Annotated in this window: 59 protein-coding genes, 1 pseudogene and 1 riboswitch (1 of these 61 cut by a window edge); of the genes and pseudogenes, 44 read left to right on the forward strand and 16 right to left on the reverse strand. The window is 59.0% G+C overall.

Translation table 11 applies throughout. The annotated features are described in order from the left end of the window. Positions 1 to 383: 383 nt before the first annotated feature. From flhA to KJB29_RS08300, 20 genes are all read left to right on the forward strand, one after another. Positions 384 to 2,468, forward strand: coding sequence for a flagellar biosynthesis protein FlhA (gene flhA / locus KJB29_RS08205; RefSeq protein ID WP_215734188.1), 2,085 nt, complete (start codon positions 384 to 386; stop codon positions 2,466 to 2,468). Continuing rightward, entirely contained in the window at positions 2,458 to 3,816 is a 1,359-nt protein-coding gene (flhF, locus tag KJB29_RS08210; protein ID WP_215734189.1) for a flagellar biosynthesis GTPase FlhF, read from the forward strand. Before flhA ends, flhF begins: the two co-directional genes overlap by 11 nt. Then, positions 3,813 to 4,748, forward strand: coding sequence for a MinD/ParA family protein (locus KJB29_RS08215; protein WP_004512400.1), 936 nt, complete (start codon positions 3,813 to 3,815; stop codon positions 4,746 to 4,748). Before flhF ends, KJB29_RS08215 begins: the two co-directional genes overlap by 4 nt. Next, complete coding sequence (locus KJB29_RS08220; protein ID WP_215734190.1) at positions 4,745 to 5,497, forward strand: FliA/WhiG family RNA polymerase sigma factor; 753 nt, start codon at positions 4,745 to 4,747, stop codon at positions 5,495 to 5,497. The genes KJB29_RS08215 and KJB29_RS08220 overlap by 4 nt, the downstream gene beginning before the upstream one ends. Before the next feature lie 44 nt (positions 5,498 to 5,541). Further along, entirely contained in the window at positions 5,542 to 6,270 is a 729-nt protein-coding gene (gene flgF / locus KJB29_RS08225) for a flagellar basal-body rod protein FlgF (RefSeq protein WP_215734191.1), read from the forward strand. An 82-nt stretch (positions 6,271 to 6,352) separates the two neighbouring features. Further along, a complete protein-coding gene (gene flgG, locus KJB29_RS08230; RefSeq protein ID WP_215734192.1) occupies positions 6,353 to 7,141 on the forward strand; it encodes a flagellar basal-body rod protein FlgG in 789 nt (262 codons plus the stop codon). A gap of 85 nt (positions 7,142 to 7,226) precedes the next feature. Beyond that, positions 7,227 to 7,937 carry a flagellar basal body P-ring formation chaperone FlgA gene (flgA, locus tag KJB29_RS08235; RefSeq protein WP_215734193.1) on the forward strand — a complete coding sequence of 237 codons (711 nt, stop codon included), beginning with the start codon at positions 7,227 to 7,229 and terminating at the stop codon, positions 7,935 to 7,937. Positions 7,938 to 7,992: 55 nt separating this feature from the next. Then, positions 7,993 to 8,673: a flagellar basal body L-ring protein FlgH gene (locus KJB29_RS08240; RefSeq protein ID WP_215734194.1), complete on the forward strand. Its 681-nt coding sequence runs from the start codon at positions 7,993 to 7,995 to the stop codon at positions 8,671 to 8,673. Between the two features lie 157 nt (positions 8,674 to 8,830). Then, entirely contained in the window at positions 8,831 to 9,925 is a 1,095-nt protein-coding gene (locus tag KJB29_RS08245) for a flagellar basal body P-ring protein FlgI (protein WP_215734195.1), read from the forward strand. A gap of 147 nt (positions 9,926 to 10,072) precedes the next feature. Then, positions 10,073 to 10,438 carry a rod-binding protein gene (locus KJB29_RS08250; RefSeq protein WP_215734196.1) on the forward strand — a complete coding sequence of 122 codons (366 nt, stop codon included), beginning with the start codon at positions 10,073 to 10,075 and terminating at the stop codon, positions 10,436 to 10,438. Next, positions 10,435 to 10,728 carry a flagellar biosynthesis anti-sigma factor FlgM gene (flgM, locus tag KJB29_RS08255; protein WP_215734197.1) on the forward strand — a complete coding sequence of 98 codons (294 nt, stop codon included), beginning with the start codon at positions 10,435 to 10,437 and terminating at the stop codon, positions 10,726 to 10,728. Before KJB29_RS08250 ends, flgM begins: the two co-directional genes overlap by 4 nt. 17 nt (positions 10,729 to 10,745) lie before the next feature. Then, positions 10,746 to 11,243 carry a flagellar protein FlgN gene (locus KJB29_RS08260; protein ID WP_215734198.1) on the forward strand — a complete coding sequence of 166 codons (498 nt, stop codon included), beginning with the start codon at positions 10,746 to 10,748 and terminating at the stop codon, positions 11,241 to 11,243. 3 nt (positions 11,244 to 11,246) lie between these two features. After that, positions 11,247 to 12,680 carry a flagellar hook-associated protein FlgK gene (flgK, locus tag KJB29_RS08265; protein ID WP_215734199.1) on the forward strand — a complete coding sequence of 478 codons (1,434 nt, stop codon included), beginning with the start codon at positions 11,247 to 11,249 and terminating at the stop codon, positions 12,678 to 12,680. 41 nt (positions 12,681 to 12,721) lie between these two features. Next, entirely contained in the window at positions 12,722 to 13,606 is an 885-nt protein-coding gene (flgL, locus tag KJB29_RS08270; RefSeq protein ID WP_215734200.1) for a flagellar hook-associated protein FlgL, read from the forward strand. A 28-nt stretch (positions 13,607 to 13,634) separates the two neighbouring features. Beyond that, on the forward strand, positions 13,635 to 13,871 hold the full coding sequence (gene csrA, locus KJB29_RS08275) for a carbon storage regulator CsrA (RefSeq protein WP_004512412.1): 237 nt from the start codon (positions 13,635 to 13,637) through the stop codon (positions 13,869 to 13,871). A 6-nt stretch (positions 13,872 to 13,877) separates the two neighbouring features. Further along, positions 13,878 to 14,339, forward strand: a complete 462-nt coding sequence (locus KJB29_RS08280; RefSeq protein WP_215734201.1) for a flagellar assembly protein FliW — start codon at positions 13,878 to 13,880, stop codon at positions 14,337 to 14,339. Positions 14,340 to 14,595: 256 nt separating this feature from the next. Further along, positions 14,596 to 15,423: a flagellin N-terminal helical domain-containing protein gene (locus tag KJB29_RS08285; RefSeq protein WP_011365667.1), complete on the forward strand. Its 828-nt coding sequence runs from the start codon at positions 14,596 to 14,598 to the stop codon at positions 15,421 to 15,423. Between the two features lie 185 nt (positions 15,424 to 15,608). Beyond that, entirely contained in the window at positions 15,609 to 17,027 is a 1,419-nt protein-coding gene (fliD, locus tag KJB29_RS08290; RefSeq protein ID WP_215734202.1) for a flagellar filament capping protein FliD, read from the forward strand. Positions 17,028 to 17,040: 13 nt separating this feature from the next. After that, positions 17,041 to 17,463 carry a flagellar export chaperone FliS gene (fliS, locus tag KJB29_RS08295; protein WP_215734203.1) on the forward strand — a complete coding sequence of 141 codons (423 nt, stop codon included), beginning with the start codon at positions 17,041 to 17,043 and terminating at the stop codon, positions 17,461 to 17,463. A 14-nt stretch (positions 17,464 to 17,477) separates the two neighbouring features. Further along, positions 17,478 to 17,888, forward strand: coding sequence for a hypothetical protein (locus tag KJB29_RS08300; RefSeq protein ID WP_215734204.1), 411 nt, complete (start codon positions 17,478 to 17,480; stop codon positions 17,886 to 17,888). Between the two features lie 87 nt (positions 17,889 to 17,975). Here KJB29_RS08300 and KJB29_RS08305 read toward each other — a convergent pair whose 3' ends face one another. The 12 genes from KJB29_RS08305 to pseB all read right to left on the reverse strand — a co-directional run bounded on the left by KJB29_RS08305 (position 17,976) and on the right by pseB (position 34,995). Continuing rightward, the gene (locus KJB29_RS08305; RefSeq protein ID WP_215734205.1) at positions 17,976 to 20,495 is read right to left on the reverse strand and encodes a 6-hydroxymethylpterin diphosphokinase MptE-like protein; all 2,520 of its coding nucleotides are present in this window, start codon (positions 20,493 to 20,495) and stop codon (positions 17,976 to 17,978) included. A gap of 18 nt (positions 20,496 to 20,513) precedes the next feature. Beyond that, complete coding sequence (locus KJB29_RS08310) at positions 20,514 to 22,493, reverse strand: glycoside hydrolase family 57 (RefSeq protein WP_215734206.1); 1,980 nt, start codon at positions 22,491 to 22,493, stop codon at positions 20,514 to 20,516. Continuing rightward, on the reverse strand, positions 22,493 to 23,707 hold the full coding sequence (locus tag KJB29_RS08315) for an ATP-grasp domain-containing protein (RefSeq protein ID WP_215734207.1): 1,215 nt from the start codon (positions 23,705 to 23,707) through the stop codon (positions 22,493 to 22,495). The genes KJB29_RS08310 and KJB29_RS08315 overlap by 1 nt, the downstream gene beginning before the upstream one ends. 46 nt (positions 23,708 to 23,753) lie before the next feature. Beyond that, entirely contained in the window at positions 23,754 to 24,578 is an 825-nt protein-coding gene (locus KJB29_RS08320; protein ID WP_246560952.1) for an SDR family NAD(P)-dependent oxidoreductase, read from the reverse strand. A gap of 4 nt (positions 24,579 to 24,582) precedes the next feature. Further along, positions 24,583 to 26,004 carry a glucuronate isomerase gene (gene uxaC, locus KJB29_RS08325; protein WP_215734209.1) on the reverse strand — a complete coding sequence of 474 codons (1,422 nt, stop codon included), beginning with the start codon at positions 26,002 to 26,004 and terminating at the stop codon, positions 24,583 to 24,585. Between the two features lie 49 nt (positions 26,005 to 26,053). Beyond that, positions 26,054 to 26,968 carry a class I SAM-dependent methyltransferase gene (locus KJB29_RS08330; RefSeq protein ID WP_246560960.1) on the reverse strand — a complete coding sequence of 305 codons (915 nt, stop codon included), beginning with the start codon at positions 26,966 to 26,968 and terminating at the stop codon, positions 26,054 to 26,056. Then, positions 26,949 to 27,866: a class I SAM-dependent methyltransferase gene (locus KJB29_RS08335; protein ID WP_215734210.1), complete on the reverse strand. Its 918-nt coding sequence runs from the start codon at positions 27,864 to 27,866 to the stop codon at positions 26,949 to 26,951. Before KJB29_RS08335 ends, KJB29_RS08330 begins: the two co-directional genes overlap by 20 nt. Beyond that, entirely contained in the window at positions 27,859 to 29,640 is a 1,782-nt protein-coding gene (locus KJB29_RS08340) for a cytidylyltransferase domain-containing protein (RefSeq protein ID WP_215734211.1), read from the reverse strand. Before KJB29_RS08340 ends, KJB29_RS08335 begins: the two co-directional genes overlap by 8 nt. Then, on the reverse strand, positions 29,633 to 30,493 hold the full coding sequence (locus KJB29_RS08345) for an N-acetylneuraminate synthase family protein (protein WP_215734212.1): 861 nt from the start codon (positions 30,491 to 30,493) through the stop codon (positions 29,633 to 29,635). Before KJB29_RS08345 ends, KJB29_RS08340 begins: the two co-directional genes overlap by 8 nt. A 221-nt stretch (positions 30,494 to 30,714) precedes the next feature. Further along, the gene (locus KJB29_RS08350; RefSeq protein ID WP_215734213.1) at positions 30,715 to 32,733 is read right to left on the reverse strand and encodes a glycosyltransferase family protein; all 2,019 of its coding nucleotides are present in this window, start codon (positions 32,731 to 32,733) and stop codon (positions 30,715 to 30,717) included. Between the two features lie 40 nt (positions 32,734 to 32,773). After that, a complete protein-coding gene (pseC, locus tag KJB29_RS08355; RefSeq protein ID WP_215734214.1) occupies positions 32,774 to 33,970 on the reverse strand; it encodes a UDP-4-amino-4,6-dideoxy-N-acetyl-beta-L-altrosamine transaminase in 1,197 nt (398 codons plus the stop codon). Then, positions 33,967 to 34,995, reverse strand: coding sequence for a UDP-N-acetylglucosamine 4,6-dehydratase (inverting) (gene pseB, locus KJB29_RS08360; protein ID WP_215734215.1), 1,029 nt, complete (start codon positions 34,993 to 34,995; stop codon positions 33,967 to 33,969). Before pseB ends, pseC begins: the two co-directional genes overlap by 4 nt. Before the next feature lie 370 nt (positions 34,996 to 35,365). Between pseB and KJB29_RS08365 the strand changes: the two genes are divergently transcribed. Next, positions 35,366 to 36,145: a PilZ-like domain-containing protein gene (locus tag KJB29_RS08365; RefSeq protein ID WP_215734216.1), complete on the forward strand. Its 780-nt coding sequence runs from the start codon at positions 35,366 to 35,368 to the stop codon at positions 36,143 to 36,145. Positions 36,146 to 36,229: 84 nt separating this feature from the next. Here the strand turns inward: KJB29_RS08365 and KJB29_RS08370 are convergent, their stop codons facing one another. The 3 genes from KJB29_RS08370 to KJB29_RS08380 are packed head-to-tail and all read right to left on the reverse strand — an operon-like array spanning position 36,230 to position 38,119. Beyond that, positions 36,230 to 37,033 carry an OmpA/MotB family protein gene (locus tag KJB29_RS08370; RefSeq protein ID WP_004513829.1) on the reverse strand — a complete coding sequence of 268 codons (804 nt, stop codon included), beginning with the start codon at positions 37,031 to 37,033 and terminating at the stop codon, positions 36,230 to 36,232. A gap of 6 nt (positions 37,034 to 37,039) precedes the next feature. Then, entirely contained in the window at positions 37,040 to 37,804 is a 765-nt protein-coding gene (locus KJB29_RS08375) for a flagellar motor protein (protein WP_215734217.1), read from the reverse strand. Between the two features lie 51 nt (positions 37,805 to 37,855). Then, a complete protein-coding gene (locus tag KJB29_RS08380) occupies positions 37,856 to 38,119 on the reverse strand; it encodes a flagellar FlbD family protein (protein WP_004513831.1) in 264 nt (87 codons plus the stop codon). 266 nt (positions 38,120 to 38,385) lie between these two features. Between KJB29_RS08380 and KJB29_RS08385 the strand changes: the two genes are divergently transcribed. After that, on the forward strand, positions 38,386 to 38,760 hold the full coding sequence (locus KJB29_RS08385; protein WP_215734218.1) for a flagellar protein FlaG: 375 nt from the start codon (positions 38,386 to 38,388) through the stop codon (positions 38,758 to 38,760). Positions 38,761 to 38,949: 189 nt separating this feature from the next. On the opposite strand, the gene KJB29_RS08390 is transcribed toward KJB29_RS08385, so the two are convergent. Next, the gene (locus tag KJB29_RS08390) at positions 38,950 to 39,804 is read right to left on the reverse strand and encodes an HDOD domain-containing protein (protein ID WP_215734219.1); all 855 of its coding nucleotides are present in this window, start codon (positions 39,802 to 39,804) and stop codon (positions 38,950 to 38,952) included. Positions 39,805 to 39,960: 156 nt separating this feature from the next. Here KJB29_RS08390 and yihA point away from each other — a divergent pair, with 156 nt between their 5' ends. The 22 genes and pseudogenes from yihA to KJB29_RS08495 form a co-directional block, all read left to right on the forward strand. Then, entirely contained in the window at positions 39,961 to 40,575 is a 615-nt protein-coding gene (yihA, locus tag KJB29_RS08395; RefSeq protein ID WP_215734220.1) for a ribosome biogenesis GTP-binding protein YihA/YsxC, read from the forward strand. A gap of 63 nt (positions 40,576 to 40,638) precedes the next feature. Then, positions 40,639 to 40,843, forward strand: a riboswitch (cobalamin riboswitch). A 92-nt stretch (positions 40,844 to 40,935) separates the two neighbouring features. Further along, on the forward strand, positions 40,936 to 41,454 hold the full coding sequence (gene cobU / locus KJB29_RS08400; RefSeq protein WP_215734221.1) for a bifunctional adenosylcobinamide kinase/adenosylcobinamide-phosphate guanylyltransferase: 519 nt from the start codon (positions 40,936 to 40,938) through the stop codon (positions 41,452 to 41,454). An 82-nt stretch (positions 41,455 to 41,536) separates the two neighbouring features. After that, positions 41,537 to 42,598, forward strand: coding sequence for a nicotinate-nucleotide--dimethylbenzimidazole phosphoribosyltransferase (gene cobT / locus KJB29_RS08405; RefSeq protein ID WP_215734222.1), 1,062 nt, complete (start codon positions 41,537 to 41,539; stop codon positions 42,596 to 42,598). Between the two features lie 61 nt (positions 42,599 to 42,659). Then, a complete protein-coding gene (gene cobS / locus KJB29_RS08410) occupies positions 42,660 to 43,460 on the forward strand; it encodes an adenosylcobinamide-GDP ribazoletransferase (RefSeq protein WP_246560969.1) in 801 nt (266 codons plus the stop codon). A gap of 10 nt (positions 43,461 to 43,470) precedes the next feature. After that, positions 43,471 to 44,076: an alpha-ribazole phosphatase gene (gene cobC, locus KJB29_RS08415; RefSeq protein ID WP_004513838.1), complete on the forward strand. Its 606-nt coding sequence runs from the start codon at positions 43,471 to 43,473 to the stop codon at positions 44,074 to 44,076. A 4-nt stretch (positions 44,077 to 44,080) separates the two neighbouring features. Continuing rightward, complete coding sequence (locus tag KJB29_RS08420) at positions 44,081 to 45,469, forward strand: cobyrinic acid a,c-diamide synthase CobB (protein WP_215734223.1); 1,389 nt, start codon at positions 44,081 to 44,083, stop codon at positions 45,467 to 45,469. Further along, positions 45,466 to 46,773, forward strand: coding sequence for a phosphomethylpyrimidine synthase ThiC (gene thiC / locus KJB29_RS08425; protein ID WP_215734224.1), 1,308 nt, complete (start codon positions 45,466 to 45,468; stop codon positions 46,771 to 46,773). Before KJB29_RS08420 ends, thiC begins: the two co-directional genes overlap by 4 nt. A gap of 48 nt (positions 46,774 to 46,821) precedes the next feature. Then, positions 46,822 to 47,082, forward strand: a complete 261-nt coding sequence (locus KJB29_RS08430; RefSeq protein WP_215734225.1) for a BrnT family toxin — start codon at positions 46,822 to 46,824, stop codon at positions 47,080 to 47,082. Beyond that, the gene (brnA, locus tag KJB29_RS08435) at positions 47,072 to 47,296 is read left to right on the forward strand and encodes a type II toxin-antitoxin system BrnA family antitoxin (protein ID WP_215734226.1); all 225 of its coding nucleotides are present in this window, start codon (positions 47,072 to 47,074) and stop codon (positions 47,294 to 47,296) included. Before KJB29_RS08430 ends, brnA begins: the two co-directional genes overlap by 11 nt. Then, positions 47,293 to 48,024, forward strand: coding sequence for an energy-coupling factor ABC transporter permease (locus tag KJB29_RS08440; RefSeq protein ID WP_343213551.1), 732 nt, complete (start codon positions 47,293 to 47,295; stop codon positions 48,022 to 48,024). The genes brnA and KJB29_RS08440 overlap by 4 nt, the downstream gene beginning before the upstream one ends. Before the next feature lie 59 nt (positions 48,025 to 48,083). Beyond that, a pseudogene (locus KJB29_RS19690) lies at positions 48,084 to 48,302 on the forward strand (cobalt transporter); the annotation flags it as partial. 2 nt (positions 48,303 to 48,304) lie between these two features. Next, the gene (gene cbiQ, locus KJB29_RS08445; protein WP_215734227.1) at positions 48,305 to 49,057 is read left to right on the forward strand and encodes a cobalt ECF transporter T component CbiQ; all 753 of its coding nucleotides are present in this window, start codon (positions 48,305 to 48,307) and stop codon (positions 49,055 to 49,057) included. Further along, positions 49,048 to 49,902: an energy-coupling factor ABC transporter ATP-binding protein gene (locus KJB29_RS08450; RefSeq protein ID WP_215734228.1), complete on the forward strand. Its 855-nt coding sequence runs from the start codon at positions 49,048 to 49,050 to the stop codon at positions 49,900 to 49,902. The genes cbiQ and KJB29_RS08450 overlap by 10 nt, the downstream gene beginning before the upstream one ends. Next, on the forward strand, positions 49,899 to 50,282 hold the full coding sequence (locus KJB29_RS08455) for a sirohydrochlorin chelatase (RefSeq protein ID WP_215734229.1): 384 nt from the start codon (positions 49,899 to 49,901) through the stop codon (positions 50,280 to 50,282). The genes KJB29_RS08450 and KJB29_RS08455 overlap by 4 nt, the downstream gene beginning before the upstream one ends. Then, the gene (locus KJB29_RS08460) at positions 50,282 to 50,926 is read left to right on the forward strand and encodes a precorrin-8X methylmutase (protein WP_215734230.1); all 645 of its coding nucleotides are present in this window, start codon (positions 50,282 to 50,284) and stop codon (positions 50,924 to 50,926) included. The genes KJB29_RS08455 and KJB29_RS08460 overlap by 1 nt, the downstream gene beginning before the upstream one ends. Positions 50,927 to 50,950: 24 nt before the next feature. Next, on the forward strand, positions 50,951 to 52,060 hold the full coding sequence (locus tag KJB29_RS08465; protein WP_215734231.1) for a cobalt-precorrin-5B (C(1))-methyltransferase: 1,110 nt from the start codon (positions 50,951 to 50,953) through the stop codon (positions 52,058 to 52,060). 36 nt (positions 52,061 to 52,096) lie between these two features. Continuing rightward, entirely contained in the window at positions 52,097 to 52,414 is a 318-nt protein-coding gene (locus KJB29_RS08470) for a nucleotidyltransferase family protein (RefSeq protein ID WP_215734232.1), read from the forward strand. Next, positions 52,401 to 52,751, forward strand: a complete 351-nt coding sequence (locus KJB29_RS08475; RefSeq protein ID WP_004513849.1) for a HepT-like ribonuclease domain-containing protein — start codon at positions 52,401 to 52,403, stop codon at positions 52,749 to 52,751. Before KJB29_RS08470 ends, KJB29_RS08475 begins: the two co-directional genes overlap by 14 nt. A 16-nt stretch (positions 52,752 to 52,767) precedes the next feature. Then, positions 52,768 to 53,985, forward strand: coding sequence for a precorrin-6y C5,15-methyltransferase (decarboxylating) subunit CbiE (cbiE, locus tag KJB29_RS08480; protein ID WP_215734233.1), 1,218 nt, complete (start codon positions 52,768 to 52,770; stop codon positions 53,983 to 53,985). Next, positions 53,982 to 54,686, forward strand: a complete 705-nt coding sequence (gene cobI, locus KJB29_RS08485) for a precorrin-2 C(20)-methyltransferase (RefSeq protein WP_215734234.1) — start codon at positions 53,982 to 53,984, stop codon at positions 54,684 to 54,686. The genes cbiE and cobI overlap by 4 nt, the downstream gene beginning before the upstream one ends. A 9-nt stretch (positions 54,687 to 54,695) precedes the next feature. Continuing rightward, positions 54,696 to 55,472 (forward strand): precorrin-4 C(11)-methyltransferase, encoded by a 777-nt coding sequence (gene cobM, locus KJB29_RS08490; protein ID WP_215734235.1) that lies wholly within the window; start codon positions 54,696 to 54,698, stop codon positions 55,470 to 55,472. Positions 55,473 to 55,517: 45 nt separating this feature from the next. After that, positions 55,518 to 55,840: the start of a cobalt-precorrin 5A hydrolase gene (locus KJB29_RS08495; RefSeq protein ID WP_215734236.1), read on the forward strand. Its footprint extends 733 nt past the window's final position; the window shows 323 of its 1,056 coding nt (coding positions 1–323); its start codon is at positions 55,518 to 55,520; its stop codon lies beyond the right edge, outside the window.

Below are 55,840 nucleotides of genomic sequence, written 5' to 3' on the forward strand. Positions count from 1 at the left end.
CGCTGCTGCTGTTTCATGTTTACCTCCCTCTCGGTAGTTTACCAAGCGGGAGTGTCCATCGTCATCAGGATACCTCACTTGAGGGGATTCCGGGATACCTGGACGAGGTGCCGGAGTATGGGGAGGAGTATTACTGACACAAGGAATCGGCCAGACAGCACACTTCCCGTCAAAACCTTGACCGATACATTTCAAAATGCCGTACTTATGACCTGCTATGGGTCTTATCGGCACGACCGCGCAATTCTTTAGGCATTTCCCTCCGCTACCGGCAGTCCTTTCTCCACGGTTCAACCACATTTCTCCCTCTCCATCTGGCACAACGGTTGCAGAATTATGGGTGCGCCCAAAAAGGGCTTGAATTTTCAAGGAGATTTTACCCTATGGCACACCCGGCGGCCGGAGCTGTGGATCTTCAGCCAGCAAAAAGCAACTCGGACATCTACATGGCCGTGGCGCTCATCGGCGTCCTGGCCCTGATGATCGTGCCGCTGCCGGCGATCCTGCTCGATATCTTTCTCGCCGCCAACATCACCATCGCCCTGGCGATCCTCCTGGTGGCCCTCTACACCCAGCAGCCCCTGGATTTCTCCGTCTTCCCGTCGGTACTCCTCGTTACGACCCTCTACCGCCTCGCCCTGAACGTTGCCGGTACGCGGCTCATCCTCCTCCACGGCAACGAGGGGACCGACGCGGCCGGGCACGTGATCAAGGCCTTCGGCCAGTTCGTGGTGGGCGGAAACTTCGTGGTGGGGGCGGTCATCTTCCTGATCCTCGTCATCATCAACTTCACGGTCATCACCAAGGGCGCCGGCCGGGTGGCCGAGGTGGCGGCCCGCTTCACCCTGGACGCCATGCCCGGTAAGCAGATGGCCATCGACGCCGACCTCTCCTCGGGGCTCATCAACGAGAAGGAGGCCCGCCGCCGCCGCTCACGGGTGTCGCGGGAGGCCGACTTCTACGGCTCCATGGACGGTGCCAGCAAGTTCGTGCGGGGGGACGCCATCGCCGGCATCCTCATCATGCTGGTGAACATCATCGGCGGGTTTGTCATCGGCGTCTGGCAGAACGGGATGTCCCTCGAAGCGGCCCTGTCAAATTATACACTCCTGACCATCGGCGAGGGGCTCGTGGCCCAGATTCCGGCCCTTGTCATCTCCACCGCCGCCGGCATCATCGTGACCCGTTCGGCCGACGAGAAGAACTTCGGCCACGAGATCACGGGGCAGTTCCTCAACTATCCCAAGGCCTTCTACGTCTCCTCCGGGGTGCTCTTCGCCTTCGGCCTCATCCCGGGGCTACCCCACTTCGCCTTCTTCCTCCTCTCGGGGCTGGCATACATGGGGGGGCGCATGGCCAAGGAAGTTCCTCAGGTGATGGAGGAGGAGCTGACGGCCCTCCCTTCTCCGTCCGAGGCCGGGGAGGCGGAGCAGGCGGCGATCCGTCCCCTCGACATGCTGGAGTTGGAGGTGGGATACGGGCTGGTCCCCATGGTGGATGCGGCCCAGGAGGGGGAACTCCTGGAGCGGATCCGCTCCATCCGCCGCCAGTACGCCCAGAAGATGGGATTCGTGGTGCCGCCGATCCATATCCACGACAACCTGCAGCTGAAGCCCCACGAGTACAACGTCCTCATCAAGGGGGCCAAGGTGGGTGGTGGCGAGCTGGCCGGCCAGTACCTGGCCATGGATTCCGGCGCCGTTGCCGTCCAGGTGGAAGGGGTGCGGACCACGGAGCCGGTCTTCGGCCTTCCGGCCATCTGGATCAGGCCCGAGGTGAAAGAGCAGGCCCAGCTCTACGGCTACACCGTGGTGGACAGCACCACGATCATCGCCACCCACATCAGCGAGATCATCAAGAAGCACGCCCACGAGATGGTGGGGCGCCAGGAGCTCCAGCAGCTTCTGGACAACCTGTCGTCCAGCTTCCCCAAGGTGGTGGACGAGCTGGTGCCGAACCTCCTCAACCTGGGGACGGTGCTCCGGGTCATCAAGAACCTTCTTCGCGAGGGAGTCTCCATCCGGGACCTGCGGACGATCCTGGAGACCCTGGCCGACTACGGCGGGCTCACCAAGGACCCGGAGATGCTCACCGAGTTCACCCGCCAGGCCCTGGGGCGCTACATCGTCGACCAGTACAAGCGGGACGACGAGACCCTCTGCATCATCAGTCTCGACCGCCGGGTGGAGGAGATCGTGGCCGAGGGTATCCAGCCGTCGGATCAGGGGAGCTATCTGGCCATCGAGCCAAACACGGCTCAGGTGATCCTCTCCGGCATCCGGCAGGAGATCGAGAAGTTCAACCAGGCGGGGACCAATCCCACGCTCCTGGCATCGCCGTCCATCCGGCGGCACGTGAAGAAGCTCACCGAGCGGTTTGTTCCGAACCTGGCGGTGCTGTCGCACAACGAGATTCCGTCAAACGTCAAAATCCAATCGTTAGGGGTGGTGACGCTCAATGCTGGTTAAAACATTCGAAGCAGTGGACATGTCGGAGGCCCTCCGGAAGGTCAAGGCAGAGCTTGGCCCGGACGCCATGATCATCTCCTCGAAAAAGGAGAAACGGGGGGGGATCCTCGGGTTTTTCTCCAAAGAGGTGGTGCAGGTGACCGCCGGCATCGAAATGAAGCCCCGGCAGCCGGCGCCGAGCCAGAATCCCTACCGGGAGGCCCAGGAGGAGACCCTCTCCGCCAAGGAGATGATGGAGAACTCCATGCTGGGCCCCCTAGCCCGGGAGCTGAAGGATCTGCGGGAGCGGGTCGAGGTCCTCACCCGCAAGGAAGCGGCCGCCAAGGCCCAGGCAGCGTCCCAGGCCGTGCCCGCCGCTCCGGCGGCGGAAAAGGTCGTTCCGTCGGCTCCCGCCGACTCCGTGCCGAAGACGATCCAGAAGCAGGACCTGGAGGAGATGAAGAAGCTCCTCTTCAAGACCCTGGCTGCCAAGGAGGCCGGCGAGGAGGTAACCCCCGCCGAGAAGGCCGAAGTTCTTGCGAAGCCTGCGGCGGCTCCTGCCGACGGCGGCAAGGGGGGCTTCAAGGGGACACTTCGGGTGATCATGAGCGAGCTGCACCGCAAAGGGCTGGAGCGGGGCGCGGTGCGGGCGGTCATGGAGCAGGTGGAGCCCGAGGCCAAGAAGGGGGGGACCGTGGAGGCGCTCCGCTCATTCCTTCCCAATGCCTTCACCTCCGTCATCAAATGTGCCGGTCCCGTGGCCTTCAAGAAGAACAGCCCGCGGATTGTGGCCCTGGTGGGTCCTACCGGGGTCGGCAAGACCACCACCATTGCCAAGCTGGCGGCTCACTATGCCCTGCGGGAGAATCACCGGGCCGCCCTCATCACCATCGACAATTTCCGGGTCGGCGCGGTAGAGCAGCTCAAGACCTACTCCCGCATCATGGGGGTTCCCGTGGAGGTGGCATCGACGCCTGCCGAACTGGAGGCGGCCATCGAGCTCCACTCCGACAAGGAGCTGATCCTCATCGATACGGCCGGCCGGAGCCACAAGGATAACGAGAAGATCGAGGAGTTGAAGGGATTCCTGGAGTCGCGGTTCGCCATCGAGATTCACCTCTGTCTCGCGGCCACCACCCGTGACCGGGAGATCCTGGAGGTGGTGGAGCGGTTCGGCGTCCTCCCCATCTCCCGCGTCATCTTCACCAAACTGGACGAGAGCGAGAGCTACGGCACCATCGTCAACGCCCACCTGCGGACCAGATTCCCGCTCTCTTACTTCACCACCGGGCAACGGGTGCCCGAGGATCTTGAAATAGCAACGCCCGGCAGGGTAGCCGGGCTTGTCCTGGGGGAGATCAAGGAATGAACGTCACGGCGACCACGGGAGATCAGGCAGACAGCCTCCGGCAGTTGGCCACCTCCGTAAACAAGAAGCGCAAGGCCTCGGCGGCCCGTGCCCTTGAAGGGCAGAGCCTGAAGGGAATCAGGGTCATCTCCGTGACCAGCGGCAAGGGGGGAGTCGGCAAGAGCAATGTCGTCGTCAACCTGGCCCTGGCCCTGGCCGGCAAGGGGAAGAAGGTCCTGGTCATCGACGCGGATCTGGGGCTCGGCAATATCGATGTCCTCCTGGGGCTGACTCCCGACTACACCCTGAACGACGTCTTTGCCGGCAGAAAGCGGCTTGAGGAGATTATTATCGAGGGGCCGGGGGGCATCCGGATCATCCCGGCCGGGTCGGGTCTCCCCGACTTCACCTCCCTGGGGCTCCAGGAGCGCGTCAAAATCATGGACGAACTCGACGCCCTGGAAGAAGATTTCGACATCCTCATCGTCGACACCGGGGCGGGGATTTCCGAGAACGTGGCCTACTTCAACACTGCCTCCCAGGAGATCGTGGTGGTGGTGACGCCGGAGCCCACCTCCATCACCGACGTCTACGCCCTCATCAAGCTTCTGGCCACGCGGCATTCCGAGCGCTACTTCAAGGTGCTCGTCAACATGGCCCGGGACACCGACGACGCTCTCCAGGTCTTCGCCAAGCTCTCCAACGTGACGAGCAGGTTTCTTGACATCTCCCTGGACTATCTGGGGTGCGTCCTGCGGGACGACGCCATCCTCGAGGCGGTCAAGAGCCAGAAACCGGTCATCGAACTCTTGCCCGACTCCCCCGCCGCCGGCTGCTTCGCCACCCTGGCCCGGCGGATCCTGGAAAACGGCGGCGAGCACCGGCTCAAGGGCAACGTGCAGTTCTTCTTCAGGAGATTCCTCAGCGCCGACGCCGAAATGGAGAACGTATGAACTGTCTGGTAAAGGCATACGAGCAGGAGGCTCAGCGTTCGTCGGCCCAGTCCCGCGACGAGCTGATCGTTACCCATCTCCCCCTGGTGAAATTTCTGGTGGGACGGATCGCCTCCCAGTTACCCCCGCACCTGGATCAGGATGACCTCATGAGCGCCGCCGTTATCGGCCTCATCACCGCCGCCGAGCGGTTCGACCCATCCCGGGGGGTGCAGTTCAAGACCTTTGCCGAGCAGCGGATAAGGGGGACCATCATTGACGAGCTCCGTTCCCAGGATTGGCTCACCCGGTCCCTACGGGACAAGTTCAAGAAGCTGGAGCGGGAGTTCGTGATGCTGGAGCACCGGCTCGGCCGCAACCCCACCAGCGAAGAGGTGGCCAAGTCCCTGGAAATCAGCGTGGAGGACTACCACCACATGCTGGAGGAGATTCACCTCCTCTCCTTCGTGAGTCTCGACGAGTCGTGGGAGGACGAGGACGGCAGCCCCTTCGGGCTTCTGGATATCCTGGAGGATAAGGGGGTCGAGAATCCCCAGAGCCAGCTCATGGCCCGGCAGATGCTCGATACGCTCACCGAGGCCATCGAGGGGCTCCCCGAGAAAGAGCGGCTCGTGATCACCTTCTACTACTACGAGGAACTGAACCTGAAGGAGATCGGCGCGGTGCTTGATCTGTCCGAGTCGCGCATCTCTCAACTCCACAGCCAGGCCATCGTCCGCCTGCGGGCGAAGATGAAGAATATGCGGTGAAGGCTGAGGGCTGAAGGCTCAGTCCCGCAACGACAGGAGCGACTATGAACAGCGGTATCTATTCGGCACTCACGGGGAACGTCGCGGCCATGAAACGGCTCGATGTGTTATCCAACAACCTGGCCAACGTCAACACCCCTGGTTTCAAGAAGGACCGGATGACCTTCGAGAGCATGCTCCAGACGGTGGGAGCCCAGCCCCGTCCCGGCGGCGGCACCGATGCACCGGTATTCGCGGAGACCACCTTCTTCACCGACTACTCCCCCGGCTCCGTGAAGCAGACCGGCAACCCCTTCGATCTGGCCATAGACGGTGACGGCTTCTTCGCCGTCACTACAGCCGACGGGCAGCGGGCCTACACCCGGCAGGGGAATTTCCGCCTCGATTCGACCGGCCGGCTCGTGACCGCCGACGGCGCCCAGGTGGCCGGCGGCATCGTTATTGCTGGGGGAAAGGTGGACATCAACGGCAAGGGGGAGGTCTTCGTGGACGGGAGCCAGGTGGGGCGGCTGGAGGTGGTCGATTTCCCCAAGCCCTATGCCCTCCAGAAGCTCGGCGGCGGGCTTTTCGCGCCGGCCGACCCCCAGGCCACGCCCAATCCGGTGACCGGTGAGAAGGTGATGCAGGGGGCCATCGAGGAGTCCAACGTGAACACCGTCCAGGAGATGGTGCAGCTCATCGAGACGAACCGCTACTTCGAGATGTGCTCCAAGGTGGTCAAGGCCTACGACGACCTGACCGGCAAGGCGGCCAACGAAATCGGGAAGATCTAGGGACCCGGGACCGGGGACCGGTAATTCGTAGGGGCGGACTGCGTCCGCCCAGGGCGCACGGAAACAATACAAGGAGAAAAACATGATCAGAGCACTGTGGACGGCGGCCTCAGGGATGCAGGCCCAGCAGACGAACATCGACGTCGTCGCTAACAACCTGGCCAACGTCAACACCGCGGGGTTCAAGAAGAGCCGGGCCGACTTCCAGGATCTCATGTACCAGAACATGAAGACCACCGGTTCCCCCTCCACCAACACCACGCAGGTGCCGTCCGGCATCCAGATCGGTCTCGGGGCCAAGCTTGCGGCAGTCACCAAAATTTTCAGCATCGGCAACATCAACCAGACCGGCAACGAGCTGGATATGGCCATCGAGGGGGACGGCTTCTTCCAGATCCAGATGCCCGACGGCACCACCACCTATAGCCGGTCCGGCGCTTTCAAGCGGGACAGCCAGGGGCGGGTGGTCACCTCCGACGGCTATCCCCTGATTCCCGAGATTGTCGTCCCCAACAACGCCACGGCCATCAACATCGGTAACGACGGGACCGTCTCTGTCTCCCAGGCGGGGCAGAAGAGCCCCACCAACGTAGGAAACATCCAACTGGCCATGTTCTCCAACCCGTCGGGGCTCCTGGCCATCGGCAAGAACCTCTTCCAGGAGTCCGACTCCTCGGGTAACGCCACCACCGGCACGCCGGGCCAGAACGGCCTTGGCACCACCGCCCAGGGGTTCCTGGAGATGAGTAACGTGAGCGTCATGGAAGAGATGGTGAACATGATCACGGGGCAGCGGGCCTACGAGGTGAACTCCAAGGCGGTCCAGACCGCTGACGAGATGCTCCAGACGGCCAACAGCCTCAAGCGGTAAGAGGCGCAGCCAACGCAATGCCCCTCACCCCCAGCCCCTCTCCCCTGGGGAGAGGGGCTGGGGGTGAGGGGATACAGGAAGCGCAATGAAGCACGTAATAGTGGTACTTGTTCTCTCGTTGGTTGTGGTTTCGACCGCCCTGGCCGCCCCTGCCTTCCAGACCATCTCCAATGCCCGGGTGAAGGAGGCCATCACCGAATTCGTCCGCCAGAAGACCGACGGTCTTGGCATGGAGACGACCCTGAAGCGGATCGGCTTTCAGGGGGATCTGAAGGTCCCCGTCGGCGAGGTCAGCTTCGAGGTGGCCGCCCCGAATCGGTGGGAAGGGTGGGGGAAGGCGAATCTGGCCGTCATCGTCCGGGTAAACGATCGGGTGGAGCGGAACATCTCCGTCCCCGTGGAGGTGGAGGCCCTTGGCGACACGGTGGTGGTGCTCCGGGCTCTGGAGCGGGGCGACGTCATCGGCGCCGCCGATGTGACGGTACAGCGGCGCGACATCTCGACTCTTACGGGGCGGGTCTACCGGAGCGCGGACGAGGTGATTGGCAAGCGGGCCCGGATGCCGGTGCGCGCCAACATGCCGCTGCGCGGGGATCAGCTCGAAAAGGTTCCCCTGGTCAAGAGCGGCCAGTTGGTCACCATCCTCGTCGAAAACCAGGCCATGCGCCTTACCGCCACCGGCAAGGCCCGGGGCAACGGCGCCGAGGGGGACATCGTCATGGTCCAGAACCTCGGTTCCCTCAAGGAAGTGCCGGCGCGGGTCATTGATGCCGGCACAGTTCAAGTGGATTTCTAGGTGTTACTGGTCCCCGGTCCCGGATCCCGGGTCCCGGCTTTTCAGGAGTACGTCAGTGAACCGATTGGCAGTGTCAATACTTTGTCTCGCCTTGGCTGGCTGTGCCATCGAGAAGGCGGAAGTGAGAACCCCTTCCTTTGATGAACAGCTCCCGGCGCCCCAGCCCTCCTACGCCAACGGCTCCATCTGGCAGGCGTCGTCGGCGGGGCTCATGGAGGACAACAAGGCCCGCAGGAAGGGCGATGTCATCACCGTGGTGATTGTGGAGAACGCCAGTGCCAGCAAGCAGGCCACCACTGACACGAACCGCGACGCCAGCATTTCGGCCAGCATTCCCTACCTCATGGGGCTTGAGAGGCAAAAACTGCTCCTGGGCAAGCTGACAAACGCCGACCTCGGGAACCTCCTGGGGGCCAGCACCACATCAAAGTTCGGGGGAAGCGGCGCCACCACCCGGAAAGAGAATCTTGTGGCCACCATGAGTGCCAAAATCACCGACGTCCTCCCCAACGGCAACTTCCTTATCGAAGGGCGACGCAACGTGAAGGTGAACAACGAGGACCAGATCATCATCCTCCAGGGAACCGTGCGCCCCCGGGACGTCTCCCCCGACAATACGGTCAGCTCCTCCCTCATTGCCGATGCCCGCATCACCTACACCGGTGAGGGGGTTGTCAGCGATCGGCAGCGGCCGGGGTGGTTGATGAACATTTTGGACTACATCTGGCCCTTCTAGTGGAAGGAAGTGCGCCTTTTCCGCAATCTCGGCGTTGGCCTGCGAAATTTCCTTGTGCGGCGTACCAACGGGTACGCCTCCGCGGAATTCCTTGACCGACTTGACCTTGCGAAAAAATCACACTTCCGGAACCGGCAGTGGTGTTAACGGAAAAAACATGAAAAAAATCTTTGCACTGCTCATCTGTCTTCTTGCCCTCCCCCAACTGGCCCTGGCGGTCCGGATCAAGGACATCGCCAGCTTCGACGGGGTGCGGGAGAACCAGCTCATCGGCTACGGCCTCGTGGTGGGGCTCAACGGCACCGGCGACAGCGACCAGACCAACTTCCCGGTCCAGTCCCTGGCGAACGTGCTGGAACGGATGGGGGTCACGGTGAACCGCAAAGACATCACCGTGAAGAACGTGGCCGCTGTCATGGTGACCGCCAACCTTCCCCCCTTTGCCAAGCAGGGGACCCGGATCGACACCCTCGTGTCATCCATGGGTGACGCCAAGAGCATCGCCGGCGGCACTCTTCTCATGACCCCCCTCAAGGGGGCCGACGGCCGGGTCTACGCCGTGGCCCAAGGGGGGGTGCTGACCAACTCCTTCTCCTACGGTGGGCAGGCGGCATCGGCCCAGAAGAACCACCCTACTGCGGGACGCGTCCCCAATGGCGGCTTGGTGGAACTGGAGCTTCCCAACGTGCTGTCCGACCGGGGGCAGCTCCGCCTCAACCTCCATCAGCCCGACTTCACCACTGCCACCCGCATCGCCCAGGCAGTGAACGAGCGGTTCAAGGGGGGCGTTGCCGCGGCCACCGACCCCGGCGCGGTCATGATGAACCTGCCTGAATCCTACAAGGGAAGAGTCGTGGAGTTCGTGGCCGACATGGAGCGCCTGGAAGTGCGTCCCGATGCCATGGCAAAGGTGGTCCTCAATGAGCGGACCGGCACCATCGTCATTGGCGACAATGTCAGGATTTCGACAGTGGCCGTTTCCCACGGAAATCTCACCCTCTACATCAAGGAGACCCCCAAGGTCTCCCAGCCCGCACCCTTCAGCAGGACCGGCGAAACGGTCGTGGTCCCCCGCACCGAGGTCAAGGTGAACGAGGGGGGCGGCGGGCTCGCCGTGGTGAAGGAGGGAGCCAGCATTGGCGAGGTGGTCCGGGCCCTCAATGCCCTTGGCGTGACGCCCCGGGATCTGATCGGCATCCTCCAGGCCATCAAGGCCGCCGGGGCCATGCAGGCCGAGGTGGAAGTAATTTAAAGGCCGGGACCTGGGACCAGGGACCAGGAAAGGCATTTTACCGGTCCCCGATTCCCGGTCCCGGCCTATTTGGCATGCAACATGCTGCATGCCAAATAGGCTTTATTTTTTGCTCAAGTTTTCACGGCTTTTGTCGAAAGGAAGAGTATGCAGACCTCCATGCCTCCCGATACCCTCGTTCAGGAGAGCGATGCCTCCCGCGCCCGGCAACTGGCGGCCCGGGGGAACAACGCCAAGGCCGCCCGCAAGGTGGCCCAGGAGTTCGAGGCCATGTTCGTCGGCATGATGCTCAAGTCGATGCGTGAGACCGTGGGGAAAGACAAGCTCACCGGCGGCGGCAAGGGGGAAGAGATGTTCCAGTCGATGCTCGACCAGGAGTATGCCACCGCCATTGCCACGAGTCAGGGAGGAATAGGGCTTGCTGCCATGATCGAGAAGCAGCTTGTGCGGGATGCGGCGCCCCGCAGTGAAAAAGCGCCCCTTACGGTTCCGAAAGGTAAAGAGAAACAATGACGGTAATCAACGATGTCGTATCCCTTTCCAGCGCCGCCGCCGTGCGCCCCGCAACCGGAGAGAAGCAGGCCACGCCTGTGCAGGCTCCCGCTGCCGGAACGGTCCAGTCCTCCGACCGGGTTGAGCTTTCCCTCGGCAAGGTGCAGGTGGAGCGGCTGAAGGAGATCGCTCCGGCGGAAGAAACCGTTCGCACCGACCGGGTTGCTGCCTTGAAACAGCAGGTGGCCGGCGGCTCCTACACGGTCGACAGCCGGCTTGTGGCCGGCAAGATGCTGGCCCTGTTCCGCTAGGACGACGGAGGAGACGAATGTCACAAGGAATGACGAATTTGGCGGATGTGCTCCACGCCCGCAGGGCGAGCATGGAGGAGATGGTGCGGCTTCTGGCGGAAGAACGGGAGGCTACCATCAGCTGCGATACCGAGCGGCTCCACGAGGCAACGGCCCGCAAGCTGGAGGTGGTCGCTGCCATGGAAGTGCTCGACGGCAACTGCCGCCAGCTCATGGCCAACGAGGCGGAGCGCCTTGGCCTGCCGGCCAATGCAACCCTCTCCCCCATCATCGCCAGGAGCGCCCCTGCCGAACAGGCTGAACTCACCGCGCTGCAGAAGACCATCGCGACCCTTGCCGCTGAGATCCGGCAGATGGTGGATGAGAACCGGCGGTTCCTGGGGAGCTCCCTCACCACCATCAACCGCTCCCTCGCCTTTTTTCAGAGCCGCTTCACCGTTTCCGAGACCTACGGCGGCTCCGGGCAGATGGTGGAGCGGGGCGCCGGTACCCGCCTCCTTCGGAAGGAGATCTGATTCATGAGCATCCAGAGCATCCTCGACATCGGCAAGTCCAGCCTGATTGCCCAACGGCTCGCCCTTGAGGTGACGAGCGAGAATATCACCAACGTCAATACTCCCGGCTATTCGCGGCAGACAACGGTTCTCGCGACGGGAATCACGACCATGGAGCGCGGGTTTCCCATGGGAACCGGCGTCAAAGTGGCGGATATCCAGCGGGCCTACGACGCCTTTCTGCAGTCGCAACTCTCCAAGGAAAATACCGATAACGGTTTCGGTACGGCGGTTCTCTCCTCCATGAAGCGGACTGAGCAGCTCTTCAATGATTTAACCACCGACGGCCTTGGTAAGGCGATGCAGAACTTCTTCAACGCTTGGCAGGACCTCACCGCCAACCCCCAGGGGCAGCCCGAGCGTCAGGCGGTTCTCTCTATGGGACAGCAGCTGGTGGACCAGTTTCAGCGGATCAATGGTTACCTCAACGATGTGAAGAACGAGGCCAACAAATCCCTTGAAGGGCTCGCTTCGGACGTTAACGACAAAATTGGTCAAATCGCCTCGCTGAACGACCAGATCAAGCAGATCGAGATCCAGGGGGGGCATGCGAACGAGTTGCGTGACCAGCGCGATCTCCTTGTGCGCCAGCTGTCATCGAAGGTCGGGATCACCTATGTGGAAAACGGCGACGGGACTCTGAGCGTCAGCCTTACTCTCGGGCAGCCGCTGGTCATTGGCGACAAGGCGGCAAAACTTTCCCTTGAGCCCGATCCTGGCAATTCCAGTTACTACAAGATCATGGCTACCTCCCCCGGCGGCAATACCGCGGTGGATATCAGCACCATTGCCGGAGGACCCGGCAACGCACAGGGAGAGATGGGGGGGGCGCTTCAAGTTCGGGATACGCTCATCAACGGCTTTCTCTCCGACCTGGACGAACTGGCGTACAACCTTGCGAACGAGGTGAACAGTGTACACTCGGCCAGTTATGGCCTCACCGGCATTACTGGACGCAACTTTTTTAATCCTCCTGCTGCGATGGCTGGCTACAGCGGCAAGGGGGGGATTTCTCTCGCCATCTCAAAGACCTCTGACGTCGCTGCCGCAGACAGCAATCCTCTCACCGGCGGCACCGGCAACAACAAGAGTGCCTCCAGTATCGCCAGCATTTATGACAAGGTGTTGGCTACCTCAGGCGGCAATCTGACATTGGAGGGATTTTTCAACTCCCTGGTGGGCAAGGTGGGAGTGTCGGTGCAGGATGCTACCCGCAGGGCCGACCAGTCGGGCGGAATCGTTAAGCAGCTGGACAATCTGCGCGAGTCCAATTCCGGCGTCTCCCTCGACGAAGAGTTGGCCAACTTGGTCAAGTATCAGAAGGCCTATGAAGGGGCCGCCAAGCTGATCAATGTCGGTTCGGACATGATGGACACCATCCTCGGCCTCATCCGTTAGTATTGGAGCGAGATCAAGACTTGGGAACGGAGACCCATATTATGCGTGTAACCCAGAACACTACGGCTAACCTCGTCACCAACAACCTCCAGACCATCCGCAAGAGGACCGAGGATCTGCAACAGCAGGCCTCCACCGGCTACAAGGTCAGTACGGCCAGCGACGACCCGGTGACGGCCCAGCAGATCCTCCACATGAAATCGCTCATGACCGCCGGCGATCAGTATGCCCGCAACATTTCAAATGGCATTGCCTGGCTCACCATGAGCGAGGGGGCCATGTCTGAGCTGGGTAACGTCATTACGCGGGCCAAGGAGCTTGCTGTGGCGATGTCGAGCGAAACCAATAACGCCAACTCTCGGGCTGCTGCCGTTAATGAGTTCAAGGAACTCAAGGCCCAGATCATCACCCTCGGCAACACCCAGCTTAACGGCAGATACATCTTCGGTGGCTTCAAGAACGATACCCCTCCCTTCGATGCGTCGGGGAACTTTAACGGCACTGACGACGCCATCATGGTGGAGGTGGACCGGGGTTCTTCAGTGCAGATGAACTATTCTGGGGGGCAGTTGATCCGCGGAACCGGCGGGGGAACTGACATTATTTCCAGCCTCGACAATATCATCAATGCACTGAGTGCTGATAATACCAGTGGCGTCCAGGCAGAGCTGTCGACTTTGGATAACGCCTTGGGGCAGGTGCTCGCAACCCGTACCGATCTCGGCGCTCGGATGAGCCATTTTAATGCGGCTAATAATATCGTTAACGACATGAAGCTGAGTCTCACCAAGATTACCTCAGACAAGCAGGATGTAGATCTGATGCAGGTCATCAGCGACCTATCCAAGCAGCAGACTGCATATCAGGCGGCAGTGGCTGCTTCGGCAAAGGTTTCACAGGTTTCGCTTCTCGACTACCTCAGGTAAGAGGGGGAGCGCCAGGAGGGCACAATTTATGCTGGTATTAACGAGAAAAATGGGCGAAACGATCACTATCGGCGATCAGATCAGGATCAAGGTGGTGGAGATGAAGGGGAACCAGGTGCGGCTCGGCATCGAGGCCCCCGGCGACATGCGCATCTACCGGGAGGAGATCTACCTCAAGGTCCAGAAGGAAAACCAACTGGCGGCCGCCTGGAGCCTGGAAGACCTTGAGAGTGCAGTCAACTTTGCCGGTGCCGGGAAGGAGTAACGTATTGTGAAAATAGAAACCTCTCGTTTTGGTTTGCTTGACATCGATGACGATAAGATCATAACTCTGCCGGACGCCATGCCGGGCTTTGCCGAGACCCGCTTCACGCTCCTGAATCCCGAAAAGCACGCACCGTTTTGTTGGCTCCAATCGGTGGACAATCCTGATCTCGCGTTCGTTATGGTGGACGCGCGGCAGACATTACCCGACTACGCAGTTTCCCTTACCTCTGATGAATATGAGCGGTTATCCCTCGACGAAAAGTCGAAAATAGTTGTTTTTCTCGTGGTTACGCTCGCCACCGATCCGGCGGACATCACGGTCAATCTCCAGGGGCCCATTGTTCTCAACCCTGAGCGGATGATCGCAAAGCAGATCGTTCTCGAAGGGAGCAGGTTTCCGTCACGGTATCCCCTGTTCGGCATTGCCAAAGGAAGGGAGACCGTCGAGACTTCTTGCGCCGGTTGACCCGTGGCGTGGCTGCCGGCCTGTTGATGAGAGCCTCTCGACGCCCGTCGGGAGGCTTTTTTGCAAAAAATCAGTAAATGTAATTTTTTTTCTAAAGTTTTTTTTGCCCCTGCCGATAACGTTACCAAGAGCAGCAAGCGTGAGGGAAACCTCGCCGGCTACCGCCGGGGCCCAGGCGGAAAATGGCAAGATCGACCTAACGCACACCTTAAAGGGGTACGGAAACCCCAAAACAATCTCACGGAGGATTTACACCATGGCACTCACAGTCAACACCAACGTCGCATCCCTCAACGCCCAACGCAACCTCGCTTCGACCCAGGTATCCCTCAACCAGTCCCTGCAGCGCCTTTCTTCCGGCCTCCGGATCAATAGCGCCGCCGACGACGCCGCCGGTCTCGCTATTTCCGAGGGGATGAAGGCGAAGATCCGCTCCATGAACCAGGCCGTCCGTAACGCCAACGACGGTGTGTCTCTTGTGCAGACCGCTGAAGGCGCCCTGAACGAAGTGAGCAACATCCTGGGCCGGATGCGCGAACTTTCTACCCAGGCCGCAACCGGCACCCTGACCACCGCCCAGCGTTCCTACATCAACGGTGAGTTCCAGCAACTCAGGTCGGAGATTACCCGTATTGCCGCTGCCACCACGTTCAACGGCACGAACCTTCTCAGCTCCGCCAAGACCATCAAGATTCAGATCGGTACCGGCAACAGCTCCTTTGACAAGCTTTCCATTGCCCTGAGCTCCATGAACGCAAGTAACGCACTGCTCGTTAGGGGCAGCATCGGTGGTGCCAGCGGTGGTATTGCCCAAGCCATGCTCGCAACCCTAGACACGGCGATCGACAAGGTTTCCAAGACCCGCGCTGGCCTCGGTGCAATCCAGAACCGCCTCCAGTCCACCATCAACAACCTGCAGGTTGCCGTGGAGAATACCTCGGCTGCGCAATCCCGGATTGCCGACGCCGATATCGCGTCGGAAACCGCTGCCATGACTCGTGCCAATATCTTGACTCAGGCAGGCACCTCTATTCTGGCACAAGCCAACCAGGCTCCGCAGACAGCTTTGAGCCTGCTTCGTTAAAACACGTTGACACTGCAGTAGTAAAGAGGGGTGGGCTTTGTTTCCCCCCCCTCTTTTTTTTTACCGTCATTAAAGTTTTTGCTGCTGTTGCCGATAAGATAGATAAAGGGAATCATGGGCAATAGATGGAAAGGGTCCCTGTGGTTGGCGCGGGAATTGCTTTCCATTGTTTGGGAGGAAAAGCCATGGCTAACATCTCAATCAGCGGTTTGGTAACTGGCCTTGACAGCTCGTCGATCATCTCTCAGCTTATGCAGCTGGAACGGGCACCTGAGAGGATCATGAAGGCGAAGCAACAGAAATTTCAGAACCAAATTTCAGAGTTTCAGAAGATAGAAACAGCCCTCAAGAGCTTTCAGAAGGTTGTGAAGGGATTTAATACTCTTGGCAATTTTAAATCAATGCAGACAACAGTGGCAGACAATTCCGTCCTCACTGCGTCTGGCTCCAGTACTGCCACACCGGGAACCCATACAGTACAGGTGACGACCCTGGCAAAAAACCAACGCCAGGTATCCACGGGCGTCGCCAGCCAGACAGACAAGGTTTTCAATACCGGGAGCTTCACCATTACTGACAGTGCAGGCAAGACCACGACGGTCAGTATTGCTGAAGGGCAGAATTCCCTTGGGGATATAGTGTCGGCAATCAACACCTCTGGTGCTAATGTTACCGCATCTATCATCAATGATGGGTCAGCAACCCCCTACCGTTTGGTTGTGACAGGCAAGGATACGAATAACTACACACTGAATTTCTCCGGTTTGACAACTCCTCCGGCCGGGGGGACCGGTTCGTTGCTCCCAACCATGCTTGGGCCGTCGGATCCGTCGTATCAGGCCGGCACCGCTGCAACCTTGGTTGTCGATGGTATCACCATGACGAAAACGTCGAATACTGTCACCGATGCTATCCAAGGGATAACATTGAACCTGCTGAAAGAGGGCAGCACCACTACTGTTAACGTTGCTAACGATACGAGTGCAGTCACAAATAAAATTAATGAGTTCGTGTCTGCTTATAACGATGTTATCAATTTGGTAAACAAACAATCTATCTATAACCCGGACACGAAGACTGCAGGCGTGCTCTCAGGAGATTCGACAGTAAGGACAATACAGTCAAAGCTTCAGTCACTCCTGTCTACAACCGTTTCAGGCGTTACTGGACCATACACCAGTCTTGCCAGTCTCGGGATAACCTCGGACAAGAAAGACGGGACTCTCTCAGTCGATTCCACGGCCCTGTCCTCGGCACTTTCCACTAATTTTGAAGCTGTTGCCGATCTTTTTACCCATAACACGGGAACCTACACGACGTTGCCAAGTAATCAGTATGGCATTGCGCAACAGTTTAATCTCACAATAGACTCGATGGTGAGCCCCTATATAGGCACTGGCGTGTCAACTAACGGACTCATTGAGACGCGTATCAAGGGCCTTAATACTTCAATATCTGACATCGATGACCAGATTGATTCGCTTGAAAGCCGTATAGAGAAGATGCAGTCTAATCTTCAACTTCAGTTTACCAATATGGAAACTACCGTCAGCAAATTACAGACCCAGGGTAATTCACTTCTAACCTACCTGAGCAAGCTGTAACGAAGGAGGGGGCATGTACTCGCCGCTTAACCAATATCAGAACAACCAAGTGTTGACAGCTTCCCCAGAGAAGATTCTTATCATGCTCTACGACGGGGCGATCAACTTCACCCGTATAGCTCAGGAGCGGCTTCTTGTCAAAGATGTGCCAGGAAAGGGGATTTATATCGGGAAAGCTTTGGCAATAGTTACTGAACTGATGAACACTCTGAATCACGAGGTTGGAGGTGAAATTGCGGCTCACCTTGAACAGTTGTATCTTTACCTAATGGATGAGTATACCAAAGCCAATATGTCATATGAGATCGCGCATCTGGAAAATGCAGTCAAGATTCTTACCATACTCAGGGATACCTGGAAGGAAGCTGCTGAGATTGTTCAACGTGAACGCGTTGCTTTACTTAACGAGCAGCACGTATCTCGCATGGCAGGTTAGAGAGGCCATTGTCGATGACCCTTGGTGATCTTCTGGTGGATGCGGAGCGACAAAGTTCTCTGCTTTTGCAGGAGGCGGAAAAGCTGCTGCGTGATCTTGACATTATTGCCGATGATGAGCTTGCTCAACTCTTGGCGCGGCGGCAGGAGATTGTAGACTGGTTTCAGAATTTTGACGTCCGTCTCTATGATTGCATGGACGGTTCCCCTGACGCACATGCAGCAGTTGCTAAGTTCAGGATATGCCAGAAAGAGACCATGGAAAGAGTTTTGGAAATAGACGCAATGACCGTTGCCTTGGCAAAGGGACGACTTGCCTCCATCGGCGATGCCCTTGCAGCATGTGCCAAAGAGGCGAAGGTTCTTTCTGCCTATGGAGAGACTGTAGGCGGAACGAGACGACATCGGCTCGACAGTGTTTTGTAGATTACGGGCAGTTGGAGAAGAATGCGATCAAGAAGGGCGACAGGTACTCTGTCGCCCTTCTTTGTCAGAAAGAAATGGATTAATGGTTCAATCATTCGATGGAGCGGCGAGTCCCTCCAATTGTGAAAGTGCAACTCGGTTTGTCGGGTCATTCTCCAGCACCCTGGCAAAAAGATCCCGGGCCGTGTCCGCAAGCCCGGCATCCCGGCAAAGTATGCCGAGAGTCACCAGCGTTCCCACATCCTTTGGTGCAATGGAAAGATAACGGTTGAAGGCATCGAAGGCTTCGTCGTAGCGTCCAAGGGCCTTCAGAATTTCTCCGTAAGGCGAAAGGTAGGCCGGAGACATGCGCGACAGACACTCAAGGGCCAGGAGGGCGTTTTCAACGTCGTTGCCTGCAATGGCTAGAGAGGCTATCTGCCGCAAGGCGTCTTCAGTCGTCGGGTGTGGAGGGTCGACCAAAAGGTGCTGATAGCATTCGATCGCCCTGTTCGGTTCTTGCTGAAGTTCGGCAATCAGGCCGTTGATGAAATGAAGGTACGGCTCAGCCTTCTCTCGGTCAGGATGGGAGGTAATCCCCGTGGCCATTGCTTCCAGTTCTTGACGCTCACCCCTCCGGAAGAGCAGCCGCGCCTTGCTCCGGATGTGCTTCAGGTCATAGCCCTTTTCCAGCAGTTCCATCCTGATGGTCTGCTCATCGGTCATGAGATGGGTAAATTGATCATCAAGATCGCGGAATTTTCCCAGTATCGCTTCAGAAAGGCATTGAGCAGCGGCAGGGTGATTGCGCAACCAAAGGCGGCCGCGTCCCGGTTGCCCGTCCCGTAACCACTGGGAGATGAAGAGGTCGCAGTCCGGCGAAGACTTTTCCTCTTCTATTCTGGCCTCTATTCTGGAGAGTGCACTGTTTGTTACGGCCAGAAGTTGGATAGTCCCTGCCATGTATGCCTGATAATAATCTCGGGTTGCTTTCTCGATCTGTTCGTCTGTCCACTCCTGTTCCTCTTTTGGTGTTCTAAGAATTGAGAGGAACTTTTTTAGACCAAACTGCTTTATCAATAGCGAAAAATCTCCATAACGTCGGTCAAGCTTCCGTTCAATCTTGTCCATCTGCACTTTATGGCGAAAGCTGCGCTCCTTGCCATTGCGTCCGAACAACCCATCGGTACACTCCAAGGCCTCTTGAGAGAGTGAGAGAATCTCCTTGAATTTGCGCTGGGCACGTTCGAGCTCCTTCTTGATTTTGCGATAGTGGCTCAATCGGGCCTTTGAGGTCGGAGGAGGCAGGTATTTGTCAATGAGTGCTGAAGTAGAGATTGTGTCCTCGGACAATTCGATCTCCGAGGGAGGCCTGTACTCGATGAGGGGGATCTTGGCGGCACCCAGAGAGATGTTGTAGAGCCGGTGCCCTTTGTTTACCGCCAATTCAGCCTGAAGCTTGAGAATCTCCAGCGAGTGAGCGTATCCGTGGTTGGTGTCGGCCAGCCAGCCTCCGTTAGTCTCGATGCGTGGAGAAAGTTGGCCTAAGTCGGGCCCCACCTTGTTTTCAGCGCTTCCGGCGGCGTGGGTATGCCCTTCACGGGAGAAACAGAGGTCGACCCCGGCAAGAACGATGGTTTCACATCCCATGTTTATGGCGAGAGAGAGGGCGTAGTTACTGACTGTTGGTCCCGTATAGAGATGAGTTTCGATGTTCAGGGGGGTGCGCCAAGGGAAAAGGCTGTCGGTGTAGGCGCTTCTCCCGCCCCACTGCCCCACCAGCAGGGGAGAGGCATGATAACTGCTGACGAGAACGGGAGATTCCTCCTTGTCGGCAAAATACAACATCTCACGGCTCACCTCGAAACTGACCTTCTGGGGGTCAACTGTGGCGACAAGGTGCGGCACTATCTGTTCGCTCTGGAGGATCTTGCTGATTCGGGAAACGGCAATAAGAACAAGACGGTCACGGTTTTCCCGAACCCACGGGAGAGCTTCCCTGAGCGACGGACCCCCGGCAAGGATAACAGCGGTTTTTCCCTTAAAGGTGTCGACGAGGGTCCGGGAGAATGCGACACGGTTTTCTGCAAGATTTTCGAGTTGCCTCAGTATGTATTGGGTGCAGTTGATGGAGGCATGGGTTTCATTGACGAGAGTTCTGACATTCAGATTGATATTCCAGGAGATGTCGCGATATTCGGGGAGATTGGCATCGCTCGAAGCGATTGATTCATTAACCCTGACCGCGTCAATGAAAACATACTCGTTGATTTGCAGGTCGGTTGCTATTTCCTCCCAGGTGTCCGGCGTGGCGATGATCACTTCAGGCGGGAGTTCCTTAAGGATTCCCTCTTCCGAGAGCCGTTCAATCACCTCCGGCAACTCGATGAAAAGATAACGGGATCCGGATGGAATCCCTTTGTTCACAACATAGGTGGGAAACACCCCTGAATCTGTCCCGATGATGATGTTAAACTGATATTCGGCAAAGAGTGATTCTCCGTAGGTTGATGCATAGAGCGAATCGGAGCCGATGGAGTTGAATGCATTCCGGTTTACCTGGTAGAGGTAGCGATCTCCGAAGTCGTTTACCAAAAATGGCCCGAGGTAATTTCCCGTATCGGACATGTTAGAGCCTTTCGCTAATTATTTCCGCTGGTTGGCAGATTCCGCTGATGCTGCAGATATGGAAATGTGCGCCCTCAAAGGGATTCTGTTGCGCCTGGGTTTGCTTGTTTCGTCCATTTCCGATGCGCTGAAGCCGCAGCGGAAAAAGTATGACGGACCTACCGGCTTGCAGGTTACCAGGCCGAGCAGTGCGGAGAGGGAGCGGTCTACGCTAATCTGCAAGATCGAATGTGCATCTCCGATCTCGATTATCCCTTCAGTCACGCCAAGCCCCTGTTTTGCCGACACCAAAAAAGAACTCGCCTCACCGTGGAAAAATCTCTTGCCTGCTACAGGAAAGGTTTCCGGGTTGTTCCCACCGTTGTGGGCCCGGAAGAAGAGTGTTGCAGCATCGAAGGCTTCGGGGTTTATGGTGATGTTGCCGAGGCGCAGGGAGCCCACAGGGATCAAGGACCAATCGAATTGGTAATCGATGGAAATCGTATCTCTTGCGGGAGAGAGACCGATCTGCTTAGTCAGGGGGCCAAGGGGAGTCTTGAAGGTGGCTGTCACCGTCAGCGTGTCCTGGTCGGGATGCCAGCGAACCACCGGTTCAGCCGGCACCAGGTCCGTTATCTTGGGCCGTCCATGGGTTTCGAATACCACATGCCCTGTGTAGAAATCGGCTCCGGCGGTGATGTCATCGAAATAGCCGTGATAGAGGGTGCCGCAGAGGCTGCGTTCGTGGACTCGGGGGAAAACGAGGGAGTCAAAGGCCAATCCGCGGCGCAGGTTCAGCTTGAGCCGCACCCCTGGCGTTTCGATCGTAAGGTAGTGTCCTTCGCTCAGAGCGGAGACTTCAGGGGGGAGGATCTCTACGCCCCCTTCGACAAGTCTCGTTATATGCGTTATCCCACAATGGCGGCCAAAGGAGTTCAGCCGGCTGCGATAGCGTTTCCAGCGCCGCGAGGTAATGTGAGTGCGGAAATCGCTGCTCCATAGGTAGCAGAGTTCGCGCCATTCCTGGTCCGAAGCATTCCCTTTCGTCAGCAGCGCGTCGTGAATCCGTTGACAGGCGGTGTTAATGCCGATGTCATCACGTCCGGTGACGGCCCATCGGGTGATATTGTATTTCTCCTGCTTTTTTACCGGAATGGGCGCTTCGGGGGATTCCAGGCTGAGACGGTTTCCGGCTCCCGGTTCATTGAGCAGTGACAGGAGTTGAGTTGGAGGAATGAAGGTGAAGCGGCTATCTTCCAGCAACCGCTCGAAAAGCTCCCTGATCCGTCCCCATTCGTCATGCTCCATGACCGCTTCGGTGGTGAAACGGCCGGGGCGGAAGTCAAAAATTTCAATATCATTGCCGTAGAGGGGGATGGCGCGGGTCGTGCCGTTATCGTGCCGGCCGATAAGGGCAAGGTAGTCGTCCAGTTCCAGTTCGCCATGGACATAGCGCTGAAACTTCTGGAAGAATATGGAGTTGTTCCAGATGACCGGCAGCTCCTCGCCATGCTGGCCCATGGCGATCTGGGGGAGATAGCGCCATGCCGGATCCCACTGGGGGTGATGGTAGGCGGGGTTGTCCCATTCCATGACCATGGCCTCGAAGCCCGCCTCGCGGTAGTGTCCGATGAGCCCGGCGGAGTAAGCCTGTTCGTTGACCAGAACGATATGTGGGCGCAGTCCCAGAAGCCGCTCATAGGTCTGGTTACCGATGCGCAGGTTCTGCCGGTTGACTTCAGCCGGCACCAGGGGGCCAATCATCTGGGAGTAGCCGCTTCCCACCAGCTCGCATTGCCCCGAGCAGAGTTCCCGAAGTTCCTCCACCCAGGCCGGGTCGATGGCAGCCACGGTCTCGAGGGTATAGCCGGTGATCTCGATGCCGAAGGGGAGGTTCAGGTCGCGGGCCAGCCGAAGCAGAGGCCAGTAACAGCGGAGAACCACCTCGGGGCGCAACTCTTCCTCGATGGAAGAGAAAGCCAGGTTCAGGTGGAAGATGGTATAGAGAGATAGTGACATTAAGGGACCGTCTCGAAGCGGATCACCTGACGAGCTGCATCAATGCGTGACCACGCGTCTTTTTCATCCTCGCCAACAGCGATCACCCAGCAGCACCGTTTACCGTTGTCTATCATGGGCTCAACCCGATCACCTACAGCCTTCGTAATCAATATCTGCTCGATCCCGGGTAGTGCGTGCGCTTCTTCTATTCCCCTGATGGATCTGATCACGCCGGGTTCGGGGAAAATTCCTGCACAGATGGATGTCCTATCATGCTTGGCGGCAAGGAGGTTCTCGTCCAGTTGCTCTCCCATGGCCAACTTCATGACGGCTTTGATTGGGTCTTTCCCGGAACTCAGAGGTGTCGTGTACTGGGAATGGAATCCACCGCTCAGCCGTGCCGGCATCTCGAGTATCATCGGCCCCTGATCGGTCAGTATCATGTCGGCCTTCGCGGGGCCAAAATCAATACCCAACGAGTCGGCAGCAGCATCGACGACCTCACAGATGCGCTTTTGTGTTTCCTTGTCGAGGTTCGAGGGGTCCACATGGGCTGTTTCTATGGCGTAGGGAGCGAAACCGAAGTGCCTGTCAGCCAGACTGACGTGATAATGCTTCCCCTTCCAGATGATGGTTTCGACGCTCTGTTCTTTCCCCACTACGAATTGCTCGATAATTGCCGTCCCGGTTCGCGAGGTGGCGCAGGCGGCTTTGAAGGCGGCGGGAAGCTGGTCAGGCCGGTCGATGCGCATGCTCCCCCGTGATGCAGCGCCATCAACTGCTTTTACGATGGCAGGAAAGCCTGTATGAACAAGAATTTTTTGAGCTTCCTCCAGCGTCGACGCTTCGGCGCTCCATGGGGTCGGGATTTTGTCCCGCAGCCATCGTTCTTTCATAAGGGCCTTGTTGTTCGACCGCCTGGCCACCTCCACCGGAACCCCTGGCAGGCCGAGTTCCTCGCAGACCGCTGCAACCGTAATTGCCACATCTGCGCCAGCAAAGGCCCCTTTCAGCCCAACCCTTTTCCCGTGCTCCCTCGCCCATGCCACATGCCCCTCGACATCTTTGACGTCCAGTACGAGGTGCTCGTCCGCCAGTTGGAACCCGGGGGCCTCGGGATTGCGGTCACTGGCGATGACATAGTATCCGAGGGCGCGGGCGCGCTCTAATGCGGGTATCTGCATTATGCCGGCACTGACTACGAGAATGGCGGGGCGTTTTTCAGAGTTCATGGGGAAATTCCTTACCTGATGGTTACTCTTGGGCTGTTGGAATCTTTTATTCCAGGTTTGATTCAGGGTCGTCATAGAAGTGCAGAAGATCGGTCAACGTTTCTGGGCTCTGGTATGCCGCCCATGTCCCGTCGGGCCACGAGTGACCTTCTATAACGTATCCGTCATCGCAGAAAATCACGTTGCCAGTCAGGTGCCGTTGGGGGATACATAGGGCAATGGCCGATTCCACGACTCCCTCTACCGTAGCGAACCGTTTGGTGGGGGTATGCGCCAGTATCGAAGCCGCCCGGCGTGACAGTTTCCCTGCATCATCCCGCAGCAAGTGCCGATTGAGCGGTGTTTCAACGGTCCCCGGGGCCAATCCGTTGACACGGACCCCAAACCGGGCCAGTTGTGCTGCGGCGCTCTTGACCAGACCTTCAAGTCCATGTTTTGATGCGACATAGGCGTGAGAACCTTCCAGGGAAACCCTGGATGCATCGGAACACAAGTGGACGAGATGACCGTGGCGCTGCTTGACAAATAGACGCGCGAATCCGGCTGTCAGAAGAAATGCGCCGGTGAGGTTTGTGTTTATGACTCGCGACCAGTCGTTTAGAAGCTCTGGAATATCTTCTTGCCCGAGCTTCATCACGGCATGGTGTGTCCCAGTAAAATTGAAGGCCACATCGATGCGGAGGTTGCGTCTTCCCAGAGCGGTGAAGAAGTTGCTGACCGAAGACGGGTCGGTAACGTCCACTGGCAGGTGAGGGAGGCAGATCTCGGGATCTTTTCGCCCCGCGACGATGCAGGCCGCCCCTACTGCCGTTGCTGCTTGGGCGAAGGCCCGCCCCAAGACCCCGCTTGCCCCCAGAACGACGATGTTCATGCCACTAAGAATTCCCATGGGCTCCCTTCCATCCGAAGAAAGATTGTGCATTAGCATAGAAAAGGTCACGGCAAAACTCATCGATGTCAACCTGATCGGGGTTGAAAAGACCGGATTCCAGATCGTCAGCCAAACGTAGCGTTATGGCTTTACGGAAATATTCGTGACGGGCCGTTGAGAGAAAACTTCGGGAGTCTGATGCCATGCCGACGAAAGTTCCGAGAACACCAACAGCGCATTGAGCGTTCAGGTGGTCCTCTATGCCGTATATCTGGTCGAGAAACCACCAAGGGGGACCGTGCTGAACTTTCCCTCGAATTCCCTCTCCCCAAAAACTTCCGGCAATGGTCGCGAACATTAACGTGTCACGGGGATTCGAATTGAACAGAATCGTTTTCGGCAACCGCTCGGAGGTGTCCAGTTGATCGAGGAACGCAACGAGAGACTCCCCCTGCGGGAAATCTCCTATAGAGTCGCAACCTGCATCCAGGCCGTATGATGAAAAAATTCGGGAGTTGTTGTTCCTGCGAGCCCCAAGGTGCAACATCATCGTCCAGCCGGATTCGTGATTCCATTCTGCGATCTGGCGCATGAACCAACTGCGCCATTTTTCGAGATCATCAGCGCCGATATCGGAAGAACTTAAAAGCAACCGGCTGAAGATGGTGGTGGCTTCGGCGTCCGAGCAAGGAGTTGCGTAGCACCGGTCCATCCCATGGTCGGAGACCCGGCATCCGAGATTGTGGAAGAATTCATATCGGACCCGAAGCGCCTCCATGAATGTTTGCAACGACTCTATTGTGATGCCGGAACATGCTTCGAGCCGTGAGCGCCAATCGTGAAAATTCTGGCGGGTGTGGAGGCAAAGCGCGGAGTCAGGGCGAAAGGTCGGGAAAACCCGAAAAGAGACCCCCTTATCTTCTGCAAGCTGGCGGTGCGCTTCCAACTGGTCGGCTGGATCGTCAGTGGTGCAGAGGACTTCGACGCCAGCTCTTGCCAGTAACTCCCGTGGCCGGAAGTCCTCGGTCGCGAGCATCGCGTTCGCCTCTTCCCATATGCACTCTGCAGAAGACGGTGTCAGCGGTGCCGTTATGCCGAAAGTCCGCTTGAGCTCAATCTGGCACCACGCCTGCATTGGGCTTGAGGCCATCCGCGTGATGGTGCGAGCCCACGCATCAAACCGTTCTTTTGGCGACGCTGAGCCGGTGCACAAATCCTCGCGCTCACCGGCTATCCGCATTGCTCGCCATTTATAGTGGTCTCCTTCGATCCACAGTTCTGAAAGATCCCTGAAGTGGGCATTGCTGGCAAGCCTTGCCGGCGGCAGATGGCCGTGATAGTCAATGATGGGCAAGGAGGCATGTCGCTCGTACAGGGTAAGGGCGTTTTCTCTTACAGATGCCGTGAAATTACGCCTAATCGTCATGATGATTCCTTTTCCTGCATTTGAGAATCAGTGTCAAATCGCTTAGACATCAGCGCCGAACAAAACGGATCAACTGTGTCGAGCCTAGATCACCCAGTTTGGCCAGCGTATCGAACAACTGCTTGTAGGGCTGCGGTATGATACTTCCAGGGGCGTTTGCCCCAAATGACGCAACTTGAACGGCGGTAAACCCGTAACGATCAAATTGACGCAGAATGCCTTCCCTGCTTGGAAGCTGAAGATGCTGAACAGGAAGAAAATGGTGCCATTGCGGTCCTAAAATTTGGGCATGAACATGGGCGTGGGGAGTTTGGATAAGAACCTGACCTCCTGATTTCACTCTCCGGGAGAGTGTTGTCAGTAATCCGGGGAGATCGGCTATATGTTCGTAGACATCCCAAAGAGTGACGATGTCGGTTAGACTCTCTCCTGCCATCCACTCGTTGATTGGTTCGAAGTTGTGCCCCCGAGCCGCAAGATGAAGAGTGTCTTCTCGTGGGTAATCGACAGCCGTCGACTTTCCCAGATTCGGTTGTGTTGCCCGGCAGACGTCAAGGAAAACGCCATCGTATGCACCAAAATCCACAAGGTCTTTGCCTTGCTCCAACTCTAGACCTATATCGTTGATGCTTAAACGGTATTCCCGCTCTCTGGTTTCCCGCCACTCATCGCTATATCGCTTTCCATCATTTGCGTCGGTGTTTGTCGCTGCCATTTTATGGTGGACTGAATAGTCAGAATAAAATGCATTCAGGCGCTCAATGTCCGGTTCGCGGCCTATGGACCATGACCCACACGCTCCACAGAGAATCCAGGTCGTCTCGTAAGGCTGCTGACCCGACGTTACTGTCGTTTCGGTCAGTATTTCTCCGCATATCCGACAGACCGTAGTTTGTCTGTCTCCACAAAATGATTTTATTGTCTCGGCAACCATTTCGTATCCTTTAATCAGTTCGCCGCGCATAAAGGCATACTTCGCGACCAATGTTGAGATTGGCAAGGCTTTGGTACAACGATCTCTTTACTGATGTTAGCCCTGCGGCGGAGAGGTTGGTTTCGAACTGCTTGCGTTTTGCGTGACATGCACGCCCCAAGGGGTCATTTCCTATGTAGTTGTCACCCATGAGCAGGAAGAGGTCAATGGGAAAGGTGGATTCCTTGCACGTAACTTCAAATCCGCTTCGCGTCAGTAACTGTTCGAGAGATGCGAAGTCGAAGAAATTGATGTGGTGTGGAGGAGCCACCCACCATGGCTGAAAATTGCAGGCAGCCCGGAGGGCCAACTGAAATGGATTGTAGTCGTTCGGCACGACGATGCAGAGAACCCCTCCAGGGGTAAGATTTTTTCTTACAATGTCGAGAAATTCTGCCGGGTGAGGAATGTGTTCCAGCACCGCGCTCATATGTATAACATCGAACAAGCCAAGCTCAACCGCAGTATCGGCCGAGAAAAACTCCTCAATTATATCGAGGCCCATTTCCCGGCTGTGAGCCGCTGCTCGGGCCGAGGGTTCAATCCCGACTGTTTCCCATCCGCGGTCTTTGCCATGTTTCAGGAAGAAGCCGGGGCCTGACCCAATATCGAGGATACGGCGGCAATTTTGGGGGAGCAGTTCTTCAAAGGTGTCGTAACGATCACCATAAACCAGGTTCCACCAGTCCAGATCCTCCCGGTAACGTTCCAGGTAAAGAGGTTTCTCGGATGTATAGTATTCGTGCCGGTAAACCTCTTCCAGTTCTTCCGCTGACGGAATCGGAACGATATGCTTGAAGCCGCATTTGCTGCAATCGATGACGTCAAACCCCTTGACGGAGTCGCAGACTTCACCTTCATGATCATGCCAGGTTTTCTCTTCAGCCATGAGAAGAATGCATCCTTTCCAGTTTTTCAACGATCTTTGTGGCTATCCGCGTAGCACCGTACCCGTCGACAGTGGCGCAGGCGCGGCGTCCCATTTCGTGTCTGAGTTCCCGAGAGTCAAGAAGTGATAGTGTCGTTTCGATAATCCTCTCATTGCTGCATTCTTCGAGTACGCCGCAACTGAAAGCAAGTCGTTCGTCGACAAACTTTGAGGCCGAACGGGCGTGATCCGGAGTCAGGCATAAATACACTGCCGGTACGCCGGATGCTGCCAATTCGTAAGCTGTTACACCAAAAGACGCGATGGCCAGATCGGCCTGTCGCATGAGTGATGCCATGTCGCTTACTTCCCGTTCGATACGGTAGTGGCGTCGAGCTTGGGCGAGAAACTGCTGCAGGTCATCTTCATGGACAAAACCTGCCCCTATAACCACGATCGTTTCAAAATCATTCTGCAATTCGTCCAGTACGCGGAGAACCCTGACAGTGAAATTCGCAGGGTCACTTCCTCCCATGGTGAGAAGGAGTGCTGGAGGATTGTTGTCGTGCGGGGGGCAGGGCGCGCAGAATTGTTTACGGAGTAAAACCCACTCCCAACCGCTGTAGATCTCACCGTTGAAATTATTCCAATTCAGTTCTGAAATCTGAGGGATGGGAGGATAGAAAAGGAGATCGGCTGCAAGGCGTCGAGGCGTAGGATCATCTATGCCAACGACCAGAATGCCATCCTCGCGCCAGGAATCGACTTTCTCCACGGGCAAATCGTTCCGTATATCGAGTATCAGGACGTCGGGGTGATGGCGCGAAATCAGTCCATCCATCCATACCCCTTCGTCTGCACCTTCCTGCCGTTCGAGCGGAAAATCCGCTTGGCGTACCATTTTCATGCCGGGTTCGCCGCTGGCCATGGCGAAGATTATACCGCAGCCCTGCTTCTCTCGCAGTTCTCCTGCAAGAGCCAGGCAACGAACCACATGCCCGAGGCCGGTACGACTATCGCCGTCGCAACGAATGAGAACCTTGTGGCTCCGGTCGGTTGCTTTTTTCTGATAGACATGTTGATTGATTTGAAGCAGGTGAGGATTGTTCCTGAGAAGTCGTACGACGTCGGCAATATCGGCATCCCCCGCAGGAACGCCGAGAAGTCGGTAAAGTTCATCGAAAAATTGCACATCCGCCGGAGTGTCGACAGACAGTCGGGCGCCTTCGAAGCGGTGTTCGCTACCTATTGGAATCCGTGCAATCCGGAACTTGTCAGGATGGGCAACGAAGTAGGCCGTTACGTGCTCGATGGCCACCGGATCATCGGGGGCTTCGGCCATGAGCCTCTTCAGGGCTTCACGGGTGAAGGTGCAGAACCCTTCATGGATCGAATGAACTCCTGCCTCCGCCGTGCAATATTCAGCCCCTTCCTCCAGAAGTCTCCGTACCATCTGGTCCATCACTTCCGGATCAACAAGGGGGGCATCGCCGGTAACCCGGATGACTACATCGGCATCGACCTCTTTCGCTGCTTTGTTAAAGCGCAGGAGGACATTCTCTTCGGAACCTCTCACCAGGGTAATTCCCCGTGTCTTGGCAAACTCCACAAGAGGCTCATCGCATGGCCTATCCGATGTGGCGATAACAATGTCGTCTAAGGTGCGGCTGCGGCGAAGGCGGTCAATAATATGCTCAAGCAGCGGTTTGCCCGCCACTGGCATGAGCACCTTTCCCGGCAGGCGCGAAGAGCCCATGCGGGCCTGAATGATAGCTACAATTTTCTTTTTAGCCATTCCATTCGTTCCTTACATGCAGAAAAGGTCGCAAGCCGTCGGAAGGGTCGGCACGCCATTCGCGGTCAGGAAGCTCAACGGGGGTGGGCACCTTCTCTCCTGTGCCATCTGCAGACAGAGCAATGCTCACATCAGTAATGACGGCTTTGATTCCGTCAGGGAGCCAGCAATGGCCGGTCGCGAACTCTTCTCCCTCACCTTCCAGGTCAAGATGGAACTCCACTGCACTGGCTTTCCAATAATGCACAGCCCTCTGGATTACTGCAGGGGAGACGCTATGATCTGACCAGCCTACCGGGCAACCGAAGCGTGAGCGAATGGTTTCAATGGCTGCGAGGTTGCACTCTTTTGGGGGGGCAGGATACCCGGAAACACAGTGTAGCAGGGTGAGGTCCTTGCACCCCGCTGTGCGCAGCGTTTCCACCGCGCCGCCAATCTCGTCCAGTGTGGCCATCCCTGTTGAAAGGACCACGGGTTTTCCGGTCGCAGCACATGCCCGTAATAGGTCATTCCAGAGAAGCTCATACGATGCGATTTTATAAAAATCCACATACGGCAAGAGCTCTTCTACCGCCTGGAGGTAAAAGGGGGTGCACGAAAACTGAATCCCCTGCTTTCGGCACCTCTCGGCGAGGGGAGAGAGAAATTCAACGGGGAGTTCCCATGCTTTCCGTGCCCTGAGCACGTGGCTCTTGGCGAGAACTTCCGGCGCGAAGAGTTCCTCGACTCGGAAAAGCTGGAACTTTACCGCTCCACAGCCTACGGCCGCTGCGGTGTCGATGAAGCGAAAGCAGCGCTCCAGGTCGCGGTGGTGATTGCTGGATACCTCTGCTACGAAAAGGGGGCTGCTCATGTGTTCTCCTGAAGTCGGCCTGTAATTGGTTCAAGAGCCTTTTGAAATATCACTATACCCACTCCTTATCTACACTCTTCAGTCGGGCGAGAAGAAAAGGCAAAATGGTTTCTCCACAGAAGCTTCCCGTCTCGAGGCAATGCCCTTTGCGAAGATCAAGGGGCTGCCAGCAGGGTTGAGAGTCTTGAGAGTCTTCTGGAGGTCAATAATGTTTGACCTGTTCATGCTTTCCGTGCAGCAATTTTCATCTGTCCGTGATATTCGTCGCCAGAACTCACTTCAAGACACTGGAATCCATACTTTTTCAATAGAATTCTTATCGAGATGAAATCATAGAGCACGGGATGGAGGGGGGCGTCGAGATGACGCCATTGCTCGCCGGCATATGCGGCATCGGCCGAATTTATGTTGGGCGTATTGAGCAGGATGAGCCCCCCTTGCTTGAGAATTCTGCGGAGAATGGTTAGAAAAGGTGCGGGATTTGCAATATGTTCGAGGACATCCCACGCGGTGACAACATCAAAAGTTTCGTCGTCAAAGCTGGATTCGAGCAGTGTTCCCGTGGTTACCGCCAAACCATACTTTTCTCGCGCAACTTCTGCGGCTTTGTCTGAAATCTCGATGCCGCATACATCCCAATACCTGAGGCTGGCTTCCCAGAGGAACGCCCCGGTGGAGCAGCCAATGTCCAGTAATTTGCCTCGGGGGAATTTCAACTCTTCTGGAACATACTTTTCGACAAAATCCATCCGTCGCTGATGGAGAAAAAACGAGTTTGGATTTGACGTGTCCAGATTCGGATCCCATCCCATTTTCTGTCTGTGTTGGGGGGAATAGTAAATCTCATTGTAAAATTTGGTCAGGTATTCATCTGTGGGGCAAGGATTGAGAAAGACCGCCTGGCAATCCATGCATTGATCAAAGGTAGATTTGTAATCTTCATGGCCCAGGAACGAAAACTTTAAATTGAATTCCCTGCCTCCACAAACAGGGCATGTGTTCAAGTCTTTGCAGTAATCGGCATAGTTATCTTCATCTATTGCCAGTATGCTGCGCGACGTTTGAGTTTTTGGTTGTTGCGGGCGGTTCAAAAAGTTGATCGCTGCAAGTTTTTCCACTATCTGGTCGGCCCGGTGCCGATAGGTATGGTGGCGGAGGGTATAATCGTACAGGTCGGCAATCAGTTCTCGCCGCTCCTGCACATGCGTAAGGAAATACTCACCTTTCTCCGCAAATTCGTCGAGATTTCTGAAGGTGATCTCTTCCCAGTGCGCAGGAAAAGCCCGAATCATGTCGTCCCGGTAATCGTTCAGCATGAATGCCTTGGATGCGTAAGCGTCAAACGGTCGATTGTTGATGGCTTTTTCAAGCTGCAGGGAAGAGATGTTAAGATTCAATGCGTATTGCTGGAATGCCTTTGACAGTTCAGTGCCGTAGGGAACTTTTTCATGGAAAATGGCGTTCGGTTTGTCCCAACCATTCCCTCCGCCATAAATGTGCAGCTCCACGCCTTCAATGCTGTCGAGGATATATTTCCTCATGATGGGGCTGCCCTTGCCGTGAATCTTGTAATAGATCATCTGCCAGAAACTGGCGGGTTCAGTCGTGTACACTTGGTGGACAGCGCGAAACTCCGAGGCAGAGAAAAATTGTTTGCAGATTTCGAATGTGGGAACATCCATGTTATGGAGCTTGGAATAGATTACCTCGTCAATGAATTTGTCTACCAGTTCTATCCCTACACAGTTCTGTTCAACGTGAGCCGATACTCCACCGACAAAACAGACTGAAGATTCTATGCAGGGAGAGTCGAGTGCGATTGGGTGAAACCAGGTAGGATCAGTTGCCAAAAGAATATGGTCGCAGTTCTCCGTCCCGTCATTCCGAAGCAACTCCAGAAAACTATCATCCCAGACGAATTCATAATAATATTCAGGGAAATTGTTGATCTCGTCGGAGAGTCCATCGTTTCTCGCTAGATAGGGACAATCGTAATGGAGCGAGACCAGCGGGATTCCCAATTCGCGGAGGGCATAACCGTTGGGCGATTTGCAGAACCCATTGTAACCATAGGCAAGAACGAAATCAGGCTGAAAAGAGCGTAGTTTGGTAAAGTCGAGTCCTTCCGTAGTCAGGTCGATTCCCCAAACTTCATGGCCTGCTTCGCGAAATCCGGTGATGTATCCATCTATGACGAAAGGGGCAATAACCCCGGATGTCCTGAAAATTGCAACTTTCATGCGTTAGTCGACCTCCTCGTATTTGTCCTTGTCCATCCGGTTATTTCGGCGTCGAAGGGGGGCATAGAAGCTCCTGGAGTGCTGTTATGACCCGGTCCTGGTCGATCTCGGCGAGGCCGGCATAGAGCGGCAGAGTGATCGCTTCCCGGTAATACTGTTCCGCTTGAGGGAAATCTCCTGCATCGAAACCGTTTGTGCGATAGTAGGGTTGGATATGCACAGGGATGTAATGAACATTAACCAGGATGCCACGCTGCCGGAGAGCCTCGAACACCGCTTTCCGCCCCTTGTGTCTGCTGCCGGGCTCTCCAGCCTGGAGGCGAATGACATACAGGTGAAAAGCGGAGTAGCTATCGGGATGCTGGAACGGCAGAACAAACGGGACATCGCGAAGTGCCTCGTCATACCGCTTCGCCAGGTGGTGCCGTCTCTCCACGAATTCATCCAGCCGCGTCATTTGGCTCACCCCCAGGGCCGCCTGGATGTCGGTCATCCGGTAGTTGAACCCAAGTTCGATCTGCTCGTAGTACCAGGGGCCGTGGGATTCTCCCGCCATGAGGGCCGAGTCGCGGGTGATGCCGTGGCTGCGGAGCCGGACCAGCCGCTCGTGCAGTTCCGCGCTGTTAGTCAGGACCATCCCCCCTTCGCCAGTGGTGATGATCTTGACGGGGTGGAAGCTGAAGACCGTCATGGCGGAATGGCGGCAATTGCCGACCGGCTCACTCTTATACCGTCCGCCGATGGCGTGGGAGGCGTCCTCGATGACGGTGAAACCGTACCGCCCGGCAAGGCGGCCGATGGCCTCCATGTCGCACGACTGCCCCGCGAAATGGACCGGGATCACCACCTTCGGCAGCTTCCCTTCCCGCGCGGCCCGTTCCAGTTTCTCCTCCAGCCGCTCGACGCTCATGTTGTAGGTGCGGGGATCGATGTCCACGAAGTCCACGGTGGCGCCGCAGTAGAGCCCGCAGTTGGCGGAGGCCACAAAGGTGTTGGGGGAGGTCCAGAGGATGTCGCCGGGGCCGAGCCCCGCCGCGAGGCAAGCCATGTGGAGGGCCGAGGTGGCGCTGTTCACCGCCACGCCATGGGCGGTGCCGCAGTAGCCGGCCACGGTCTGCTCGAAGCGCTCCACTGTGGGGCCTTGGGTGAGCCAGTCGGAATTGAGAACGTCGACGACGGCCTGAATATCAGCGGGGCTGATGCTCTGGCGTCCGTAGGGAATCGGGGCGCTGCTCATGCGAAGTCGTCCTTGCGGCGGTTGATGTCAGGGTTGAGGTGCGTGTAGATCAAGTCCCTCAGCTGCTCGACGCTCAGCCAGTCGGCGTTGGTGCCGCTGTTGTAGGCGAAGCCGTCGGCGCAGTGGCGTCCATCAAAGTTCTTTGTAAACTGTTCTGTGTCCCAAAGGGGCATGGAAGGGAGGATAACGAAGTAATCCTTGAGCTCGATGGTGTTCAGGGCGTCGGTGGTGGTGATCATCTCTTCGTGCAGTTTCTCCCCCGGCCTGATACCGACGATCTCGATCCGGCACCCCGAGTCGACGGCTTTGGCCACGTCCAGGATGCGGTAGCTCGGAATCTTCGGGACGAAAATTTCCCCTCCCCACATGATGTCCAGGGCCTTGAGCACCAGTTTGACTCCGTCTTCAAGGGTGATGTTGAAGCGGGTCATCCGTTCGTCGGTGACCGGGAGGACCCCTTCGCGCTTCTTTTTCAGGAAAAAGGGGATGACGCTGCCGCGGCTCCCCATGACGTTGCCGTAGCGGACCACGGAAAACTTGATGTCTTTCTTCCCCTTGAAGTTGTTGGCCGCCACGAAGAGTTTATCAGAGCAGAGCTTTGTTGCACCGTAGAGGTTGATGGGGGCCGCTGCCTTGTCGGTGGAAAGGGCGACCACCTTCTCGATCCCCTGTTCGACGGCTGTTTCGATGATGTTCTGTGCCCCGAGGATGTTGGTCTTGATGGCCTCGAAGGGGTTGTACTCGCAGGCCGGCACCTGCTTGAGGGCGGCGGCGTGAACCACGATGTCGATCCCTTCGAAGGCCCGATAGAGCCGGTCTTTGTCTCGGACATCGCCGATGAAGTAGCGTATCTGGCGATATTTGTCGGGCGGAAATTGCTGCGCCATCTCGAACTGCTTCAGTTCGTCCCGAGAGAAGACCACGACCCGTTTAATCTCGGGGTACGATGTGAGGATTGTCTCGATGAACTTCTTGCCGAATGATCCGGTGCCCCCGGTAACGAGAATGGATTTTCCTGTAAGCATGTCCGCTCCGTTGGTTGCTGTAATCGTGTGGGAGATACGCTGTGTTGGGTTGTTGTGGAGTCTTGCAAGTACGGTGCCGGTAGTCGTGTGTCAAAATAACAGAAACGAGGCGGTGCTGTCGCTGGAAAACCGTCTGTTATTGAGGGGATTTTGTGTTGGAAATCTGCCGCGATTTCAATGAAAAACGACGGATGACTGAATTTTGACTCTCGATGGGGGTGCGGAGTGGTCAAGGATTAGTATCTCTTGACACGGGGGGGCAAGTATGGAACTAAAGAAATGTCGCATGATGCCGATAAAATACAGTATGCTATGAATCCGGTGCCCCGGATTGCTGCTCATTTACATTTTCCTTGAGGATTCCCTGTAGATGTCGACGGAATACAGCAATTACTTTGAAGAGCTCCAGAAGATCAATGTTGCCATCCGTCTCGGTGGAGGCGGATCATTCGACGGTACTGCCGCCATCACTTCCCTCAAGGGGGACCTCGCCTGGCTCGAACTGTACGGCAATGAACAGCCGCCGCGGGGAGCGGTGCAGGTGGGGGCCGAGACATGGGTGTCGGTCTGGACCGGCGGAGCCCTGTGCCGCTGTGACGCCAAGGTCGAGACGGTCCGCGATGACCGTCAGTTTTCCATCCGGCTGGTTGGTGAGGTCAAGGAGACCCAGCGGCGCGAGTACTTCCGGCTTGACGTGTCGCTTCCGGTACTCTACAAGGTGCTCGATACTGTTGCCCCCGAGGATGCGGAGGTCGACTGGAACTCGGACCGGAAGGTATTCTGCCGTCCCCCCGAGTTGGTGCCCACCAGTGACGGCCCAAAGGTCATTGACTGGGACGGCGAGGACGTTGTTCCGGTGAGGACTAACCTGAGTGGCGGGGGGATGCGTTTGCGGGTTTCCCGTCTGGTGGAATCGGGGACCCTCGTGAAGCTGACCCTCTTTCTACCGCTTCCCCAGCCCCGCGTCATCTATGTGGTCGCCGAGGCGCTCCGTTGCCAGGAGATAACCCTGAGCCGGGAGCCGGGCCAGCACTACTCCATGTCACTCAAGTTCATCATGATTGTTGACCGGGACCGGGAGGCGATTATCTCCTACCTCTTCAACGAGCAGCGGCGCGAGCTCATGGCAAAGAACGAGCGGGTTCGATAATAAGCGGGCAGTCGGCGTCGTTTGCACGCAAAAAGGGCCGGGAAGAAATCTCCCCGGCCCTTTTTGCGTGCGTATCCGCAGCCGTTACGGTTTTTGCGTCGTTTCCGGCTCCGCCTTTTCCCCTTCGCCCGAGAGGAGCACGATATCGACCCGGCGGTTTTTTGACCGCCCTTCGGCGGTGGCGTTGTCGGCAATGGGGCGATATTCGCCGAAACCGGCGGCCGAGATGGCGGACGGCTGGAAATCGTAGGATTTGGTCAGGAAGTGGACGATGTTGGTGGCCCGTGCCGTGGAGAGTTCCCAGTTGGAGGGGAAGAGGGGAGAACTGATGGGCATGGTGTCGGTGTGCCCTTCAACCCTGACCGCATTGGAATAGCCGGCCAATGATTCCGCCACCTTGGCGAGCAGGGGATAGGCGCTCTCGCGCACGATGGCGCTTCCCGAATCGAAGAACCCCGCCTCCTTGAGGCTCACCACGAGCCCCCTCTGGGTGATCCCCACGCTGACCTTGGCCTGGGCCCCCTGCTTGACCAGGTAGGCCTCCATGGCTGCCTTGATGGCCCGAAAATCCTTTTCTTCCGCCCGTGCCCTCCCCCCCATCTTCTGCCCCTGGCTCCGTCCCTTGTTGATGAGGTCGGGGGTGATGGTGGGGATGATCCGCATGTCGGTGGAGTCGATCACCACCGGTTTGGCCGCGGAACCCTGGATAGTGGTGAAGCCGAAGGATTCCCGCAGGGACATCATGACCTGTTCCACCTTCTTCTTGTCCGATTGTCCCATGGCGTAGAGTGCTACGAACACGGCAAAGAGAAGGGTGAGAAAGTCGCCGTAGGAGACGAGCCACCGTTCGTGGTTAACGTGTTTTTCTTCTTTCTTCGGCTTTGCCATGGGCGATTACTTCCCTTTCTTCTCGCCGCCTTCCTGAATGAAGGCCTTCAGCTTCTGCTCGATGAAGTGGGGGTTTTCGCCGTTCTGGATGGCGATGAGCCCTTCGATGATCATGTTCTTGCAGATAAGTTCTTCCTTGATGCCGTGCTTGATCTTGGTGCCGAAGGGGAGACAGACGATGTTGGCGGTCATGAGGCCGTAGATGGTGGCAACGAAGGCAACGGCGATGCCGGCACCCAGCTTGGAGGAGTCCGACAGGTTCGCCATGACGTGGATGAGACCGAGGACGGCGCCGATGATACCGATGGTGGGTGCATAGCCGCCGGCCGCCTCGAAGAACTCGGCACTCTGCTTGGAGTGCTCCTCGTAGTAGGCGATCTCGATCTCCAGGGTTTCCCGCAGTTTCTGGGGGTCGATGCCGTCTACCACTAGGGAGATTCCCTTCTTGGTGAAGGCGTCCTTGACGTTCTGGGCCTCCTGCTCCAGGGAGATAAGGCCGTTACGCCGGGCCTTGGCCGCGTAGCCGATGATCTCCTTGATGACCTTCTCGGGGTCGTGCTGGGCAGGAAAGAGGACTTTCCTGATGTCCTTGACCGCTCCGATAATGGTCTTCATCGGATAGCTGACGAAGGCCGCGCCGAAAGTGCCGCCAAGAACGATGAGTGCTGCGGTTGGCTGGATGAGGGCGCCCAAGTGCAGCCCCTCTATCAGTGCGCCTCCGATCACGGCCCCGAAGCCCATTACCAAACCGATGATTGTCGCGATATCCATGCGTTAGTGGTCCCGTAAGAAAAGTAATTGAAGTGTAGGGTTGTGCAAGATTCAGTCCTCAAGGGGGCAGCAGAGACGGTAGATCGTCATCTTCTTGCGGAAAAGGTATTTTTTTGCTTTGCCCGGATTGGCCCGATGGAGGACGAGCGCCTTGAACGTGACGATCTTGTCGACGATTGCGGGAGCCTTCTCCAGCACGAGATACTTCTTGCCGTTGACAAGGGTGATGTGGGTGTCCGGAGTCTCTTCAACTGCTTCAATCAGGTCGGGATTTACCAGGAATTCGCTTCCATCAAGGCGTGTCAGCTTGATCATGGGGCACCTTTTGTCGAGAAGGGATAGTGGCAGCTCTCTCTCTTCATTTCGGTTGCATTGCGAAATACTTTAAAGAAAGCCACATGTGGGACAGCAACTGTCATGCCATACGGGGATTGATAAATATGCACAGTTTATCGGGTATTACAGAAAAAATAACTATTTTTCGGGAAGGTAGAGGATTTGAGCGGCAAAAAAATATTCAAGATTTTGCCGGGCCGGCCGATACGGTTCATAAGGGATATCAGTTGTCAAGGAGGAACCCCATGAACGTGGAATTTTCCAATGTGGCCAGGGTAGTGCCGGGTGGGGCAACCGCGGCGGAACCGGTTAAGCCTTCCCAGGCGGAAGAACGGAACAAGGAAGTTCCCGTCGAGCTGCCGAAAACGGCCCTGAAGGAGTTGTCGCCAACTGAGCAGGAAGAGCGGGCGAAGGCGGCGGCCGACAGGATCAACGAATTCATCGAGTCGTTCACCCGCGATCTTAAGTTCACTATTGACAAGGATTCCGAGAGGGTAGTGCTGAAGGTCGTTGACCGCAAGAGCGGCGACGTGATCAGGCAGATCCCGTCTGAAGAGGCTTTGAAAATAGCGAAGGCCCTTGATGAGCTCAAGGGGTTGATCATCAGAGAACAAGTGTAGGATTCCAGACGCAGGGTTTGTTTTCTTGATGATTGCCGGTCTGAGGCGATGCTGCGTCCTGGTTGTCTGAAGTGTAACTTTGCGAAATGATTATGCTGAGGCAGCGGGCTGTTTTTTGTCTGACTTCATATATGTGTTTGCGTCAAAAAACCGCCTATGGCGGTTTTTTGTTGCCATTGACGATTAACATCAATCGTTCAGGAAGAAACTCTTGTTCTCCTCAAAGGTTTCCTGGAACGTTGCCAATGCCTTTTCCGCTGTATCGGAAGTGAAGCCGAGGAGCATTGCCTCGGGTGCATTGGTCAGGTTCAGGTCGTCGTCGGCATCCCGGTCGCCGATCCCGAGTTTCTTGCAGAACTTGTTGGCCAGGCTCGCCGTGGCGGTGAGGAAGAGGTCGTACTGGTCGGTGATGGGGGCGCTCCCGAACTGATGGTGGTACATGATGGCGGTGGAGAGGGACTCGGGGAAGTTCCACTTCCGGATGACCAGCGCACCCACTTCGGCATGGGAGTACGGGTAAACGCTCCGCTCCGCCTCCGCGAAAGGGATTCCTTCGTTGTAGCAGCGCATCATCACCCCCTGGAACTTCTGGGGGTTGCGGTTACTCATGATGGTTTTGCCAAGGTCGTGGAAAAGCCCCACCAGAAAGCCCGTTTCCTCGTTGATGAACCTTCCCTGGGTGGCAATGACCCTTCCCGCCAGGGCCGCGCCGACGGAGTGTTCCCAGAGCATCTTTTCCGTGAGCCCGAACCGCCTGTTGAGCTGCTTGAGCGATGCGGCGATGACGAGGCTCTTCAGGGTCTTGAAGCCCAGGAGCATGATGGCGGCGGAGAGGGTGTTGATCTGGCGCTGGCAGCCGTAGTAGGCCGAGTTGGAGAGCTTGAGGATGCGGGCAGCCACTGCCGGGTCGGAGGAGACGGCCGTGGCCAGTTTTTCGATGGTGACGTCTTCCTGCTCGATCAGTTCGATGACCTTGGTGGCCACTACGGGGATCGTGGGAAGGTCGACGGCGGACATGATGAGGGTTTCAAGTTCTTTGTTCATGGTATATTACCTGTCGCGTGGAGCGAATGTGCGGCGAAAAAAGTCTCTCCCCGCACGTTGCAAATACCTCGCCCATACCTCTATCCGATTGCGTGGAACCCGCCGAGATGGTATGACTGTACCCGGCATCAACAAAGCTCTGACAGGGAGATAACGGTGAAGGTATCAAGCGCAGAATTCGTCACGAGCGGCACCAGGCCTGCCCATTACCCGCCGCCGGAACTCCCGGAGGTGGCCTTTGCCGGTCGCTCCAATGTCGGAAAATCGTCACTCATCAATGTCCTCGTGAACCGCAAGGGGCTCGTCAGGACCAGTTCCACCCCCGGCCGGACCCAGCTCATCAACTTCTTCCGGGTCAACGAGAGGCTCATGCTGGTGGACCTGCCCGGCTACGGGTTCGCGAAGGTACCCCTGGCAGTAAAGAAGGAATGGGGCCCCATGGTGGAGACCTACCTCTCCACCCGCCCCAACCTGAGTTGCGTAGTCCTCATCGTCGACATTCGCCGGGAGCCCACGGAGGAGGATCAGTTGATGCTCCAGTGGCTGCGGGCCTACAACGTCGCCGTCCTTGTGGTGGTGACCAAATGCGACAAGGTGTCCAAGAATGAGCGGGCCAAGCAGGCGGCGATCATCACCCGTACCTTGGGGCTAGCCCGGGACGAGATGGCCTTCTTCTCCGCCCTCTCCAAGGAGGGGCGCGACGAGGTGTGGGCGCGGATCGAGGCGCTGCTGGCCGCCGGCCAGGAGGAGGCGGAGGAGTCGGGTGAGTGAATGGCACTCCGTTTCAGCCGTTGACATTCAGTCGCCCCCTCTGCTAGAACTAGCGGTACAACAAAATACATTTTACGTTCAGGTGCTTTTGCCGCATGGCAGAAGGTAAAAGGGAAAAGGGTGTGACTCCCTTGCTGTCCCGCAACTGTGAACGGTGATGAAAGCCGCAACGATGCCACTGATCTGGTTTCCATGATGAAACCCCGGGAAGGCGCGGCGAGTAAAGTGATCCGTGAGCCAGGAAACCTGCCTGACTGTCAGCTTTGCAGGACCTCCGTGGAAGAGGCTCCGAGGCCCGGCGTTCGGCTTTTCACCGGTTTTTGGACCCCGCATTCCTTCAGGAGGCGGGGTTTTTTATTTATGGCGCCAGTGATTTTCATAACCGGGGGAGCCCGCAGCGGCAAGAGCCGGCTGGCCGAGCGCATCGCGGGGGGGTTCGGTGTCCCCCTGGGCTACCTGGCCACCGGAACCGCCGGCGACGGGGAGATGGCGGAGCGGATTGCCCGCCACCGGCAGCGGCGGGGTGACGCCTGGACCACCATCGAAGAGCCGCTTGATCTTGCCGGCGTCCTCCGGGAGAACGACGGCCGCTTCGGCGCCATCCTCGTGGACTGTGTGACCCTCTGGCTCACGAATCTCCTTCTTGCCTGCGACGATCCTGCCCGGTGTGTGGTGAGAGTCAAAGAATTGACGTCGCTTTTCCCCCAGCTCACGACCCCGCTGGTCCTCGTCTCCAATGAGGTGGGGATGGGGATTGTTCCCGAGAACCGGCTTGCCCGCCAGTTCCGGGACTTGGCCGGAGAGGCCAACGAGATGATCGCCGCCGCGGCCGGCGAGGTTTACGTAACCTTCAGCGGACTGCCGTTGAGATTGAAGTGAACGTGTAGGGGCGCTGCTTGTGTGGTTGAAGAAGGGCGCGGCGAGCGGCGCCCCTACGAATAATCTTGAAAAGAGGTACTCTATGACCCTGTTGACCGAAACCCTGTCAAATATCCGTCCCGTGGACGCCGGCCTCATGGCCCAGGCCCAGGCGCGGCTCGACAACAAGACCAAGCCCATCGGCTCCCTCGGCCGCCTTGAGGAGTTCGCCCGGCGCACCGTGGCCATTAGCGGGAGCCTGGACCCCTCCACGGCGAAGAAAGCGATCTTCACCTTCGCCGCCGACCACGGGGTGGTGGAGGAGGGAGTTTCCGCCTTCCCGAAGGAGGTGACGGTCCAGATGGTCTTCAACTTCCTCAAGGGAGGGGCCGGGATCAACGTGCTTGCCAACCACGTGGGTGCTGATGTCCTCGTGGTGGACATGGGGATCGATCATGATTTCGGCGACACCCCCGGCCTCATCGGCCGCAAGGTGGCCCGCGGTACCCGCAACATGGCGAAGGGGCCGGCCATGACCCGGGAGGAGGCCGTGACGGCCCTGGAAGCGGGGATCGAACTGGCTTGCGGCTGCAAGGCCGACGGAGTTGCCATGGCGGGTACCGGGGAGATGGGAATCGGCAACACGACGGCGGCATCGGCCATCATCGCCGCCTTCTCCGGGAAAACCGTCGCCGACGTGACTCACCGGGGAACCGGCATCAATGACGCGGCACTGGCGAAGAAGGTCACGATCATCGAGCAGGCCCTTGCCGTGAACCGCCCCGACCCGAAGGACCCCATCGACGTCCTCGCCAAGGTGGGGGGGGTGGAGATCGCCGGTATCGCCGGCCTTGTCCTCGGCTGCGCCGCCAATCGGATTCCGGTGGTGGTGGACGGCTTCATCTCCACGGCCGGCGCCCTCATCGCCTGCGAGCTTTGCCCCACAGTGAAGGAGTACATTTTCGCGGCCCACGAGTCGGTGGAGATCGGCCACCGGTTCATGCTGGAGCGGATCGGCGCGGAACCGATCCTCGATCTGCACCTGCGCCTCGGCGAGGGGACCGGAGCGGCTCTGGCCATGGGGCTCATCGAAGCGGGAGTCAAGATTCTGAAAGAGATGGCCACCTTCGCGGAGGCCGGCGTGGAAAAAGGCCAGGACCAGTAACCGGGGACCAGGGACTGGGGAAACCTTTATCCAACCGATGAACGGGATCAGGAATATGAATATGCTGAAGTCGCAGGAGCAGAAGAGGTTTTTTACCGGTCCCCGGTCCCCGGTCCCCAGTCCCCGCCTTTTCTTCATCGCCTTCCAGTTCCTGACCATCATCCCCCTGCCGTTCACCCTCCGCTGGGAGGAGAACGACCTGGGGCGCTCCATGGCATTCTTTCCCCTGGCTGGGCTCACCATCGGGGGGCTCCTGGCCGGGGCTGACTTTCTCCTGGCGGAGTTTCTGCCCCGCCCGGTTGAGGACCTCCTCCTGGTGGCGCTCCTGGCGGCCATGACCGGGGCGCTCCACCACGACGGGCTCGCCGATGTCTGCGACGGTCTGGCTGCCCGGGGGAGCCGGGAACGTTTCCTGGCGGTGATGAAGGATTCGCGCATTGGCGCCGTGGGGGTGGTGGGGCTCGTGCTGGGGCTTCTCCTCAAGTACCAGGCCCTTCTGGCCCTTTCCCCCGAGGTGAAGCGCCAGGCACTCTTCTTCTTCCCGGCCGTGGCCCGCTTCGCCCAGGTGCAGATGACCGTCGGCTCCCGGCGGGCACGGGAGGACGGCCTCGGCGCCGCCTGCATCGCCGGGGCCGGTGTGACACAGCTTCTGGTGGCTGGGGCCATAACTCTTGCTGCGACGTATTTTCTTCTCGGCATGAAGGGGATCGGTTGCTGGGCGGTCCTCTCCCTCTTCACGGCCGGGACAAAGGCCTGGTCCCACCGGCGCCTCGGCGGGGTGACCGGCGATGTCATCGGCTGTGCCAGTGAGTTGAACGAAATTATCTGCCTGCTGATTATTGTGGGCATGCAGAAGATGTAAGGAAAGCGACATGACACCAAAAACACGGATTCATCTCATCCGCCACGGCGAAGTTGAAGGGGCCGGGCCGGTGCGCCGTTATAACGGCCATACCGACGTGGCCCTCTCGGAGCGGGGGCGGAGCCAGTACCACGCCATCAAGGAGCGCTTTGCGGACGCCCCCATAACGGCCCTCTATACGAGCGATCTCCGGCGCTGTGCCTGGGGGGCCGAGGTGCTCGGCTCCCACCTGGGTCTCACCCCGGTGCGGAAACCGGAGCTGCGGGAGATGGGGGTGGGGATCTGGGAGGGCAAGAGCTGGCCCGAGCTTATGGAACAGTACCCTGCAGAGTGGCAGGCCCGGCTCGACGACATCGTCAACTACCGGGTCCCCCAGGGGGAAAGTGTCCTCGACGTGCACGGCCGGGTGATGCCGGTCATCAATGACATCGTGGAGCGCCACCGGGGTGAGGAAGTCCTCGTGGTGGCCCACGGCGGGGTGAACCGGATCATCCTCCTGAACGCCATCGGCGCCCCCCTTTCGAGCCTTTTCGCCATCGAGCAGACCTACTGTTGCCTGAACATTATCGACTACTTCGCCGACGGCAACACCGTCGTGAAGCTGGTGAACGGCTGACGTCATGAAATCAATCATCATCGCAGCGCCCCACAGCGGGTCGGGCAAGACGACCATCACCCTCGGCATCATGGAGTGCCTGAAGCGGCGCGGACTCACGGTGGCCCCCTTCAAGGTGGGGCCCGACTTCATCGATCCCGGTTATCACCGCCTCATCTGCGGCCGTCCCTCCGTCAACCTGGACGGCTGGATGTGCGGAGGCGACTTCGTGCAGGAGACCTTCTTTCACCACGCCGCCGGCGCCGACATCGCCGTCGTCGAGGGGGTCATGGGGCTCTTTGACGGCATCGGCGGCGTGTCGGACGAGGGGAGCACCGCGGAGGTGGCGAAGCTCCTGGGGGGGCCGGTGGTCCTTGTGGCGGACGCCAAGGGGCAGGCCCGCAGCGTCGCCGCCCTGGTGAAGGGGTTTGCCGATTTCGACCCCGAGGTGAGGGTTGTGGGGGTCATCTTCAATAACGTGGCGAGCGATGCCCACGGCCGCATCCTGCGGGAGGCCGTGGAAAGCCATTTCCCCGACGTACGGGTTTTGGGGTGCATCCCCCGCGACGAGAGCCTCTCCATCCCCTCGCGGCACCTGGGGCTCTTCACCGTAGATGAGAACCCCCTCCCGGCGGAGTTTCTCGATCACCTCGTGGAGGTGGTCCGGGAGCATGTGGATCTGGGGATGCTCTGGAGCGTGGCCACCCTTCAGGGGGCGTCTGATGTAAAGAGGCGGCAGGATGCGCCGCACCGGGAACCGGTCCGGATCGGCGTTGCCCGCGATGCCGCCTTCTGCTTCGTCTACGAGGACAATCTGCGGCTCCTGCGTGAGGCCGGCGCGGAGCTGGTGGAGTTCTCTCCCCTGGCCGACAGGGAACTTCCCGAAGGGGTTGCGGGGCTCTACCTTCCCGGCGGGTATCCGGAGGTTTTCGCCGACGTTCTGGCAGACAACACTCCCATGAAGGATGCGGTGCGCGGGGCGGTGGTCGGGGGGATGCCGGTCTATGCCGAGTGCGGCGGGTTCATCTACCTTTCCCGGGGGGTGACTGGCATGCGGGATGATCTGGAATCGTTCAACGAATTTGTCGGCATCTTCCCCGTCGCCACCCTGATGCTCCCCCGCCGCAAGGCCCTGGGGTATCGGGAGGTGGAGCTTGCCGCAGACTCCATCATCGGCCCCGTTGGCACCATGGCCCGGGGGCACGAGTTCCACTACTCGGAGATGGAGGCGATGCCCCCCGAGGTGGAGCGCCTCTACCGGGTGCGCCGGGCCGGCATCGACCTGGGAACGGAAGGGTATCGCCACCGGAACTGTCTTGCCTCCTACGTCCATATCCACTTCGGGAGTTGCCCGGATATGGCGGAGGCGTTCGTGAACCATTGCCGAAACTACGCACAAAGGAGCCATTCGTGAAAACCCAGATCGAGATCGCCCGTGAGGGCACCATTTCTTCCCAGATGATGGCCGTGGCAGCCGAAGAGCATGTTTCCCCCGACTATGTTCGGCAGATGGTTGCCGAGGGGAAGATTGTGATCCCCGGGAACCACAACCGCAAACCCCGGGCCATTGGCATCGGCAAAGGGCTTCGCACCAAGGTGAACGCCTCCATCGGCACCTCCTCCGACATCATCGATTACGAGGCTGAGGTGCGCAAAGCCCGGGCTGCCCAGGAGTCCGGGGCCGACACCCTCATGGAGCTCTCCGTTGGCGGTGATCTGGACCGGGTGCGGCGGGAGGTGATCGCCGCCGTGGATCTCCCCGTGGGGAACGTCCCCCTCTACCAGGCCTTCTGCGAGGCGGCCCGCAAGTACGGTGATCCCAATAAACTGGATCCGGAGATGCTCTTCGACCTGATCGAAAAGCAGTGCGAGGACGGCATGGCCTTCATGGCGGTCCACTGCGGCATCAACCTCTATACCATCGAGCGCCTGAAGCGGCAGGGGTACCGCTACGGCGGCCTCGTCTCCAAGGGGGGGGTCAGCATGGTGGCCTGGATGATGGCCAACAGGCGGGAAAATCCCCTCTACGAGCAATTCGACCGGGTAACTTCGATTCTCAGGAAATACGACACGGTCCTCTCCCTGGGGAACGGCCTTCGGGCCGGCGCCATCCACGACTCCTCGGACCGGGCCCAGATTCAGGAACTCCTTATCAACTGCGAGCTGGCGGAATTGGGGCGCGAGATGGGGTGCCAGATGCTCGTGGAGGGGCCGGGGCACGTGCCGCTCGACGAGGTGAAGGGGAATATCCAGCTCCAGAAGCGGATGAGCGGCGGCGCCCCCTACTACATGCTGGGCCCCATATCCACCGACGTGGCTCCCGGCTTCGACCACATCACCGCCGCCATCGGCGCGGCCCAGTCCTCCCGCTACGGCGCCGACCTCATCTGTTACATCACCCCGGCCGAGCACCTGGCCCTCCCCAACGAGGAGGATGTCCGCCAGGGGGTGAAGGCGGCGAAGATCGCCGCCTACATCGGCGACATGAACAAGTACCCGGAGCGGGGCCGGGAGCGGGACAAAGAGATGTCCAAGGCCCGCCGCGACCTGGATTGGCAGAAGCAGTTCGAGCTGGCCCTCTTCCCGGAGGATGCCAAAGCCATCCGTGCCAGCCGCACCCCCGAGGACGAGGCCACCTGCACCATGTGCGGCGACTTCTGCGCCTCCCGGGGGGCGGGGAAGCTCTTTGCGGCGGATCTTCGGGGGGATAAGATCTGAGCGGCGACTTGGTTGTGCAAGGTATAAAAAAGGTATAAAATTGGTGTCATGAATTTCGAGTTCGATCCGGAAAAAAGCGCGATCAACAAGCAGAAGCACGGGATCGATTTTGTCGAGGCCCAGATCCTCTGGGATGACCCCGATTTGATCGAAATCCCCGCCAAAACAACGGACGAGCCTCGATTTCTGATCATAGGCATCGCCAACGGCAAACACTGGTCCGGGGTCATTACTTATCGGGGCGAGAAGGTCCGCATTATCTCGGTTCGCCGTTCGCGGAGCGAGGAGGTAGCCATTTATGAAGGCTAAGGAATTTGAAAAGAAATTCGAGGATGGCGAAGACGTCATGCAATACCTCGATCTGTCGCGGGCGCGTCGGCCCGAGCAGGAGCAGAAACGGGTGAACGTGGATTTTCCCCTCTGGATGATCCATGAGCTGGACAAGGAAGCAAAGCGGCTCGGCGTGCCCCGGCAATCCATAATCAAGGTATGGGTGGCGGAACGCCTGAAAAAGGCATCATGATTCGTGCCATCGTACTCCTGATCATTTTGCTGGCCTCTCCCGCCCATGCCATGCACATCTCCGAGGGAATCCTCCCCTTCAACTGGGCGCTCCTCTGGTTCGCGGTGGCGGCGCCGTTCCTGGCGGTGGGGCTCAGGCGGCTCAACGAGCTTTCCCGGGACGACCTCTCCATGAAGCCGCTGGTGGGGCTCATGGCGGCGGTGGTCTTTATCATCTCCTGCATGCCGATCCCGGTCCCCAGCGCCGGCACCTGTTCCCACCCCTGCGGTACCGGTATCTCGGCCATCCTGGTGGGACCCTTCGTGTCGGTGGTCATCGCCGCGGTGGCACTCCTCATTCAGGCGCTCCTCCTGGCCCACGGGGGGCTGTCGACCCTGGGGGCCGACATTGTCTCCATGGGGGTGGTGGGCTCCTTTGCCGGCTGGTTCGTGTTCCGGGGGATGCGCCGCCTGGGAGGAAGTCTTGCGGTTGCAGGGTTCGCTGCGGGGCTTGCGGCCGACTGGGCCACCTACCTCGCCACATCAGGGGAACTGGCTGCCGGCATCCGGGGGAGTGAGCCCTTTATCCCCCTCTTCCTGAAGATTGCCGTGGCCTTTATCCCGACCCAGCTTCCCCTGGGGATTCTCGAAGGGGCCATGACCGCCGGCATGGTGGTGCTCCTCTCCCGCAAGCGGCCCGACCTGCTGGTGAAGATGCGGGTGCTCCGGGCCGAAGAGGTGGCGGCGTGAGAATTTTTTTGCTGGTTGCGGTACTCTGGTGTGGTGTAGTGTTGGGCGGCTGGGCGGCCGCCGGCGACAAGTGGTCGGGGGTCGACGAGACAGTGGTGGAAAAAATCGCCAGGGAGCAGGGGCGGAGAGCCCATGCCCCCCTCATTAATACCGACCAGGGTGACCTTCTGCTTTTCGTTTTCCTGGCAGCCGGTGCCGTTGGGGGATTCGCGGCGGGATACTGGTGGCGGATGCTCGTCACGGAAAAGGGGAACGGTTCGAAGCGGGGAGAACCATAACCATGCACCGACTCTCGCACCCCGTATCGACCCCAAATCCCGTCACCCTGCTCGACCCCCGCGTGAAGCTCGTTTCGGCCCTGGCGCTTCTCGTGATGGTGGTCAGCTGCACGGGGTTCGCCTTTCCGCTCCTGGCGGCGGCCCTGGGCCTTGCACTCTGCCTCTGGCTGGGAGTACCGGCGCGGCTGATCTTCGTGCGGTTTGCCGAGCCCCTTTTCATCGCGGCGGTGGTGCTCATCCTCAAGACCTTCTTCAGTGGCACCGAGCCCCTGTTCAGCGTCCATCCCTTCGGCCTGGAGATCGTGGCCCACCGTGACGGCCTCGCCGAGGGGGGCGCCATCGCGGCCCGGATCGCGGGTGCCGTGGCGGTTGTGGCGGCGGTTGGGTTCGCCACCCCCTTTACCGACCTCATGGCGGCGCTCTCATGGCTGCGGGTTCCCCAGGGACTCATCGACGTGGCCCTCTTTGCCTGGCGCTACCTCTTCGTCCTCTTCGACGACGCCCAGGTGGTCTACGCTGCCCAGCGGAACCGCCTTGGCTATGCCGGCTTCCGGCGGGGGTTGCGCTCCTTCGGGATGCTGGCCGGCACTCTGGTCATCAAGGCCTTTGACACGAGCCAGACCATCACCACCGCCATGGTGCAGCGGGGGTACGACGGGAACCTTCCCCTTTTGAAGCACCGCCCTTTCAGGGCCGAAGAGGTGACTGCATCGGTTCTCTTCGTGGCGGCCATGGGGATGCTGCGGTGGCTCTAGCGCGCCTCTCCGTGGATATCCGGGCCTTCACCTACCCCGACGGCACCCGGGCCCTGTCCGACATCCGGCTGGAGGTGGGGCGGGGAGAGTTCTGCGGTATCCTCGGCTCCAACGGCTCGGGGAAGACGACCCTCCTCAGGCTCATGGACGGCCTCGTCAAAGAGTATGACGGTCAGGTGCTCCTGGACGGCCGGGACGTGCGGAAGCTCCATCCCCGGGATATCTACCGGACCGTGGGGCTCGTGTTCCAGAATCCCGATGACCAGCTCTTTGCCCACACGGTCTTCGAGGACGTGGCCTTCGGCCCCCGCAACATGGGGTTTGGGGAGGCGGAGGTTAAGGGGCGGGTGGAGGAGGCTCTGGCCGCGGTGGAAATGGGGGAGCTGGCCGGCAAGAATATCCACGCCCTCAGCTACGGCCAGAAGAAGCGGGTCTGCATCGCCGGGCTCCTGGCCATGGGGCATGAGGTGCTCCTCATGGACGAGCCCACCGCCGGCCTCGATCCCATGGGGGAGTACCGGATGATGGAACTCCTGACTCGGCTCAATCGCGACCAGGGGGTGACCGTCGTCATGGCGACCCACTCGGTGGACCTGGTCCCCCTCTTCCTCCACCGGCTCCACATCCTGAGCCGGGGGAAGATCGTCCGGAGCGGTCCTCCCGAGGAGGTCTTCACCGCACCAGCCGAACTGGAAAGCGTCAAGCTGCGGCTTCCCCACATCGCCGAGCTGATCCACCGGCTGAAGCATGAGGACGGCCTTCCCTTCCGGCGGCTTCCCCTCACCATTGGCGAGGCGCGGCGGGAGATTGTCGAAGTAATGGAAATGAAAAGGAGCAGTTCATGAAAACCGCAATCTTGCTGATGGCCCACGGGAGCCGCATTGCCGAGGCCAACGACGCCGTGCGGGAGATCGCCGCCATGGTGAAGGAGATGACCGGCTACGACATCGTGGAGGTGTCGTTCCGGGAGCAGCACCTCCCCAACATCCAGGAGGGGATCGACGCCTGCGTGGCGAAAGGGGCGAGGCGGGTGCTGCTGATGCCCTACTTCCTCTTCGTGGGGGCCCACGTCCAGGAGGACCTTCCCGAGGAGATGGCCCAGGCCCGGGAGCGCTACCCCAAAGTCGAATTCGCCATGGGGCCGCACCTTGGTGTTCACCGCAAGCTTGCCGAGGTGGAAGTGGAGCGGATCGCCGAGGCCCTTACCGCCACGGGGTGGCGCTGATGTCGGTCCACCTCGCCCCCGAGGAGATCGAGGCCGAATCGTTCCGCCTCATCGATGAAGAAGTGGGAACCCATCCCTGGGGGCCTGCCGAGTGGCCGGTGGTGCGGCGGGCGATCCACACGAGCGCCGATTTCGACTACGTCCGCACCATGGTCTTCTCCCCCCGGGCCGTGGACCGCGCTGTGGTGGCACTGCGGAAGGGGGTGGGGATTGTCACCGACACCACCATGGCCCTGGCGGGGATTGCCAAGCCGCGGCTCGAGCGTTTCGGCATCGATGCCGCCTGCTTCGTGGCCGACCCGGAGGTGGCCCGGGAGGCGAAGGCGCTCGGCATTACCCGTTCTATTGTGGCCATGCGCAGGGGTGCGGCAGACGGAGGGAACGGCATCTTTGTCATCGGCAACGCTCCTACGGCCCTCTTCGAGCTGTTGCGTCTCATCCGCGAGGAAGGGGTGCGGCCGGCGCTGATCGTGGGGCTGCCGGTGGGGTTCGTGGGGGCCGCAGAGAGCAAGGAGGCCCTTCTGGCCCTGGAGGATGAGTTTCCCGACATCCCCTTCATCACCAACCGGGGGCGCAAGGGGGGGTCCAACGTGGCCGCTGCCGTGGTGAATGCGCTCCTGATCCTGGCGGAGGAGGCGGGGTAGGGTGACTCCTGCCGGCCACGTTCCATGAACACGAAACCACTCCGTCACGGTTACACCACCGGCGCCTGTGCCGCCGCCGCCGCCAAGGGGGCAGCCCGGATGCTTCGGGAGCAGCGTCCCGTGGAGGAGGTGGAGCTCGTCCTTCCCACAGGAGAGCGGGTCGCTTTCCGCCTCCATGGCCAGGAATTTGATGACAGCGCTGCCTCCTGCTTCGTGGTGAAGGACGCGGGGGACGACCCCGACGTGACCAACGGCGCCGAGATCCATGCCCGGGTCCGGCGTGAGTCCCTGAACCGCTCCGGCGCCCGGACCATGGTCTTCGTGGACGGCGGGAAGGGGGTCGGCACGGTGACCAAACCGGGGCTCGGGGTGGGGGTGGGGAATCCGGCCATCAACCCGGTGCCGATGCGGATGATCACCGAGGGGGTGAAGAAAGAGTTCTCCGTCGTCTGCCTTCCCCAGGTTCTCCACGTCACCATCTCCATCCCCAACGGCGAGGAACTGGCGAAGAAGACCCTCAATGCCCGCCTCGGCATCGTGGGGGGGCTCTCCATCCTCGGCACCACCGGCATCGTGCGCCCCATCTCCACCAAGGCCTGGACCGATACCCTCGATGCTGCCCTGGACGTGGCCCGGGCCTGCGGCTGCGAAACGATTGTCCTCTCCACGGGGAGGACCAGCGAGTTGGTGGCTATAAAGGCCGGGATCGGGGACCGGGGACCGGGGACCGGGAAAACCTTGCCCGAAGAGGCCTATGTGATGATGGGGGACCACGTGGGGTACGCGCTCCGGGCCTGCGCCCGCAAGGGGGTGCGTCACGTTATCCTGGTGGGGCAGTTCGCCAAGCTCCTCAAGATTGCCTGCGGCCACGAGCAGACCCACGTCTCCTCCTCGGAGCTGGATCTGCAAATGCTGGCGGAGTGGCTTCACGAATTGGGTTCCCGGTCCCCGGTCCTCGGCCCCTGGTCCCGGTACAACACCGCCCGCCAGGTGCTGGAGGAGTCGGGTAACGACTCGCTCTTCATGGAGCTCGTCTGTACCCGGGCCCGTGATGCGGCCCGGCGCCTGGCCCCTTCCCTCGACATCAAGGTTTTGCTGGCAGGGTACGATTCAACGGTGCTATATTTCGGGTAAAATTTCGGCATGGAAACCTTCGTCGGGGAGAATGTCATGACAGAGCCTCGTATCCATATCCCGCGAGACAGAATCATAGAATTCTGCCAGCGGTGGAAGATCACGGAGTTTTCACTTTTCGGCTCGGTGCTCCGCGACGATTTCCGGCCTGACAGCGATGTTGACGTGCTGATTTCCTTTGCCCCTGATGCTGCTTGGACCTTGCTCGACCATGTGGATATGCAGGACGAGCTCCAAACGATCTTCGGCCGGAGCGTGGATCTCGTGAGCCGCAAGGGGATAGAGCGGAGTCGGAATGAACTGCGACGCAAGGCCATACTTGAGTCGGCGGAGATCTTCTATGAAGCCGCGTGACCTGGCTTCGCTCGTTGACATCATCGAAGCCGCTCGTTTGGCCCGGAGTTTCCTGGCTGGAATCGCCAAGAATAATTTCGATTCGAATCTGATGGTCCAGTCCGCCGTCATACGCCAGATCGAGGTCATGGGGGAGGCGACGAAGCGACTCTCGGAGGAGTTCCGAAATGACCATCCCCATGTCCCCTGGCGCAAGATCGCCGGCATGCGGGATATTCTGATCCACGCCTACGATCATGTGGACCCGGATGAAGTCTGGAATGTCGTGACGGGTGCCATGCCCGGGCTCCTCGAGCAGCTCGAACTGCTCCTGAAATCACAACGATTGGATGGTTAATAAAGGAGGTTCCCCCATGCCTCACCAGAAAATCTACCTTGTCGGCGCAGGCATCGAAGGGTGGGAAGGGTTCGGCGCCAAGGCCCTGGAGGTCATCGGCAAGGCTGAGGTTCTCGTCGGCCACAAGCGGCACCTGGATATCTTCTCCGACTTCACCGGGAAGAAACAGGAACTGGGCGACCTCTCCATCCTCCTGGAGCAGCTCAGGAGCACCGACAAGCGGACCGTGGTCCTCGGTTCCGGCGACCCGAACTTTTTCGGCATCGCCCGGTTCCTGCTCCGCAACCTCCCCAAGGAGCGGATCGAGATCTTCCCCAACGTGACGAGCGTCCAGTACGCCTTTGCCCAGATCAAGGAGCCGTGGGACGACGCCATCTTCGTCTCGGTCCACGGCCGGGGGCTCAAGGGGGCCGTGGACCGGATCGTGGCCGCCGAGAAGGTGGCGGTCCTCACCGACAAGACCAACTCCCCGGCGGCCATCGCCCGGGAGCTCATCGCCCGGGGTGCCGAGGGGTACGAGGCGTGGCTCTGCGAGAACCTGGGGCTCCCCGGCGAGAAGTTCACCAGGACCGACGTGAAGGGGCTCCTGGAGCTGCCGGCGGCGGAGCTGAACATCCTCATTCTCATCAAGGCGTGGGAACCCCAGCTGGCCCAGTACCCGGTCATCGGCATCGACGATGACGAGTTCGCCACCGCCAAGAAGCTCATCACCAAGCAGGAGGTACGGGCCGTGACCCTGTCGAAGCTTCGGCTCCAGGATGACCTCGTTATGTGGGACATCGGCGCCGGGAGCGCTTCCGTCTCCATCGAAGCATCGAATCTCATGCCCAACGGCCGGATCTTCGCCCTGGAGAGGAATCCCCAGTACCTCGGCTTCATCCGCGATAACCTGAAAAAGTTCGTGGCCCGCAACGTGACCCTCGTGGAGGCCTTCGCCCCCGAGGGGCTCGACGATCTCCCGGACCCGGACCGGGTCTTCATCGGCGGTTCCGGCGGCATGCTGGAGGAGATCATTGATGCCGTGGACCGGCGCCTCAAATCCGAGGGGGTCATCGTTCTCAATGCCGTGACCCTCGACACCCTCACCAAGGCCGTGGAGTTCCTGGAGGACCACGGCTACACGGTGGAGGTGGCCTGCATCAATGTGGCCAAAACCAAGGGGCTCACCGAGTACAAGATGTTCGAGTCCCACAATCCTGTCTATATCATCACCGCCTGGAAGAGTGACGAATGACCGCTAAGATTTATGCCGTCGGCGTCGGCCCCGGCGACCCCGAGCTCCTGACGAGAAAGGCCGAGCGGATCATCCGTTCGGCCGCCGTCATCTGCGCCCCCACCGGCGCGGCCGATGCGGCCAGCTACGCCCTCTCCATCGTGGAGGACCTCATCGACCCCTCCCGCCAGGAGGTGCTTCCCCAGGTCTTTCCCATGCGCAAGGACCAGGAGGGGCTTGAAGCGTTCTGGGACGAGGCGGCCGCCCAGGTGGCCGCGCGGGTGCGGGCGGGGAGGGACGTGGCCTTCATCACCATCGGCGACCCGTTCCTCTACTCCACCTTCCTCTACCTCTATCGTATCTTTCAAGAGCGCTACCCGGATATCCCTGTCGAGATCGTGCCGGGGATATCCAGCATCAACGCCGCCGCTGCCGCTGCCGGCGTCCCCCTGGGGATGGCCGCCGAGCGGATCGCCATCCTCCCCACCACCTACGAGGACGACGAACTGCGCAGGACCTTCGCCGACTTCGATACCGTCATCCTCATGAAGGTGAACCGGGTCTTCGACCGGATTTACGCCCTGTTGAAGGAGCTGGGGCTGGAGCGGAAGGGGGTATTTGTCCGCCGGGTCGGTTCCGCCGACGAAGAGGTGATCTTCGACTTGGAGCGGCTCGTGGGGGAGAAGCTCGATTACCTGTCGCTGCTGATTGTGAAAAAGTAGGAGCCCTTAGTGACCATCGTCCATTTCATCGGCGCCGGTCCCGGCGATGCCGAACTTATAACTGTAAAGGGTGCCCGGCTCCTGCGGGAGGCGGATGTGGTGGTCTATGCCGGAAGCCTCGTGGATCGGGAGCTGGTCCGCACCTACGCCGCCGATGCTGAGGTTTACGACTCCGCCTCCATGACCCTGGAGGAGACCACGGCGGTCCTGGGCCAGGCGGTGGCGGACGGGAAGCGGGCCGTGCGGCTCCACACCGGTGATCCATCCATCTACGGAGCCATTCAGGAGCAGATGGCGGAGCTGGACCGGCTCGGTATTGCCTATGCCGTTGTCCCTGGGGTGACGAGCGCCTTTGCCGCCGCAGCGGCCCTCAGGCAGGAACTGACTCTCCCTGAAGTCTCCCAGACCGTCATCATCACGCGCCTTGCGGGGCGGACCCCGGTGCCGGAGCGGGAGAAGCTGACCGAAATCGCCAGGATCGGGGCAACGCTCGTCATCTACCTGTCGATCTCCATGGTGGAGCAGGTGGTGGCGGAGCTCCTGCAGGGGGCCTACACTCCGGCCACTCCGGTAGCGGTGGTGTCCAGGGCGTCGTGGCCCGACGAGCACGTGGTGGAGGGGACCCTGGCCGACATCGCCGGAAAGGTCCGGGACGCCGGTATCGGCAAGCAGGCCATCATCCTCGTGGGGGATGTGCTGAAGGCCCGCCGGGAAGGGCTCAAGAGCAAATCGCTCCTGTACGACAAGGGATTTTCCCACAAGTTCCGCAAGGGGATCGTTACCTAGTTTTCTCTGTGACCTCGGTGTCCTCTGTGGCAAAGGAGGCATGTTTTGCGCATCGCCATCATCGCCATAACCCGCAACGGCGCCCGGCTCGGCACGCAGCTGCGGGACGGGCTCGGAAGCGCGGAGCTCTACGTCCTGCAGAAATTCGCCGGGCAAGCAGGGACGGGGGCCGTTCCCTTTGCGGGGGAGCTCAAGGGACTGGTGGCGGAACTCTGGCCTGCCTTCGACGGTTTTGTCTTTATCATGGCCACGGGAATCGTGGTCCGGATGGTGGCACCCCACCTGGTTGCCAAGGATCTGGACCCGGCGGTGGTGGTGATGGACGATGCCGGCAAATTCGCCGTCTCTCTTCTCTCGGGGCACCTGGG

Source organism: Geobacter grbiciae (assembly GCF_018531165.1).
GTDB classification, from domain to species: Bacteria; Desulfobacterota; Desulfuromonadia; order Geobacterales; family Geobacteraceae; genus Geobacter; species Geobacter metallireducens.

Coding starts and splice junctions, on each gene's coding strand:
- flhA (WP_215734188.1), top strand. CDS start 384: ATGGCACACCCGGCGGCCGGAGCTGTGGATCTTCAGCCAGCAAAAAGC.
- flhF (WP_215734189.1), top strand. CDS start 2,458: ATGCTGGTTAAAACATTCGAAGCAGTGGACATGTCGGAGGCCCTCCGG.
- KJB29_RS08215 (WP_004512400.1), top strand. CDS start 3,813: ATGAACGTCACGGCGACCACGGGAGATCAGGCAGACAGCCTCCGGCAG.
- KJB29_RS08220 (WP_215734190.1), top strand. CDS start 4,745: ATGAACTGTCTGGTAAAGGCATACGAGCAGGAGGCTCAGCGTTCGTCG.
- flgF (WP_215734191.1), top strand. CDS start 5,542: ATGAACAGCGGTATCTATTCGGCACTCACGGGGAACGTCGCGGCCATG.
- flgG (WP_215734192.1), top strand. CDS start 6,353: ATGATCAGAGCACTGTGGACGGCGGCCTCAGGGATGCAGGCCCAGCAG.
- flgA (WP_215734193.1), top strand. CDS start 7,227: ATGAAGCACGTAATAGTGGTACTTGTTCTCTCGTTGGTTGTGGTTTCG.
- KJB29_RS08245 (WP_215734195.1), top strand. CDS start 8,831: ATGAAAAAAATCTTTGCACTGCTCATCTGTCTTCTTGCCCTCCCCCAA.
- KJB29_RS08250 (WP_215734196.1), top strand. CDS start 10,073: ATGCAGACCTCCATGCCTCCCGATACCCTCGTTCAGGAGAGCGATGCC.
- flgM (WP_215734197.1), top strand. CDS start 10,435: ATGACGGTAATCAACGATGTCGTATCCCTTTCCAGCGCCGCCGCCGTG.
- KJB29_RS08260 (WP_215734198.1), top strand. CDS start 10,746: ATGTCACAAGGAATGACGAATTTGGCGGATGTGCTCCACGCCCGCAGG.
- flgK (WP_215734199.1), top strand. CDS start 11,247: ATGAGCATCCAGAGCATCCTCGACATCGGCAAGTCCAGCCTGATTGCC.
- flgL (WP_215734200.1), top strand. CDS start 12,722: ATGCGTGTAACCCAGAACACTACGGCTAACCTCGTCACCAACAACCTC.
- csrA (WP_004512412.1), top strand. CDS start 13,635: ATGCTGGTATTAACGAGAAAAATGGGCGAAACGATCACTATCGGCGAT.
- KJB29_RS08285 (WP_011365667.1), top strand. CDS start 14,596: ATGGCACTCACAGTCAACACCAACGTCGCATCCCTCAACGCCCAACGC.
- fliD (WP_215734202.1), top strand. CDS start 15,609: ATGGCTAACATCTCAATCAGCGGTTTGGTAACTGGCCTTGACAGCTCG.
- fliS (WP_215734203.1), top strand. CDS start 17,041: ATGTACTCGCCGCTTAACCAATATCAGAACAACCAAGTGTTGACAGCT.
- KJB29_RS08300 (WP_215734204.1), top strand. CDS start 17,478: ATGACCCTTGGTGATCTTCTGGTGGATGCGGAGCGACAAAGTTCTCTG.
- KJB29_RS08305 (WP_215734205.1), bottom strand. CDS start 20,495: ATGTCCGATACGGGAAATTACCTCGGGCCATTTTTGGTAAACGACTTC.
- KJB29_RS08310 (WP_215734206.1), bottom strand. CDS start 22,493: ATGTCACTATCTCTCTATACCATCTTCCACCTGAACCTGGCTTTCTCT.
- KJB29_RS08315 (WP_215734207.1), bottom strand. CDS start 23,707: ATGAACTCTGAAAAACGCCCCGCCATTCTCGTAGTCAGTGCCGGCATA.
- KJB29_RS08320 (WP_246560952.1), bottom strand. CDS start 24,578: ATGAACATCGTCGTTCTGGGGGCAAGCGGGGTCTTGGGGCGGGCCTTC.
- uxaC (WP_215734209.1), bottom strand. CDS start 26,004: ATGACGATTAGGCGTAATTTCACGGCATCTGTAAGAGAAAACGCCCTT.
- KJB29_RS08330 (WP_246560960.1), bottom strand. CDS start 26,968: ATGCGCGGCGAACTGATTAAAGGATACGAAATGGTTGCCGAGACAATA.
- KJB29_RS08335 (WP_215734210.1), bottom strand. CDS start 27,866: ATGGCTGAAGAGAAAACCTGGCATGATCATGAAGGTGAAGTCTGCGAC.
- KJB29_RS08340 (WP_215734211.1), bottom strand. CDS start 29,640: ATGGCTAAAAAGAAAATTGTAGCTATCATTCAGGCCCGCATGGGCTCT.
- KJB29_RS08345 (WP_215734212.1), bottom strand. CDS start 30,493: ATGAGCAGCCCCCTTTTCGTAGCAGAGGTATCCAGCAATCACCACCGC.
- KJB29_RS08350 (WP_215734213.1), bottom strand. CDS start 32,733: ATGAAAGTTGCAATTTTCAGGACATCCGGGGTTATTGCCCCTTTCGTC.
- pseC (WP_215734214.1), bottom strand. CDS start 33,970: ATGAGCAGCGCCCCGATTCCCTACGGACGCCAGAGCATCAGCCCCGCT.
- pseB (WP_215734215.1), bottom strand. CDS start 34,995: ATGCTTACAGGAAAATCCATTCTCGTTACCGGGGGCACCGGATCATTC.
- KJB29_RS08365 (WP_215734216.1), top strand. CDS start 35,366: ATGTCGACGGAATACAGCAATTACTTTGAAGAGCTCCAGAAGATCAAT.
- KJB29_RS08370 (WP_004513829.1), bottom strand. CDS start 37,033: ATGGCAAAGCCGAAGAAAGAAGAAAAACACGTTAACCACGAACGGTGG.
- KJB29_RS08375 (WP_215734217.1), bottom strand. CDS start 37,804: ATGGATATCGCGACAATCATCGGTTTGGTAATGGGCTTCGGGGCCGTG.
- KJB29_RS08380 (WP_004513831.1), bottom strand. CDS start 38,119: ATGATCAAGCTGACACGCCTTGATGGAAGCGAATTCCTGGTAAATCCC.
- KJB29_RS08385 (WP_215734218.1), top strand. CDS start 38,386: ATGAACGTGGAATTTTCCAATGTGGCCAGGGTAGTGCCGGGTGGGGCA.
- KJB29_RS08390 (WP_215734219.1), bottom strand. CDS start 39,804: ATGAACAAAGAACTTGAAACCCTCATCATGTCCGCCGTCGACCTTCCC.
- cobU (WP_215734221.1), top strand. CDS start 40,936: ATGGCGCCAGTGATTTTCATAACCGGGGGAGCCCGCAGCGGCAAGAGC.
- cobT (WP_215734222.1), top strand. CDS start 41,537: ATGACCCTGTTGACCGAAACCCTGTCAAATATCCGTCCCGTGGACGCC.
- cobS (WP_246560969.1), top strand. CDS start 42,660: ATGCTGAAGTCGCAGGAGCAGAAGAGGTTTTTTACCGGTCCCCGGTCC.
- cobC (WP_004513838.1), top strand. CDS start 43,471: ATGACACCAAAAACACGGATTCATCTCATCCGCCACGGCGAAGTTGAA.
- KJB29_RS08420 (WP_215734223.1), top strand. CDS start 44,081: ATGAAATCAATCATCATCGCAGCGCCCCACAGCGGGTCGGGCAAGACG.
- KJB29_RS08430 (WP_215734225.1), top strand. CDS start 46,822: ATGAATTTCGAGTTCGATCCGGAAAAAAGCGCGATCAACAAGCAGAAG.
- brnA (WP_215734226.1), top strand. CDS start 47,072: ATGAAGGCTAAGGAATTTGAAAAGAAATTCGAGGATGGCGAAGACGTC.
- KJB29_RS08440 (WP_343213551.1), top strand. CDS start 47,293: ATGATTCGTGCCATCGTACTCCTGATCATTTTGCTGGCCTCTCCCGCC.
- cbiQ (WP_215734227.1), top strand. CDS start 48,305: ATGCACCGACTCTCGCACCCCGTATCGACCCCAAATCCCGTCACCCTG.
- KJB29_RS08455 (WP_215734229.1), top strand. CDS start 49,899: ATGAAAACCGCAATCTTGCTGATGGCCCACGGGAGCCGCATTGCCGAG.
- KJB29_RS08460 (WP_215734230.1), top strand. CDS start 50,282: ATGTCGGTCCACCTCGCCCCCGAGGAGATCGAGGCCGAATCGTTCCGC.
- KJB29_RS08465 (WP_215734231.1), top strand. CDS start 50,951: ATGAACACGAAACCACTCCGTCACGGTTACACCACCGGCGCCTGTGCC.
- KJB29_RS08470 (WP_215734232.1), top strand. CDS start 52,097: ATGACAGAGCCTCGTATCCATATCCCGCGAGACAGAATCATAGAATTC.
- KJB29_RS08475 (WP_004513849.1), top strand. CDS start 52,401: ATGAAGCCGCGTGACCTGGCTTCGCTCGTTGACATCATCGAAGCCGCT.
- cbiE (WP_215734233.1), top strand. CDS start 52,768: ATGCCTCACCAGAAAATCTACCTTGTCGGCGCAGGCATCGAAGGGTGG.
- cobI (WP_215734234.1), top strand. CDS start 53,982: ATGACCGCTAAGATTTATGCCGTCGGCGTCGGCCCCGGCGACCCCGAG.